Genomic DNA, 56823 nt, shown 5'->3' with positions numbered 1-56823 from the left:
TTTGCGTTCGGGTTGGCGTTCGCGTTGCTCGCGGCGGGGGTGCCCGCAGGCGACGCAGCGGTGTTCAGTTGGTTCATGTGTTCAATCCTCATGAATGAATGGGATGTTCGATTCAGCGCTGCGAGTGACGCAGTGTCTGCAATAGCTGTTCAATGTCGAGCCTTTCGGCGGCGAGTTCCGGCGATGCTGGGCTCATATGCGGCACGATGCCGAGCAACGGCGCGTGATGCTCGCGCGCGAGGTGCTCGCGGATCGACGCGATGTTTTCGTCGGGAAAGGTCATGTCCGGATCGATGCGATTCGCGACCCACCCGGCAAGCGTGAGACCGCGCGCGGCAATGGAGTCGGCGGTCAGCAGCGCGTGATTGATGCAGCCAAGCCGCATGCCCACCACCAGCACAACCGGCAGGTTCAACGCGACGGCGAGATCGGCAGTGTCCTGCGTCGCGGTCAAGGGCACGCGAAAACCGCCTACGCCTTCCACTACCACGACGTCTGCATGCGTGAGCGCTTGCCGATGGCAGGCCACGATGCGGTCGATATCGAATGCGACGTTTTCCAGCGCCGCCGCGATATGCGGCGCGGCCGGTTCCTTCAGCAGATACGGCGTGCGCATCTCGGGCGGCAGCAACACATTCGACGCTGCGTCGAGCTGATCTGCGTCTTCGTTGTGCAATTCGCCGTTCAACTCAAATGCGCCCGCGGCAATCGGCTTCATTGCAGCGGCTCGCAGTCCCTCGCGCGCGAAACCGCGCAGCAATGCAGACGAAACGAAGGTCTTGCCGATTTCCGTATCCGTGCCGGTGACAAATAGCGACATGGCTTGCGACGGCATCTGATGATTAACGGGTAGCGAGGTCATGCGGTTCGCGCTCCTGTCTGTTGCAAGCCTGCTTCGAGCCGGTCGAGGTCCTCATGCGAATGCGCCGCCGACAGCGAAATGCGCAAGCGTGAGGTGCCTGTCGGCACGGTAGGCGGGCGGATCGCGGGAACCCATAGGCCCGCGCGATCGAGCGAGGCGGCGATCTCGAGCGTGGCCTCGTTCGCGCCGATGATGAGCGGTTGCACAGCGGTATGCGAATCGACCGGAACCCACGGCGTAGTCTTGAGCATCGCGCGCGTGCGCTCGATCAGTTGCCGAAGATGCGCGCGCCGCTCATCGCCTTCCGCGCCACCGATAATGCGCAGGCTTGCCGACACCGCGTGCGCGGCGCCCGGCACTGAGGCCGTGGTGAAGATGTACGGACGCGCCCGCTGCACGAGCCATTCGATCACCGTCTCGTGCGCCGCGACGAATGCGCCCGACACGCCAGCCGCTTTGCCGAGCGTGCCGATGGAAATAAGGTTAGGCGAGCGCAACGCGGCTTCTGCAACCGCGCCGCGCCCTCGCGGGCCCAGTACGCCGAAACCGTGCGCATCGTCGACGATCAGCCATGCGCCGTGCCGTTGCGCGAGTTCCAGCAGACGCGGCAGCGGCGCGATGTCGCCGTCCATGCTGAACACGGTATCGGAGACGATGACCTTCACGTCTGCGTCCGACGCGTCGAGCATTGCGCTCAACGCGTCCATATCGCAGTGCGGATAGATCTGCACGTCGGCTCGCGACAAGCGCGCGCCGTCGATCAGCGACGCATGATTCAGCGCATCGGAAAAGAGCGCCGTGCCGCGGCCCGCGAGCGCGGTGAGCGTCGCGAGGTTCGCCATGTAGCCGGTGCTGAAGTAAAGCGCGCGCGGCGCGTCGACAAAGCCGCCGACGAACTCCGCGAGGTCGTCTTCGAGCTGCGCATGCGCGCGCGAGTGGCCGCCTAGCAGGTGCGAACCGCCGCTGCCCGCGCCAAAGCGTTGTGCACCTTCGGCAATGGCCGCGATCAGTTGCGGATGCGCGGCAAGCCCGAGGTAGTCATTGCTCGCGAAGCCGATTATTTCGCGGCCGTCGACGCTCATGTGAGCCGCGCAAGGCGTGTCGGCCGTGCGGCGGCGACGACGCAGCCCGCGCTCGTCGATCTCCCGCAGTCCTTGAGCGAGTGTGTCGAGAAGATGCATTAGCGCACCTCCGCGAGGGTGGCGTCGAAAGTCTCGCGCGTGCGCGAGGCGAGCAGCGCAAGTTCTTCGTCGTCGAGAATGTACGGGGGCATGAGGTACACGGTGGTCGAGATGGGGCGCAGCAGCAACTCGCGCTGCAAGGCATTTTCGAAGAAGCGGCGCGAGAATGTTCTGGCTTCCTGAACATTGTCGATCACTGCGTCGAACGCGAAGAGGGTTCCGCATTGACGCAGGTTGCGCACGTTCGGGTGCTGCGCGAGCGGCGCAAGCGCGGCCTTCAAGGTGGCCGATTTTTGCCGGTTGACGGCGAGCACGTTGTCGCTCGCGAACAGGTCGAGCGTGGCGAGCGCCGCGCGGCATGCGAGCGGGTTGCCGGTGTACGAGTGGGAGTGCAGGAAGCCGCGCGCGGTGTCGTCGTGATAGAAGGCGTTGAAGATTTCGTCGCGCGAAAGCACGATGGAAAGCGGCAGATAACCGCCGCTAATGCCTTTGGACAGACACAGGAAATCCGGCCAGATGCCGGCCTGTTCGCAGGCGAAAAAAGTGCCCGTGCGGCCGCAGCCGACGGCAATTTCATCCGCGATCAGATGCACGCCGTACTGATCGCATAGCGCGCGCAAGCCCGCAATGTAGGACGCGTCGTGCATGGCCATGCCTGCGGCGCATTGCACCAGCGGCTCGACGATCAGCGCGGAGATCTTTTCGGCGCGCGCTTCGAATAGCGCGCGCACGTGTTGCAGCGCGCGACGTGCGACGTCTGCGGCTGATTCGCCCGCTTCAGCGAGCCGCGCGTCCGGCGAGGCCACCACGTGAGCATTGCGAATGAGCGGATCGTACGCGTCCTTGAACAGTGCGACGTCAGTCACGCCCAACGCGCCGATGGTCTCGCCGTGATAGCTGTTGGCAATGCAGACGAATTCCTGCTTGTCCGCGAAACCGCGATTGCGCCAGGAATGGAAGCTCATTTTGAGCGCGATTTCCACGGCCGAGGCGCCGTCCGATGCGAAGAACGCATGGCCCAACGTGTTGCTGGTGAGCGCGCTGAGGCGCTCGGCAAGTTCGACGGCCGGCTCGTGCGTGCAGCCGGCGAGCATCGCGTGTTCGAGCGTATCGAGCTGGTCTTTCAGCGCTGCGTTGATGCGCGGATTCGCGTGGCCGAACAGGTTGACCCACCACGAACTGATCGCGTCGAGATAACGATGGCCCGCGCGGTCGTAAAGCCACGCGCCTTGACCGCGCGCAACGGGTACGAGCGGCAGCCGCTCGTGATGCTTCATCTGCGTGCACGGATGCCAGACCGCGCGCAGGCTGCGGGCGATCCAGTCTTCTGTCGATGTCGGTGAGGTTGCTGGATTTTCCAAGAGGTACTCCGATGCTTGAGTGCCGCTGCTGTTGGTCTTGTTATGGTTTTCGGACGTGGCGCGCGTGGACTTTTACGCTGCGCCGCAGCCCGAAGGTCAGCGTGCGGGGTCGAGATTAGCGGTTTATTTCCGGCTTTGCACTAGGGCCCGCGGCTCGTTTTCCGGCTTGCGGTGCGGGGTTCGGCGCAGATCAGTGCAGCTGGTTTGCGTTCTGGATCGAAGCTCGCAAATGGGCGGAGTTGGCGACGGAAAAGTATTGGGTGGGGTGGGGCGAAAAGAGGGCCGTCTGGTGGTTTTTCGCCAGTTGGACGCGGGCGGCGAACTGTCTGCTCATGTCGTCCGCGCAGCCGCGACCGACCGTCGAGCTGCACGAAGCCCATTAGTATGGCTAACTGAATTCGGGGATGGGACAGCGCCCAACTGTCGTTGGGACGTACGCGAATTGAGGAAATACGGGGGAGTTTGCGGGGTGCTTATTCCCGACTGGCAAGCGCATGCCGCCCTTCCTCAGCGGAAGAGAGCGTGGACCGGTCGGACGAGCCCGCGCCGCTATCAGCCGTGCGCGAATTCTGATCTCCCCACACCACGGAGTTATCAACCGCGTACAACCGGCAAGGTGCCGAGCTCTGTTTCTGGCAGTTGGCAATGGCGACCGACATGGGATCGTCGCCGCCCTCGGCCCACGACCATGCACCCGAATCGGACACGGCAAACGCGCGGCTCGGATACTGGCGCAGGAAGTTGCGATACCCATTGCGACCGGCTTCGTCGACGTAAGGCACGGCGTCGACGGCATCGACGGAAGCAAAGCCGCTCGCCTTCGGCGCGGATGGATCCTCGACGCGATACTGCACCCCCGTGGGCATGCCCACGCGCGCGAGGAACGCCTCCACGGCCGGCCACCAGACATGTACGCCGTCGCGGTCGCCAACCAGCCGGTGTGCGTCGTTCTTGTAGGTGCCGTAGTCGACCATCTTGGCGCTCGCGCCGTGCGCGACGTACGCCGCATACATGCCGGCGACGAGCGGCGCATTCCATACCGAATCGTTGTCGCCGTACATCCACAGCGAGGGCACTTTGGTCTTGTCGCCGTATGCGCCGAAAGCACGCGTCAGGTTGCCCTGCCAGTCGCCACACGCGTCCTGCCGCAAGCCGCCCGAGAAGTTGATAAGCGCCCGCACGCCTCGCGCGGCCTCGGTGCCGTAGGCCATTGTCGCGAGGCCGCCGTGCGAGGTGCCTGCTACCACGATATGCGACGCGTCGACGTAAGGCTGCTTCGACATGTAGTCGACCGTGGCCGCCACGTCAGCTGCCTGCGACATGCCGTTGCGTTCGACATCGCAGCCGTCCTGATGATAGACGCCACCCGACTGGCCGAAGCCCTGGCGGTTGGGCGCCACCACCACATAACCGCGGCGCACGAATTCGCGCGCGAGCGGCAGCGGGTCGCTGCGCTCCTGCATGCGCGGATCGCCGGGAATCTTGCCGTGATTGAAGACGATCATCGGAAACGGGCCTGCGCCGTCCGGCTTGTAAATCGTCGTTTGAAGCGTGATCTCGCCGTCGGCGTCGACGGGAATGCGGATGATCTGCTGGTTCAGGCGCGCGCTCGGCAGATACACGTCGTCGGGCAGCGCGATGCGCGGCACCTGCGCGCGAGCGAGGGGTCCTGGCTGGCCGTCTGCGAGCGGGTTCGCGTGCGCGGCTGCGACAGCGCATGTAGCCGCTGCACAGATCGTCGCCCACCCGGCCAGAACCTTGCTCAATACCATTCACGTACCTGCCTGAAAAAAGCTACAACGCCTGCTTTGCATTTATCGGGACACGCGGCTGACGTTTTCCTTTCGCGCGCGTTTGCGACAAACAAAAACATGCTCACGTACGCATTGCGCGGAGCGCACGCACGCCAACTCGAGATCGCACGGGATCAACCCAACGGCCGACGCGACCCCACGCGCCGATGATGAACGCCACATCTGCTGCCAGAGCCGTTGCCGCAACCCCTACTATCTGGTTATCGGCAGGCGCCGGCGCAACTTGCGGAACCCTTACCAACTGGCCCTCGCAGGGTGACGTCATGAAGCAACGGCCTCATCCTGGCACGACAATTTTGTTTTGTGCAATCAAGGAGAACCCGCGACGAAAAAATTGCCGTGTCGGGCGCGAGGCCGCAGGCGGTGGGGCCGGCGGCAAGAGGTGCGCGGATGAAGGCGCACTCAGGCGCGAACTGAGGCGCAAACAGGCTTTAAATCGACGTATAAAGCAGAAATGTAATCGCCGCTGTTGCGGTATGCCGGGCAATGGCGGAGCCGCCGGGCTGTCGCGCCGAGCCAACAGCCGACAATGGCCCGTCTAGAGGGACATATGCAATAGCGGCGCCTTGTCCGCAGTCGCGCTGTGTAAGGCTGGGAAAGCTGCTGAAGAACTATTCGCGCACGTCGCCGTCGACATAGAGCCAGCGGCCGTTGTCGTCGCGAACGAAGCGGCTCAGTTCATGCAACCGATGCGCACGGCCGCCCACCTTGTACCGCGCGACGAATTCGACGGTTGCGTGTGCGGGGTCCGTCTGCGCAAACGCCTTGATTTGCAGTCCGAGCCAACGCGGGGCGTCGGGCGCCGAGATGTCCGCATCGAGATCGGCGGGGCAGGTGGCTGGCGCCCATGTGGCGCGCAGATAATCCGTTGCGCCCACAACATAGGCGCTGTAGCGCGAGCGCATTAGCTCGAGCGCGCGCGGCGCCAGTTCGCCGCCGTCTATGTAACGGCCGCAGCACTGCGCAAAACGCGGTGGTTTTGCCGCGCCGGACGGGTGTGGCGCAGCGCCCCCGCAAGGACAATCAACGGGGCGTTGCGCGGACGATTTGTGCTTGCTCATCGAAACCTAACCAAGACCGCGTGCGATCAGTATCTTCTGGATGTCGCTCGTGCCTTCGTAGATCTGGCAGACGCGCACATCGCGATAAATCCGTTCGACGGGAAAGTCGCTCAAATACCCATAACCGCCGTGAATCTGCAGCGCCGCGGAACAGATGCGCTCGGCCGCCTCGGAGGCAAACAGCTTCGCCATGGCGGCTTCCGTGAGACAGGGCTGGCCCGCGTCTTTCAACGCGGCTGCGTGCCAGATCAACTGACGCGCGGCTTCGAGTTGCGTGGCCATGTCCGCGAGACGGAATTGTACGGCCTGATGCGAGAAGAGCGGCGTGCCGAAGCTCTCGCGCTCTTTCGCATAGCTCAACGCCGCTTCGAACGCCGCGCGCGCCATGCCGACGCTTTGCGCCGCGATGCCGATGCGCCCGCCTTCGAGCCCCGACAGCGCAATGCGATACCCCTCGCCTTCCGCGCCGATCAGATTGGCGGCCGGCACGCGGCAATCTTCGAACACGATCTGCGCGGTGTCCGACGAATGCTGTCCGAGCTTGTCTTCGAGCCGCGCCACCACGTAGCCTTGACTGTCGGTCGGCACGATGAACGCGCTGATGCCGCGCTTGCCCGCGGCCTTGTCGGTGACAGCCATTACGATCGCAACGTTGGCGTTCTTGCCGCTCGTGATGAACTGCTTCACGCCGTTTAGCACGTACGTGTCGCCTTCGCGTATTGCGGTGGTGCGCAGCGCGGACGCGTCGGAGCCCGCCTGCGGTTCGGTCAGGCAAAACGCGCCGAGCATCTCGCCGCGTGCGAGAGGCGTGAGCCAGTCGCGCTTTTGCGCGTCGTTGCCGTAGCTCAGCAGAATGCTGCACACGGGGCAGTTGTTCACCGAGATCGCCGTGGACGTGCCGCCGTCGCCGGCTGCGATTTCCTCGAGAATCAGCGCGAGTGCGAGCGCGTCCATGCCGGCGCCGCCGTAGGCTTCGGGCACGAGCACGCCGTAGGCGCCAAGCCCGGCAAGCTGACGGTGCACGTCTTGCGGAAAAGTGCGCTCGCGGTCCCATACCGCCGCGTACGGCGTGATTGCTTCGCGCACGAAGGTGCGCAGCGCGTCGCGCACCATCAGGTGATCCTGATCAAGCACCATGAGCCTGCCTCCTCACCAGTCGAGCTGCGTGCCGTCGTATTGATAGAACCGGCCGTTGAACGCCTCGCGCGAGGCCGCAGCCTGCGCGAGCACTTCGCGCATGCCGCTCACGCTGCGCGTGGGATGGACGGCGGCCTGTGCGCCGCCCATGTCGGTCTGCACCCAGCCCGGATGCAGCGACACGCAGGTCGCGCGCTGTGCTTCGAGCGACGCGAGCTTGAGCGCGTCGTTCAGCGCCGCCTTGCTCACGCGATACAACCAGCCGCTCCTGCCGCTGGGATCGGCGATGCTGCCCATCCTGCTCGAAATAACCGCGAGTACGCCGCCCGTTTCCTCGACGAGCGGCAGCAGGATAGGCATGAGTTGCATCGGGCCGCGCACGTTGGTGTGCATCACATGGTCGAAGTCTTCGGCGGTGATGGTTTCAATGCCTTCGCTGCGTGGACCATAAACGCCCGACACGACGATGGCGAGATCGACATGTTCGCCGTCGAGCTTCCAGCCGAGTGCTGCAATATCCGCGGGCTCTGTTACGTCGACGGAATAGGGCTGCGCACCGAGCTGGGACAGCGCGTCGAGCGCGGCGCCGTCGCGCGCGGTGGCGAGCACGCGCCAGCCGCTTTCCTTGTACTGCCGGACAAACTCCTGACCGATGCCGCGCGACGCACCGACGATCAACACTGTCTTCATTGAATCACCTCCAACCATGCAAAGCGCCTGAACCTGCGCGCGACGTGTCAAACCAGTTCGATACCCATGGCAGTCGCTTCGCCCCCGCCGATGCACAACGTTGCGACGCCGCGCTTGCCGCCGCGCTTTTTCAGCGCGCCGATCAGCGTGACGATAATGCGCGCGCCGGACGCGCCAATCGGATGGCCGAGCGCGCATGCGCCGCCGTGCACGTTGACCTTGTCGTGTGGGAGCTTGTGCTCCTTCATGGCTGCCATGGTGACCACGGCGAAAGCCTCGTTGACTTCGTACAGATCGACTTCGTCCGCGCGCCAGCCGTTCTTGTCGAACAGCTTGCGGATCGCGCCGACGGGCGCGGTGGTGAACTTCGCCGGTTCCTGCGCGAAAGTGGAGTGGCCGACCACGCGCGCAAGCGGCTTGACGCCGAGGCGCTTCGCCGTCGACTCGCGCATCATGACGAGCGCCGCGGCGCCGTCCGAAATCGACGACGAGTTCGCGGCCGTCACCGTGCCGGTTTTGCTGAACGCGGGCTTGAGCGTCGGGATCTTGCCGAGGTTCGCCTTGTAGGGCTGCTCGTCGTGCTCGACGGTCGCTTCGCCTTTGCGGCTTTGCACTTTCACCGGCGCGATCTCCCACGCAAAAGAACCGTCTTCGTTCGCGCGCTTCGCGCGGTTGAGCGACTCGACAGCGAAAGCGTCCTGCGCTTCGCGCGTGAAGTCGAACGATGCCGCGCATTCTTCCGCGAAGGTGCCCATCAGGCGGCCTTTTTCGTAGGCATCTTCAAGGCCGTCGTAGAACATGTGATCGATCACCTGACCGTGGCCCATACGCATGCCCGCTCGCGCTTTGGGCAGCAGGTACGGCGCATTGGTCATGCTCTCCATGCCGCCCGCGACAATCACCTCGACCGAGCCGGCGGCCAGCATGTCGTGCGCGAACATGGCGGCGCGCATGCCGGAGCCGCACATCTTGTTGACCGTCGTGCTGCCGGTGGAAAGCGGCAGGCCTGCACCGAGCGCGGCTTGCCGCGCGGGCGCCTGGCCGAGGCCCGCGGGCAGCACGCAGCCCATCACCACTTCGTCGATCTGCTCGGGCTTCAGCCCGGCGCGTTGCACCGCGGCTTCGATCGCAATCGAGCCCAGTTGCGGCGCGCTCAGCGACGCGAAATCGCCCTGAAACGCAGCCATCGGCGTGCGCGCCGCGCTTACGATCACAACGGGATCAGCGCTCGTACCGCTCATATTCGTCTCACTCATGTTTTAGCTCCTTGATCACACCTTCGACGATGGCCGGCACGTCGCCGAGCCGTGCCGCGTCGGCGGCCACCACGTCGTTCTCCGTCGCATGGGCGCCGCTTGCCGAGACACCGGCCACGCAACGCTCATAGGTCTGTTCGAGCGCGGCCGCGTTGTTTACCGTCATGCCGAGGTCGCGCACCTTGCCGTCGTGCACGCCATATGCCCAGCCATGCACGGTCAGTTCCTGGCCGCGCGCCCAGGCATCGTTGATGATGGTCGTACGGCACACGTTCACCACCTGCTCGATCGTGTTCAGTTCGACGAGGCGACGGTGACGTGCCTCGCCAAGCGGCCATTCGTCGAGCAGCGCGGCATGCTTCGCACGCACGTCCTGCACGTGATGCAGCCAGTTATCCGCGAGACCCACGCGGCGGCCGTGCAACGCGGCGCCCACGCCCGAGCAGCCATAGTGGCCCACCACCATGATGTGCTTGACCTTGAGCAGGTCGACGGCGAACTGGATCACCGACAGACAGTTCAGGTCCGTATGCACGACCACGTTCGCGATGTTTCTGTGCACGAACACTTCGCCCGGCGGCAGACCGATGATCTGGTTAGCCGGCACGCGCGAGTCGGAGCAGCCGATCCACAGATACTCCGGCGTCTGCTGATGCGCGAGGCGCGAGAAGTATTCCGGGTCTTCGGCAAGCTTGCGGGCGACCCACGCGTCGTTGTTCTCGAACAGATGGGCGAGCGGATGGGCAGAGTTGGAAGCGTTCATGTTCATGATGCGTTTGGGCAGTTATGCGGCCGTTAGTGCGGCCGTTTCGTTACGTTACGTTGGATTCGGATGATGTATGCGATGGGTGGACCCTATGTGGCACATGCTTCGCGAGCGGGCTAGGCGACTCTCACGCTGCGTTCGTCGGCGCGTGGGTCGGCTTGCGGATTGGCTTGCGAACCGTCGGGCTCATTCGCAGTCTGTGCGCCGGATGCCGCATGGTTAAAGCGCTCCGGATAGCGGATGCAAAACCGCACGCCGCTGTCATACGGGAAAAAGTCGGGCAATTCGCCTTTGAGTAGATGATCCTTATGCTTTTGCCACAGCGCGGGGTCGAAAAAGTCCGCGTGATGCTGCATGAACGAGCGGCGCACGCGCGGGTCGCCGAGCAGGAAAGTGCCGTACGTCTCCGGGAAAATGTCATGCGGACCGACCGAGTACCACGGCTCGCCCGACATTTCGTCTTCTTCGTTGCGCGGCGCCGGCACCGCGCGCACGTTGCAGTCAGTCAGATATTCGATTTCGTCGTAGTCGTAGAACACCACGCGGCCGTGCCGCGTTACGCCGAAGTTCTTGTACAACATGTCGCCGGGGAAAATGTTCGCCTGCATCAATTCCTTTACCGCATTGCCGTATTCCTTGATGCCGTGATCGACATCCGCGTCGCTGCCGTTTTGCAGGAACAGGTTCAACGGCACCATGCGGCGCTCGATATACATATGGCGAATCACCACGTTCTCGCCTTCGTATTCCAGCAGCGACGGCACTTCCCTTTCGAGCTCGCGCAACAGCGTTTCGTCGAGGCGCGACATGGGCAGCGCCACGCTCGAATATTCCAGCGTGTCGGCCATGCGCCCCAGGCGATCGTGGCGCTTCACGAGCTGATACTTCTCCTGAATCTTCGCGCGCGTGGTTTCTTTGGGCGGTGGGAAGTTGTCCTTGATGAGCTTGAAGACGTAAGGAAACGAAGGCAGCGTGAACACCAGCATGACGAGCCCCTTGATGCCGGGCGCGATAATGAACTGATCGCTCGAATGCGACAGATGATGCAGCAGATCGCGATAGAACAGATTCTTGCCCTGCTTCTGCAAGCCGACCGACGTGTAGATTTCTGCTTTCGGTTTGCCCGGCATGATCATGCCGAGAAACTCCACGTAAGCGGACGGCACTTCCATGTCCACTAGAAAGTACGAGTGCGAGAAGCTGAAAATGATCAGCAACTGTGCGCGTTCGAGCAGCACCGTGTCGAGCGCAAGCACGCCGGGCTTTACATGACGCAGCGGCACGGCGAACGGCAGCAGCATGTCGCCGTTGATGATGCGCCCGACGATATACGCCGATTTGTTGCGGAAGAACAGCGACGAAAGCACGTGAATCTGGAAGTTCGGCGCTTCGTCGAAGGTGCCGAACGCGTCGTGAATCGCCTGCATCACGCAGCCCACGTCGCGCGTGAGATCTTCGAAAGGCGGCTCGAGCTGGAAATTCGTGACAATGCGCTCGAGTGTCGCGGCGAGCCCGTCTTTGCCAGGGTAATACGCGCGATACGTCGGCTTGGCGGCCGGCTCGTCGTTCTCGAGATATTCCGTCGAGATCGCCGGGCGCACGAAAATGAAGTCGTTGTTGAAATACGAGCGGTGCAGGATCTTGCAGCACACCGAATTGAAAAACGTCTCCGCGCACTCCGGCTGGCGGTGCGTGGTCAGGAGGCCAATGTAGTGCAGCTTGATCTGCTGCCACACTTCACGGTCGATATTTTCCGCGTCGTACTCGTCTTCGAGCAGTTCGACGCATTCCTGCACGCGGTCGTCGTATGAAGTAATGCGCTCGCGCGCGAGCTTTTGCAGACCATGCCAGTCGCCGCGCTCGAACAGCGTTTTGGCGTGGATCGCCGCGTCGCGAAAGATCCGGTAATGCCGGTCGAATCCTTCGAGCATCGTTTGGGCGACGTCAAAGCCGATTTGCGACGACAACAGTTTGGGAAAGTGATTCATGTCGACCGTGCATTCGTCTCATGTCGTGAAGACACCCATGATTGTATCGTTCGGGTGGCCTGCGACGCATTGCGTCAACCGGCTCGCGCCCTTGCTCAGCGCGGGGAATTGCCGGGCATATGCCGACTTTTCCGGGCAACTGCGTCTAATGCGCCGGTTCGGCATGGCTAAGCGACTCAACTTGCAGCAAAAATTTCGTCCGCTGCGCTCCGTTCCGTTCCTTTGCGCTCCGTGCGATGCGATCCTTTCAGGCCGACTTGGTCTCGCGCGCCTGCGGGGCTTCTTTTGCTCCGGCTGCCGCATGCGTGCCGCTCTCCAGCAGCGAGCGCGCCTGGGCTTCGTATTGCGCGAGGTCTTCGAGCGTCGCGTTCAGATCTTCCAGTTGCCGCTCGAGCACCTCGCGATGACGCGCGACCGTGTCCAGAAATGCGTGCAACTGCGGGACCGTATCCGTCGGCGATTCGTACACGTCCAGCAGATCGCGAATCTCGGACAGCGTGAAGCCAAGCCGCTTGCCGCGCAGCGTGAGCTTCAGACGCGTGCGGTCGCGGCCAGAATAGACCCGCCGCAAGCCGCTCGACCCTTCGCGGCTCGGCGAGAGTAAACCCTGGTCTTCGTAGAAGCGTATGGCGCGCGGCGTGACGTCGAATTCGCGCGCTAGCTCGGTGATCGTGTATTGGGTGGTCATCGGGACATTCGGGAGTCGGGCACAAAACCGGATTGGACGATAGAATCGACGTTTACGTTATCGTCAACCTGGGTTGAATGCAACCGGCGGAAAGTACGCACAAGACGTGGAGGAAGACACTCGAATGAATGCACTCGAACATCAACTCGACTATCCGTTCAAGGACGTGCTGCCCGAGCCGGGCGAGGCGCACGAAGTGGCGCCTGGCGTGTTTTGGCTGCGCATGCCGTTGCCGTTCGCGCTCGACCATATCAACCTGTGGCTGCTGCGTGACCGGATCGACGGCCAGGACGGCTGGACCGTGGTTGATTGCGGAATTGCGTCCGACGCGATCAGGCAGAACTGGGAACAGGTCTTCGACACGGTGCTCGACGGCTTGCCGGTGCTGCGCGTGATCGTCACGCATTGCCATCCCGACCACGTGGGTCTTGCACACTGGGTTTGCAGCGGCGGCGACAAGAAGCGCTGGGACGCGCGTTTGTGGATGACGCTCGGCGAATACATGCAGGCCCGCGTGATGGCGGCCGGCGACGGCTCCAACGCGGGCGGCGAGGCCGCGGCGCGACACTTCGCGCTGCACGGCGTGACTGACGCGGCTTCGCTCGAGAAACTGCGCAACCGGCAGAGCTACTACGCGAATCTGGTACCGGCGGTGCCGGGCCAATACCGGCGTTTGCGCGAAGCGGACGGCGTGAGGATCGGCAGGAAGACGTGGCGCGTCGTGACCGGCTACGGCCATTCGCCTGAACACTGCGCGCTCCATTGCGAAGAACTCGGCGTGCTGATTTCCGGCGACATGGTGTTGCCGCGCATCTCGACCAACGTGTCGGTGTTCGCCATGGAGCCGGAGGGCTCGCCGTTGGCGCTCTATCTGGAGTCGCTGGCGCGCTATGAGGCGATGCCGGAAGACACGCTCGTGCTGCCGTCGCATGGCAAGCCGTTTCGCGGCGTGCGCACGCGCGTCGCTCAACTGCGCGAGCATCACGACGCGCGTCTTGCCGAAGTGCGCGAGGCGTGCGCGGCAAAGCCGCACAGCGCGGCGGACATCGTGCCGCTCATGTTCAGGCGAGAGCTCGACATTCACCAGTTGACCTTTGCGATGGGCGAGGCGCTCGCGCACTTGCATCTGCTGTGGCTGGCCGGGGCGTTAAAGCGCACGCAGGATGCGGACGGGGTGGTGCGGTTTTCGGCGTGAATCGTGCCGTAACGCTGGCGCCTGGCGTCAAGCCTGGTGCGATGAAAAAAGCCCGGTGCTTTCGCGACCGGGCTTTTTTTGCCTGAGCGTAGAAGACGATTACTGCACCGCCACCGCCCCAAAATTCTGCCGTCCGAACGGACTCACGTGATAACCGCTCACATTCGTGCGGGTAATCGCCGCGGCGGTCGGGTAGCCGAGCGGAATCCACAGCGCCTGATCGTGAATCATCTGCTGCGCGGCCTGATACGCTTTTGTGCGCTTGGCCTGGTCCGGTGTGGACTTGCCGTCCGCGATCAGCTTGTCGAGGTCCTGGTCGCAAAAGCGCGCGAAGTTGATACCCGACTTCACCGCATTGCAGCTAAAGAGCGGCGACAGATAATTGTCCGGGTCGCCGTTGTCGCCGGCCCAGCCCATGAACAGCGAGTCGTGCTGACCTTGTTTAGCCTGCTTGATCAGCTCGCCCCATTCGATCACCTTGACGTCCGCCTTCACGCCGATCTTCGCGAAGTCCGCTTGCAGCAGCTCGGCGCCTGCCTTCGGATTCGGGTTCAACACGCTGCCGTTCGGTCGCACCCAGATGGTGGTTTCAAAGCCGTTCGGGTAACCGGCATCGGCGAGCAGTTTCTTCGCCTTTACCGGGTCATACGGCCAGGCCTTCACGGCCTTGTCGTAGCTCCAGGTGTTCGGCGGATACGGATTCACAGCCGGCGTCGCGGTGTTGTCGAACACCGTCTTCAGATACGTGGTGCGGTCGAACGCCATGTTCAGTGCGGCGCGCACCTTCTGATTGTCGAGCGGCTTCTTCTGCGTGTTCAACGCGACGAACGCGGTCATGAACGCCGGTGTCTGCACGATGGCGAGCGACTTGTCGTTCTTCGCATCGGCGAGATCCTGCGGCTTCGGCGACAGCGCGATCTGGCATTCGCCGGCCTTCACCTTTTGCGCGCGCACGGTGGCGTCGGGCGTGATCACGTAGATCAGGCGGTCGATCTTCGGTTTCGGGCCCCAGTAGGTCGGGTTCACGTCATAGCGGATCACCGCGTCTTTCGTGTAGCTCTTGAGCTCGAACGGGCCTGTGCCGATCGGCTTCGCGTTCAGGTCGGTCTGCTTGCCGGCCTTCAGCAGTTGATCGGCGTATTCCGCGGAATAGATCGAGGCGAAGCCCATGGTCAGGATCGACACGAACGTCGCATCCGGCGCGTTCAACTCGAACTTGACCGTGTTGTCGTCGACCTTGCTGATCGACTTGATGAGCTTGGGCAAGCCCATCGACTGCGCATGCGGGAAGCCGCTCGCGCCCGCCACCTTGTGCCACGGGTTGCTGTCGTTGAGCATGCGGTCGAACGTGAAGACCACGTCGTCGGCATTCAGCGGCCGGGTCGGCTTGAAGTAGTCGGTAGTCTGGAACTGCACGTTCGGGCGCAGATGGAACGTGTACGTGAGGCCGTCTGTGCTCACTTCCCATTTGTCGGCGAGCGATGGCACCACTTTCTTTGCGGCCTCGTCGTATGAGACGAGCGAATTGAAAATCACATCAGCCGACGCATTGGTCGTGACGAGCGAGTTGAACTGCACGACGTCGAAGCCGTCGGGGCTCGACTCGGTGCAGACTGTCAGCGGTTTGGCGAGCACGTGCGCGCTCGCCGTGACGAGTACGGCGGCTGCGAGCAGTTTGAAGCGCATAAGATCTCCGGTAACGAGCGCAGTCAGGCAGTGCGTCTGGTTGTGGTTACGTTGCGTTGACGGGCGACGGGCAGCCGGTGGCGCAGCCGTCGCGTTCATTCTGATACCTTTCGGGCGCTCGCGCATGTGGCCATAAACCAGGCCCATGTGCGCGCCGGCCTTGGCGAAAGCTTATCGAAGGCCCGTGCCGGCGACAACGACATAATCCGCATATTCATATGGGGCCGGCGAGTCCGCCGCGCACCGCGCATTCACCCGGCTGCGGCTGCGGCGCGGCGCATCAGGTAGGCGATACCGTCAATCGCGCGCACGCCGTACCAGGAAACCATTTCACCGTCGATCAGCTCGATGCGCGTGCCGCCAAGACGCGGATCGCGCCTGAGCGCATCGCAGTGTGCCTGCGTGAAGCGGTACGGCTCGCTGGAAAGCAGAATGCGCTCGACGCCGGCAAGCCACGGCGCACGCCCGGTGCCGTCGAATTCGAACGACGGATAGCGGCCCGCGCCAGCGGCGCCGCCTTGCACGTCGGGCAGCGTGCGCCAGTTCACGAGGCGCAGCATCGCGGAAATGTAAGTGTCGCGCGCAACCGTCATCCACGGTTCGCGCCAGATCAGATACAGCACGTTTTGCGGGGCGAATGAGTGCGATGCGGCTTCGTCCAGGCGCGTTTGCAACGCGTCGGCGAGATGCCGCGCTTGTTGTTCGCGATCGAAAATCGCACCCAGCAGTGCGTACAGCGAAAGATTGTCTTGCGGCGTTTGCGGATGCGTCACGACGACATTCGGCACGAAGGTGCGCAGTTGCTCGACGGTGTCGCGTTCGTTTTCGTCGATATTGACGATCAGATGCGTGGGTTGCAGTGCGCGCACCGCCTCGATACGCACCGCTTTCGTGCCGCCCACTTTGGGTACGTTGCCGACCTTGTCGCGTGGATGCACGCAAAAGCCCGTACGCCCGACAATCTGCCGCTCGAGCCCGAGCGCAAACAGCAGTTCGGTGATGCTCGGCACCAGCGAGACGATACGGGCGCCGGCATCCGCTGGTTCGTGCGCGACGCCGCTTGCATCGACCGCACGGGCACACATGACTTACTCGACGACGGCGCGCGGCTTGCGCGGCGCACGTTCAAACACGCGGTCGTAAAGCCAGCGCGGGGCGACGTGCAGCAACATGGCCACGAGCCGCATCTGCCACGGAAACACCGCGAAAGCGACGCGGCGCTCGATAGCGTGCGCGGCTTTCACGGCGAACTGCTCCGCGTCCATCAGAAAGGGCATGGTGTAGGGATTGTGCGCGGTCATCGGCGTGCGGATATAGCCGGGCGCAATGGTGACCACGCCGACGCCGTGCGGGCGCATTTCGACGCGCAACGCTTCAAGATACTTGAGCGCCGCCGATTTCGACGCGCTGTACGCGCCCGAGCCCGGCAGGCCGCGCACACCCGCGACGCTCGCAATGCCGACGAGCGTGCCGCGTCGCGCGGCGGCCATCGCGGCCGCGAACGGCTCGAAGGTGGCGACCATGCCGAAGTAGTTGATGTCCATCACTTCGCGGAAGGTACGCAGGTCGCCTTCGCCAGTCACTGCGCCGCGGCTCACGCCGGCATTGGCGATCACGACGTCCGGCTGGCCATGCTGCGCGATGAACTGCGCGGCGGCTTCGGCGAGCGCCTCGGCGTCGCGCACGTCGACGCAATAGCAGGAGATGGAGTTTTGCGGATGAGACCGCTGGAAGGCGGCGAGCGCCTCGCCGCGGCGGGCAACCAGGCCAAGAATCGCGCCGCGCCGGGCATATTCGGCGGCAAGCGCGAGGCCGATTCCACTCGAAGCGCCGGTAATGAAAACTTTCAACGGTGAACTCATTCCGGCGCCTCGGGCTTTACATCTTCTTCGCGCGAACCTGCTGGACCAGGAAGTCGAGTACCTGAAGCGTGCCGGGGAGGCTGCCGGTCGCGGCCGGGCCGGTCTCATACTTGCCTTGCACGGCGATGGTCGGCACGCCGTCGATCTTGTAGTCGTCCAGCAGCTTCTTGTCTTTTTGTAGCGCGCTTTGCGTCGAGAACGAGTTGTACGCGTCCATGTACTTTTTCGGATCGACGCCGTTCTTCGCGAGGAATTTCGCCTGGTCTTCCGGCGTCAGCAGGTAGTTCTTGTTGACGTGAATTTCGTTGAACACCTTCGGCGTGAGTTGCGGGGCCACGCCGAGTGCGTCGAGCGCGTGATACATCTTCGAATGCGGAATGAAGTCGTCGCGGAAGGCGACCGGCACACGCTTGAAGACGACGTCCGCACCTTGCTTCTTCAGCCACGATTCCAGGTACGGCTCGAATTCGTTGCAATGCGGGCAGCCGTACCAGAAGAATTCGGTGACTTCAATCTTGCCGGCGGGCACGTCGACAGGTTGCGCGCTCGCGAGAGCGGTGTAGTCTTTGCCCGCAACCGGTGCGGCCGGCGATGCGTGCGCCGAGGCTGCGATGAGGCCCAGCGACAGGAACAGAGTGCTCAGCAGTTTTTTCATGTTGTGTTGGTCCAAGAGGCTAAACAGTGGCGCCACGCAAATGCCCGTCACCGTTTTCAGATTCGGCGTTCGACGGTTATACCTCCCGTCGTACTCAATCATGCTCAGCGTACGTGCGATTCCTGTGACAGACGCCGCGCCGATGATCCGGCGGCGGCGCATGGCGGCGGATCGCGCTAGTTATTGTTTCGTGAAGCGGATGACGGCGGTGTCCACGCCCGCGTCCGACAGACGCTGGCGGCTCGCATTCATGTCCTCGAACTTCGAGAACGGCCCGATACGTACGCGATAGTACGTGACACCGCCCGCATCGCGCTGCGTGACCTTCGACTCGAAGCCCTGGAACGCGAGACGCGCGCGTTGCTGTTCGGCATCCGCGGCGGTCTTGTAGGCGCCCACTTGCAGGAAGTAGCCGGTGTTCGCGTCGCCCGGTGCGGGAGCCGCACCCGAGCCCGGCTTGGCGTTTGCCACTGCCGCCGACGAGGTGCTCTTCGGCGCGGAACCCGCCGCGGTGGCGGCCGGCGCGCTTGCGCCTTGCGGCTTCTTCACCGCGGCCGTGCTGCTACTGCCGTTGTCTTGCGCAGGCTTCGGTGCGACCGCCGTGCCGTTGGCGTTGTTGTTGGCATTGCCGACCGTGGGCGGCACTTCAATGATTTGCGGCTGCTCCAGCATGCCCGACTGCGTTTGCGAGTTGGTCTGGCCCGGCGCGGTATTCGGCGGCGCGGGTTGCGCGGCCTGCGGCACCGGCTGACCCGGCGACCTGCCTTGCAGCGGACGGTTCGGATCGTATTGCGCCTGGCTCGCGCCTGAATCCGACGCCGCGGGCGGCGCGACCTTCGAGACGAACGGCGTAGGCGCACGGGTGATATACAGCGCCACCACTACCGCGATCGCAAGGCCGACGATAAGGCCCAGCACGATGCCGAGAAAAGTGCCCCCGGTTTGTTTCGATTGCTTTGTTGTGCGGCGTGGTTTTGCCATCGTATGAATCACCTGCAAAAAGAATCCTGGAAGGGCCGTCGATTATAACGACGGCCGCATGCATGCTGCGCCGGAGGACTTACATCTTGACGGGAGCGGAGACGCCGATGACCGCGAGGCCGTTGGCGAGCACCTGGCGCGTGGCCGCGAGCAGCGCGACGCGTGCATTGCGCTCGGCCGCATCGTCGACGAGCACGCGCTCGGCTTTGTCATTGTAGAACGAGTGGAATTCCCCGGCGAGGTCGCGCAGGTAGAACGCGACCGCGTGCGGTGCCAGTTCGTCGGCGGCGTGTTGCAGCATGTCCGGAAATTCCGCCAGCTTGTTCAGCAGCGCCATTGCGCGCTCGCTCGAGAGCGGCGCGAGGTCGACACTGGCGAGCGCGCTTTCGTCGGCCCCGTAGTCAGCTCCATACCGTGACTTGCATTCGGCGATGACCGAGCAGATGCGAGCGTGCGCATATTGCACGTAGTGCACCGGGTTCTCGTCGTTCTGCTTCAACGCAAGGTCAATATCGAACACGAACTCGGTGTCGGCCTTGCGCGAGATCAGGAAGAAGCGCACCGCGTCGCGGCCGCGGCGGATTGTCTCTTCGTCGATCAGGTCGACGGCGGCTTCCGAGCCCGGCGTCGCGCCGCCCGACCATTCGATCAGGTCGCGCACCGTCACGTAGCTGCCGGCGCGCTTGGAGATTTTCACCTCTTCGCCGTTGCGCATGACCGTAACCATCTTGTGCAGGATGTAGTCGGGGTAGCCCTTCGGAATGCCGATGCCGAGCCCTTGCAGGCCGGCGCGCACGCGCGCGATCGTGCCGTGGTGGTCGGAGCCCTGGATGTTGATGACCTTGGTGAAGCCGCGCTCCCACTTGGCGACGTGATACGCGACGTCCGGCACGAAGTACGTGTAAGTGCCGTCGCTCTTGCGCATCACGCGGTCTTTGTCGTCCCCGTCATCGGTCGTGCGCAGCCAGAGCGCGCCTTCCTGCTCGTAGGTCTTGCCGGCGGCGATGAGCGCCTCTACCGTCTTCTCGACGCGGCCTTCGGTATAAAGCGACGACTCCAGGTAGTACTGGTCGAACTTCACGCCGAACGCCTGCAGGTCCATGTCCTGTTCGCGGCGCAGATAGGCGACTGCGAAGCGGCGGATCGCCTCGAGATTCTCGACGTCGCGCGCGCCTGTGACGGGCTCGCCGTCGCTGGCGGAGACCGTGACGCCGTTCAGATAGTCTTTCGCGATGTCTGCAATGTACTCGCCGTTGTACGCCGAAGCCGGCCAGCCCGCGTCGCCCGGCGCGAGGCCGCGCGCGCGCGCCTGGGTGGACAGCGCGAGAGTGCCGATCTGCACGCCCGCGTCGTTGTAATAGAACTCGCGATGCACGTCCCAGCCTTGCGAGGCGAGCACGTTCGAGAGCGCGTCGCCGAGCGCGGCCTGGCGGCCGTGGCCCACATGCAGCGGTCCCGTGGGGTTGGCCGACACGAATTCGATCAGAACATGCTTGCCCGCGTCGCGTTGCGAGCGGCCATACGCGTCTTTCTCCGCGAGTACGGCTGCGACCACCGCCTGCTTGGCCGCCGCGGCCAGACGCAGATTGATGAAGCCGGGGCCCGCGACTTCCGCGGACTCGATCAGACCTTGCGCCTGCGGCCGCGCGAGCAGCGTATCGACGATCTGCTGCGCCAACTGGCGCGGGTTCGCGCGCAGCGGCTTGGCGAGTTGCATCGCCACATTGCAGGCGACGTCGCCATGCGCGGCGACCTTGGGGCGCTCCAGCGCGATGGTGGGCGACACGAATGCAGCTTCGATCGCGCCTTGCGTGGCGAGCGCGACCTGCTTCACCGTGTCGGCGAGCAGTGTTTCGAGAGTATGTTTATGTGCGGGCAGCATGCTTGTTGCGAGTCCAGTGAGGCAATCCGGTGATACGGAGGAAGCGCCGGCCGCCTGGTTGGCGGCCGATTCGGCAGAAGCGTGGAAAGCGGCGCTCGCCGGCTGGCGCGCTCCTTGACGACGCATGACGATGCATCGGCATGACGGGCGCGCTGACGGGCACGTTGTCTGCAACCCAACCAGCGTGCGCTTCGGCCGCCTGCAAACGCATGCCCGTCGGGGCATGCAGGCACGACCGGCCGGGCCGGCCGCGCCCGGTTGAGCCTGGGCGCGCGCGATGCAATGCGGCGTGCTTTTCCGTTCAGCCGGATTTTAGCAGGTGCTAATATGTTCAATGAGATGCCCGGCAACGGCCGTGGCCGCCGCGTTTGCCCGCGCGGCCGATGCAAGTGCATGGGAGCGCGCGCAGGCGGCCTTCTGCGCCGACCGCACGTGAAGCCAACATAACGAAAAAGGGAATAGTCATGCTGATTACTTTCAAGTGCCGCGCCTGCCCGGACGTGATGATGCTGGAAAACCTGGCGCAGTATCTGGTGGGCATTGTCGGCAAGCGCCTTGGTGAACGCGGCGTGATTACGCACGACGAACTCGCGGACGCCATCGCCAAACTCGAAGCGGCCATCACCGCCGACAAGCAGGAACGCGCCGAACACGACGGCCATTTCCACGAGGGCGAAGAGGGCCACGAACATCACGAGATTCCGCCGGGACTCGCGCAGCGGGCCTATCCGTTCCTCGATATGCTGCGCGCCGCGCAAAAAGAGAACGCGGATATCGTGTGGGGCCTGTAGTCGGGGCTCGGCAGCGAGGGGGGAGCGCGCAACGGTCGCGCTGGAAATGAATGAAGCGACGGGGGCGACGAAAGCGCTGAACATGCCCAACGTCTTCAACGCCTTCGATGCGCCCAACGCGCCCGCCCAACGCGCGGAGAGCACTGGCCGCGGCCTGGCGGCGAGCGGCGCATTGAGAATGCGCCACCAAAAAAGCCCGCTTGAAGCGGGCTCTTTTTTTACCAGCCGGAAAACGGCTTGCGCGCCTCGGCGCTTACTGGCTGGCGGCTTCCGGAGCGACTGCGGGAGCAGACGCACCCTTCTTCATTTTCTGCTTCTTGGGTTTCTTGACGTGTTTCGTGGTGGGCGGCGAGTACGAACTGACCGAACTCGAGCCGGCCGGAGCGGCGGTCTGTGCGAGCGTCGCCGAGGCGCCCAGGGCAAGCGAAACAGCAGTCAATACCAGCGTCAGCTTCTTCATATGATTTTCTCCGTTGACGGTTGCAAGTCGATGAGCCGACGCGTTGTGCTCGCGTCTGGCGGGTCAGGCGGTCTCAGTCTACAAAGCCGAAAATTACGTTGCCGCAAATATTCAGTCTTTCTCGCCCGATATAGTGCGTTCCCCGCCACACGGTTCATCGCGTACGCTGACGCCGGCTTGCATCGTGTGCTTACAGCAACGGCGCCAGTGCGCGCTCGGCGTCCGCCTTCGAGAGCGACATACGCTGCGCGTAGTCTTCCAACTGGTCCTGACCGATCTTGCCCACCGAGAAATACGTGCTGTCCGGATGCGCCAGATAGAAGCCGGAGACGCTTGCGGCCGGCAGCATGGCGAGCGACTCAGTCACGCTCATGCCGATCTCGCCCGCTTGCAGCACCTCGAACATGTCGCGCTTCACGAGGTGGTCCGGACACGCCGGATACCCCGGCGCGGGCCGAATGCCGCGATACTTCTCGGCGATGAGTTCGTCGTTGCTGAGACTCTCGGCGTTCGCATAGCCCCACAGGTCGCGCCGCACGCGCGCATGCAGCGCTTCGGCGAAGGCTTCGGCGAAGCGGTCTGCGAGCGCCTTCAGCATGATTGCGCTGTAGTCGTCGTGATCCTTTTCGAACTGCTTTTCCTTCACGTCGACGCCAAGGCCCGCGGTGACCGCGAACATGCCGATGTAGTCGGCCACTCCCGACTCCTTCGGCGCAATGAAGTCGGCGAGCGAGCGGTTCGGCCGCATTACGCCGTCCACCACCGGACGCACGCTTTGCTGACGCAGGTTGCGCCACGTCAGCGCCACTTCGCTGCGCGTTTCGTCGGTGTAGATTTCGATGTCGTCGTCGTTGACAGTGTTGGCCGGCAGCAGCGCGAGCACGCCGTTAGCCTGCAGCCAGCGGCCCTGAATCAGGCGGGCCAGCATCGATTTGCCGTCCGAGAACACACGCCGCGCCGATTCGCCGACGATCTCGTCGTTCAGAATGGCGGGATACGGGCCGGCCAGATCCCAGGTCTGGAAGAACGGCCCCCAGTCGATGTAGTTTGCGAGTTCGTTCAGGTCGAAGTTCTTGAACACGCGGCGGCCGATGAACTTCGGCTTGACCGGCTGATAGTTCTTCCAGTCGACCGGCGTTTTGTTCGCGCGGGCTTCGGCGAGCGTGACCATCGGCACCGCTTTCTTGTTGGCGTGCTGAGCCCGAATGCGGTCGTAGTCGGCCTTGAGTTCGTCCAGGTACTTCGTTGCGCCTTCGTCGGACAGCAGGCTGGAGGCGACCGACACCGAGCGCGACGCGTCCGGCACATACACCACCGGCCCTTCGTAATGCGGCGCGATCTTCACGGCCGTATGCACGCGCGAGGTGGTCGCGCCGCCGATCAGCAGCGGAATCTTCTTCACGCGGAAGTAGTCGTCGCGTTGCATTTCCGAGGCCACGTAGGCCATTTCTTCGAGGCTCGGCGTAATCAGCCCCGAGAGCCCGATGATGTCCGCGCCTTCCACTTTCGCCTTCGCAAGAATGTCGTTGCACGGGACCATCACGCCCATGTTGACCACTTCGAAGTTATTGCACTGAAGCACGACCGAAACGATGTTCTTGCCGATGTCGTGCACGTCACCCTTCACCGTCGCAATGACGATCTTGCCCTTCGCGCGCACGTCGCCGCCCGCCGCCGCGAGCTGCTTCTTTTCTTCTTCGATGAACGGAATCAGATGCGCGACCGCCTGCTTCATCACGCGCGCGGACTTCACGACTTGCGGCAGGAACATCTTGCCCTGGCCGAACAGGTCGCCGACGATGTTCATGCCGTCCATCAGCGGACCCTCGATCACGTTGATCGGGCGCCCGCCTTGCGCGGCGATTTTTGCGCGCACTTCCTCGGTATCTTCGACGATGAAGTTCGTAATGCCGTGCACGAGTGCATGCGACAGGCGTTTCTCGACCGGCTGGTTGCGCCACTCGAGGTTCTCTTCCTTCTTCGCCGCGCCGGTTTTGAATTTATCGGCCATTTCCAGCAGACGGTCCGTGCCGTCCGGGCGGCGGTTCAGCACGACGTCTTCGACCAGTTCGCGCAATTCCGGGTCGAGATCCGCATATACGCCGAGCTGGCCCGCGTTGACGATGCCCATGTCCATGCCGGCCTGAATGGCGTGATACAGGAACACGGTGTGAATCGCCTCGCGCACCGGGTCGTTGCCGCGGAACGAGAACGACACGTTCGACACACCGCCGCTCACCTTTGCATACGGCAGATTCTGTTTGATCCAGCGCGTCGCGTTGATGAAGTCAACCGCGTAGTTGTTGTGTTCCTCGATGCCGGTGGCGATCGCAAAGATGTTGGGATCGAAAATGATGTCTTCTGGCGGAAAGCCGACTTCATTCACGAGAAAGTCGTACGAGCGTTTGCAGATCTGCGTCTTGCGCTCGAACGTGTCCGCCTGGCCTTGCTCGTCGAAGGCCATTACCACGGCAGCCGCGCCGTAGCGGCGAATCATTTTGGCGTGGTGGCGGAATGCTTCTTCGCCTTCCTTCAGCGAGATGGAGTTGACGATTGCCTTGCCCTGCACGCATTTCAGGCCCGCTTCGATCACTTCCCACTTCGACGAGTCGATCATGATCGGCACGCGCGCAATGTCGGGCTCCGACGCGATCAGGTTCAGAAAGCGCACCATGGCCGCCTTCGAGTCGAGCATCGCTTCGTCCATGTTCACGTCGATTACCTGCGCGCCGTTTTCGACCTGCTGACGCGCAACCGCGATAGCCTCGTCGAACTGGTCGTTCAGGATCATTCGCGCGAACGCTTTCGAGCCGGTCACGTTGGTGCGTTCGCCAACGTTGATGAAGAGCGTCCCGGACGTGACGTTAAACGGCTCGAGGCCGGCAAGGCGCATGGTGTGATCGGTCATGGCGTATGTGCGAGTCGATGGCGTGCGTTAGATGCGGCCGGGTTGCTGCGGATGTGCGCGAACCGGCGTCTCGTGTCGACGGCGCGTTAAGCGGCGTCGCGATACTGGGTCGGCCACTTGCGCGGCTTCACTTCGGCAAGCGCTTTGGCTATCGCCGCAATGTGCTCAGGCGTCGTGCCGCAGCAGCCGCCGGCAATGTTCACGAGACCTGCCTCGGCAAATTCCTTCAGCAGACCGGAGGTGTCGGCCGGCAGTTCGTCGAAGCCGGTGTCGCTCATCGGGTTCGGCAAGCCTGCGTTCGGATAGCACGACACATAAGTGTCGCAGAGCTTGGCCAGCTCGGCGATGTACGGGCGCATCAGCGCCGCACCGAGCGCGCAGTTCAAACCGAACGTAAGCGGCTTCGCGTGACGCAGCGAGTTCCAGAAAGCCTCGACGGTTTGCCCCGACAGAATGCGCCCGGAGGCGTCGGTGACGGTGCCCGAGATCATGATCGGCAGGCGCTCGCCGGTGTTTTCGAACAGTTCGTCGAGTGCGAACAGCGCGGCTTTTGCATTGAGCGTGTCGAAAATGGTTTCGACGAGGAACAGGTCGGCGCCGCCGTCGAGCAGCGCCTTCGCCTGCTCGTAGTAAGCGGCATGCAATTCGTCGAACGTCACATTGCGCGCGCCGGGGTCGTTCACGTCAGGCGAAATGCTCGCGGTTTTCGGCGTCGGTCCGATCGCGCCGGCGACGAAGCGCGGCTTGTCCGGTGTCGAGAACTTGTCGCACGCGGCGCGCGCGAGTTTCGCCGACTCGAGGTTCATTTCCACGGCCAGCGCTTCCATGCCGTAGTCCGCCTGCGCGACCGTGGTCGCGCCGAACGTATTCGTTTCGATAATGTCCGCGCCCGCGGCGAGATACTGCTCGTGAATCTCGCTGATGATCTGCGGCTGCGTGATGGACAGCAGTTCGTTATTGCCCTTGATGTCGCGCCCGTAGTCCTTGAAACGCTCGCCGCGATAGCGCGCTTCGTCGAGCTTGTAGCGCTGGATCATCGTGCCCATTGCGCCGTCCAGAATCAGGATGCGCGACTTGAGGAGCGCGGGCAGCGCCGCGCCGCGCGTGTACTCGGGTTGGGGACGGATTGACTTGACGGTTTGGGCAGGCTGGTTCATGGCGGACGAGGGCTTGGGCCGGCTTTTTCGGGAACCTGTCATTGTAGCCGCAGCCGGCTTATTGCGCCGGACGCGGCGGCGGGAGGCAAAAAGCGCGCAAATCGTATGCGGATCGTACAGGCCGGTATGCGCTGCGAAAGGCTAACCGCAGCCTGTAAAAGAAAACGGTCCAGCGCGCGGGGCCCGCTGAACCGTTTCCACTCAGGTCGACCGCCTGATCAAGACCGCCGGCAAAGCCGGACGGCGCGGTCGGTAGATGTCGCCAAAAACGTTGAAAAGCTCCAAACGTCGAAAAACGACGCGCGAGGCGTTCAGTGAAGAATGACCGGTTGATGCATGAGACTGTCGAACTGGCCGAGGAATTCGTCCACTTCGTCGAGCGACGGTTCTTCTTCGATCAGTTTCTGCACATTCTCGCGAAAGCGTGCCGCCATTGCACCGTCGATGTAAATTTCGCGCTGCATGTTCTTGTCGACGATCTCGTAGCCACCCGACTTCATGGCCAGCGGACCTTCCTGCGGCGGAAACTCGACGACACAATAGTTGGGGCTGTTGTAGATCATTTGCATGGCGACACTCCTTATTTCCGTTGGCTCCTGGCCGTTCCTGCGCCTTACTTGGAGCTTATGGTTTGGAATTCAAGGGGTGGGTCCGGGGTGACGCTTGTAAAAGTTCCGAACCTACCGGTTAGACCGGCCTTTCAAGAAACGTTTCAAGCAGTGCGGCAAACCGTTGGGACTGCTCGACAGGCGCAAGATGAGCTGCGTCGAGCAATTCGAACTGCGCGCCTCGAATGGCATCTGCTATTGCCTGACTAGCAGCAGGCGGCGTGCCCGTATCATGGCGCCCCGCCACCACCAGAGTTGCGCAGCGAATGTCTGCCAGCTTACTGCGTACGTCGAAATCGCGCAGCGCTTCGCACGCCTTGGCGTAGCCTTCGGGCAACGTTCGGCTGAGCGCCTCGCGTATCGGCTCGACGGCCTCGGGGTGCGCGGCGCGGAAATCGGGCGTCAGCCAGCGCTCGAGCGTGGCGGGAACGAGCGGCTCCATGCCGTCCCGGCGCGCCGCCGCGGCGCGTTGGTCCCACGTCGCGCGGGCCTCCGGCAAGCTGGCCGCGGTGCTGTCCGCAATGGTGAGCGTGTTCACGCGCGAAGGGTGATCCAGCGCGAACTGCTGCGCGATCATGCCGCCCATCGACATGCCCACGAGGTGCGTGGCCGGCGCGCCCAGTGCATCGAGCAAGGCGGCAAGGTCGCCGGCCAGATCGGCAATCGTGAACGGCGCCGGCGACGCGGCTGTCGCGCCGTGGCCGCGCACGTCGTAGCGCAGCACCGTGTAGTCGTCGCGGAAATAGCCGGCGAGCTGGTCCCACACCGCCAGGTCGCCGCCCAACTGGTGAATGAACGTGAGCCACGGGCCGCCGCCTTCGTTGCTCAGCACGTAGCGCGTTTCGATACCGTTGATGTTCACTTGCATGCAAGCTCCTTCAAGGGGAACGCAGGGAGGAATCCGTCCGCACACGTCGCCGCCTGCCATTCATGCGCAGGGCGGCTCGCGCAACGGTTGCATCAGATGATGCAGAGTCGGCACAGGGAAGGAAGTTTCGAAGAATATGCGAGGCACCATTCGGGTGCAAAGCTTGCGTTTTCTGGCTTCGCTTTGCCGGTCTCGCCCGGCGTTACGGCTTGATGTTGCCAGAGGTGTCGCCCGGAGTATCGGCAGGACTGACCTCTTCGCCCGGCGCGGTACTGGAAGAAGCAGTTGCGGAGCCATTTGGCGAAGCCGCTGGCGCATCGGCGCTTGCACCGTTTTCGGTATTCAGCTTGCCGCGCCACACGAGCTCGAACTCCGTGCCGTTCGGCTCCGTCTGCACAAGGCGCGCGGGCAGCCAGCCGAGCGAAGGCGCGAGCCATACGTCGATGCGGCGCCGGTCGCCCTCGCGGCGCGGCAGGCGTTTGAAATGGCGCGTCTGGACGTAGCCCTGCGCGGTGCGGATGGTTTCGTCGCCAATGGTCTCGACGGGCCAGTTTTCGCCGCTGTCGCTATCCACGACAAAGAACTGCCGGGTGACGCCAGGCTTGTACGCGTCGGGATCGCCGCGCACGAGGCTTGCCAGTTGCATCACCATGCTGAAGCGGTCCTGCGCGCCGTCGGGCAACTGCAGCGTGTTGGGCGTGCGCGTAAAGGCGATCTTGCGGTCGGTGCGGTTGAAGATGGACACGTCTTCGGCGCGATGGCCGCGTTTTTCCACGTATTGCTCTGGCGCGAGGCCGAATGCGTCAATACGGCCGTGGCTCGAATAGACGAAGGTGCCCACGAAAGGTAAGGGCACCGAAACCACCATTTCGTAGCTCTCGGCGCTGCTGGTCCAGTGAATCGTGCCGGGCTGGTTGCGTACTCCGTTGTAAAAGGTGTCGTACTGGAGGTCGCCGGACGGTGGGACGGAGAATTTGACGCCCGAGGCGGCTTGCGGCGCGTTGGCGGTTGCGTTGCCAGTTGCGCTGCCCGTGGCATTGGCCGATGCGCCGCTTGCGGCACCGGCGGGCACTGCGTTTGCGGCGGGCACGCTTGCCGTGGCCTCCGATGCCGGATTCGACGCTGGCACCGCCGCCTGCTCTGCGGGTTGCAATGCGCTCAGCACATGTTCGTGCGATTTGCTGGCGACGGCCTTGCGCGCGCGCTGCGGCGCGGGCGCCGCGGCCGCAGCCGCCGGATTGCGCTCGATGCGCTCCGGCTTGAGCAGGGCGACCTGCACGGGCACATGTTCGTCATCCGAAGGATTCAGTGTTGCGCGGTGACGCTCGACCCATTGCGCGGCGAGCCAGTGAAGGCCGCCCACCACGAGCAGCACGGCGAGCCATCGCCACGCGCGCCGGGCGAGGCGCGGCTCGTCGGGCGGCGTGAGACTGGCGGCGTGTGCGGTGGAAGGTAAGGCCATCGGCTAAAGAGTGTAGGCGAGGTGGGAAGCTGGCGTGCGCGTCTAACGCGGCGTGGGACTATAGCCGAGTTCGTACGAGAGCTTGAGCGCGCACTCGCGCAGCGCGGTGTCGATTTCGCCGCCCCAGCTAATGTCGAACACGCCTTCGTGACCGAGCGCGACGAGACCGAGTGCCAGCTCGCCGGTCGAGTCGAACACCGGCATGGAGAACGCGTGAATAGTGGGCAGCAACATGCCTTCCACGCGCGCCGCTTCGTGCTCACGCACTTGCGCGAGCACGCGCTCGACTTCCTCGCGCGTGCGCGGCACAACGCCATGCGACGAGCGCCGCGTGTCAGTTAGCTCGCGCTCGATCATTGCAGCGGTTTTGCCGGCCGGCAGGTACGCCGCGAACAGCAGGCCGGTGGCGGAACTGAGCAGAGGCATCACGTCGCCGAGCTTGAGCGACGCCTTGGCCGGATGGCTCGACTCCATCCAGTGCACCATGGTCGGCCCCTGGTTGCCCCATACGGCGATGCCGACCGTCAGGTCCAGACGGTCGCGCAATTCCGCAAGCGCGATGCGCGCGAGCTTCACGCCGTCAACGCGGGCAAGCCGCGCAAGTCCCAATTGCAGTGCGAAGCCGCCGAGCTCATAGCGCCCCGACAGCGCGTCTTGCGCGACGATGCCGAGTCGCAGAAAGCTCACCAGATAACGGTGCGCTTTCGCCGGGCTCATGCCCGCGCGCTGCGCGAGGTCGCGCAGCATCATGGCGCGCGGCTCGTGGGTCAGCACATCGAGCAGTCTGAAGCCGACTTCGATCGACTGAATGCCCGAGCGCAGTTTTTCCTCGCCCGAATCGGCGGAATCGGCGGAATCGTCGTCGGCTTCGGCTGTGTCGAGCGGTCCGGCTGCTTTCGTGTCAGCAAGAGCATCGGCTTTGGCGTCGTTACGGCTTGCACCGGAGCGGGCAGTGTGCGGCATGAGCAAAAAGCGCGGGAAGCGCGTTCAGAGTCAACGTGAAAGAACCGTCCGCACGCGGGCTGCAATTGAGCCGCAAGCTGCGATCGGCAGGTTGGGGTTGGGCGGCGCGGATTCACCATCGTAGAATAGATTCCCTCTATCGTCACTAACACGGTTCATTCCTCCATGAAACTTGCCACGCTGAAGGACGGCACGCGCGACGGTCAACTGATCGTCGTGTCCCGCGACCTGCATACCGCTGCCGTTGCCGACGCCATCGCGCCCACGTTGCAGCGCGTGCTCGACGACTGGGCCTTCTACGCGCCGCAACTGCACGACCTATACGACGCGCTCAACCAGGGCCGCGCGCGCAACACCTTCTCATTCGACGCGAGCGACTGCATGGCGCCGCTGCCGCGTGCATTCCAGTGGGCCGACGGATCGTCGTATGTGAATCATGTCGAACTCGTGCGGCGCGCGCGCGGCGCGGAAATGCCGCCCGAGTTCTGGACCGATCCGCTGATGTACCAGGGCGGCAGCGACGATTTCATCGGTCCAAAAGACGACGTGGTGTGCGCATCCGAAGCGTTCGGCATCGACTTCGAGGCAGAAGTTGCAGTCATCACCGGCGACGTGCCGATGGGCGCGACACCCGACCAGGCGCTCAGAAGCGTGCGGCTGATCACGCTCGTCAACGATGTTTCGCTGCGCAACCTGATTCCCGCCGAACTGGCGAAGGGCTTCGGCTTCTTCCAGAGCAAGCCGGCCACCTCGTTCGCGCCCGTCGCCGTGACGCCCGACGAACTGGGCGAACATTGGCGCGAAGGCCGTGTGCACCGGCCGATGATCGTCCATTGGAACGGCAGGAAGGTGGGGCAGCCGGACGCCGGCACCGACATGGTGTTTCACTTCGGCCAACTGATCGCGCATGCGGCGAAAACGCGCAATCTGCGCGCGGGCGCGATTGTCGGCTCGGGCACCGTATCGAACAAGGACGCCAAGCGCGGCTACTGCTGTATCGCCGAAAAGCGCTGTCTCGAGACTATCGAGCACGGCGCGCCGCAGACCGAGTTCATGAAGTACGGCGACACGGTGAAGATCGAAATGTTCGACGAAGCGGGCAAGTCGATTTTCGGTGCCATCGAGCAGAGCATCGCACCGCTCGACTGACGCGCCAGCTTTGCCGAAAGGGTTTCGCCCGATGCCGCTGTGAGCGCGCGCCGCTACACTGACTGGCGCGGCAGCGACGGCCGATCAGAACGAAAAACTCATGTGAGGAGACACCATGCGGCGAGCTGAATCTGTTGGATCGGAAGGGGTGAGCAGGGCGGATGCGCGGGCATGGCGCGAAAGGTTGCCGCAGCGCAGGCCGCAGTTCGGGCCGCAGGTGAAGTCGCAGTTCACGCCGCAGCCCACGCGGCAAGTCACCCGGCTTGCGCAGGCGGCGCGGCGTGTCGCCACGGTGTGCGCGACGCTTGCAAGTTTGTCGCCGGCCATTGCGCTCGCTCAGGTGAAGATCGGGCTCGTGCTTTCGTTGACGGGGCCTGCCGCCTCGCTCGGCATTCCCGCGCGTGATACCGCCACCATGCTGCCCAAGCAGATCGGCGGCCAGAGCGTCGAATACATCGTGCTCGACGATGCGTCCGACACGACCCAGGCCGTGCAGGACACCAAGAAGCTGATCTCCGAAAATCACGTCGACGCGATCATCGGTTCGTCCATTACGCCGAATTCGCTGGCAATGATCGACGTAGTCGCAGACGGCACCACGCCGATGATCTCGCTCGCGTCGTCGGCGAAGATCATCGAGCCCGTGGACGCCAGGCGCCGTTGGGTGTTCAAGACTCCGCAAACCGACGCAATGATGGCTTCGGCGATTGCCGAGCATGCGAGCACGCGCGGCGTGAAGACCGTCGCGTTCATCGGCCAGGCAGACGCGCTCGGCGAAACTTTTTATGCCGAAGTGGCGAAGTTCGCGCAACTGCATCACATGCAGATGGTGGCGAGCGAGCGCTTCAATCGTACGGACCCGAGCGTGACCGGTCAGGTGCTGAAAATCCTCGCGACGCATCCGGACGCCGTGGTGGTCGGCGCGGCCGGCACGCCCGCGGCACTGCCGCCGAAGACGCTCCGGGAACGCGGCTACAAAGGGCTGATCTATCACAACCACGGCGTCGGCAATAACGACTTCCTGCGCGTATGCGGCGCGGACTGCAACGGCACCTTCCTGCCCGCGAGCCCGGTGCTGGTCGCCGCGCAATTGCCGGCGGAACATCCGGCCAAGCGCCTTGCGCTGGACTACATCGCGCGCTTCGAGGCGCTGCGCGGACCGGGAACGGTGTCGGCGTTCGGCTCGTACACGTGGGACGCGGGCATGCTGCTCGATCATGCCGTGCCTGTTGCGCTGAAGGCCGCGTCGCCGGGCACGCCGGAATTCCGCCGCGCGTTGCGCGACGCGCTCGAAGCCACGCGCGGTCTCGCGGACACCAACGGCGTCGTGAACATGAGCGCCGCGGATCACCTCGGCCTCGACCAGCGCGCGCGCGTGATGGTCGAAATCAGAAACGGCAAATGGGTTTATCAGCCGCGTTGAACGAGGCCGGAGCTCGGCGACCCACCGCCCGGCCACGCGCGCACTTACGTATGTATCCGTGGACACATCACCATGTCTCAGCAACCTCACAGTAACGACGCTTTTTACGCACATTACCGCTCGCTTCAGTTGCATCGTCGGCCGCACGGCGTGCTCGAAGTGGTGATGAGCGGCGAAGGGGCGAACAAAAGCGCCCTCGCCACCGCGGATGCGCGCATGCACTATGAACTCGCGGAAATCTGGCGCGACATCGACCGCGACCCCGAGACGCGCGTCGCGATCATTCGCGGCGAGGGCAAGGGCTTTTCTGCCGGCGGCGATCTGCAACTGGTCGAAGACATGGCGACCGATTTCGACGTGCGCGCACGCGTATGGCGCGAGGCTCGCGATCTGGTCTACAACGTGATCAACTGCAGCAAGCCGATCGTTTCGGCGATGCACGGTCCCGCTGTCGGCGCCGGGCTCGTCGCGGGGCTGCTCGCGGACATTTCGATCGCCTCGAAGACGGCGCGCATCATCGACGGTCATACGCGGCTCGGCGTCGCGGCGGGCGACCATGCGGCAATCGTCTGGCCGCTACTGTGCGGCATGGCCAAAGCCAAGTACTACCTCATGCTGTGCGAACCGGTGAGCGGTGCAGAGGCTGAGCGTATCGGGCTGGTGTCTCTTGCCGTCGATGAAAGCGATCTGCTGCCCAAGGCATTCGAGGTCGCGCAGAAGCTGGCGCACGGCTCACAAACGGCGATCCGCTGGACGAAGTACGCGCTGAACAACTGGCTGCGCTCCGCCGGCCCGACTTTCGATACGTCACTGGCGCTGGAATTCATGGGCTTTGCCGGACCGGACGTGCGCGAAGGCGTGACTTCCTTGCGCGAGCGGCGCGCGCCGGATTTCGGCGGCGCCGATCCGTGGCGCGCCCGGTGACGGCAGCGGCGCGATCGTCACGCGTCGCGCGGTATGATCGGTTGCGTATGCGCGGCTCTCACTACCTTTGCACTTTTTTCCCGTGCTTTTCCGTTAATGCAGCGAGGCGACAAGCATGACCGACACATCTGGTTCACCCCCGCCGTTTCCCGGTTTCCCCGGTTTTCCGCCTGCTGAAATGTTCGACCGCATGTTGGGCATGATGCGCCTGTCGCCGTTCGGCTCCGCGTTTGGCGGCGCGCAGCCCGGCGCGGGCCTCGCACCGTCGTTGTCGATGATGTCCGACATGATGGCGCCGCTCACCAACGTGGAAGAACTCGACAAGCGCATTACCGACATGCGCGCCGTCGAGCAATGGCTCAAGCTGAACCTGAGCATGCTGCAATCCGCGATTCAGGCGCTCGAGGTGCAGCGCGCGACGCTCGCGACGCTGCGCGCGTTCGGCGCGTTCGCGCAGCAGTCGATGACGCAGCCGAGCACAGCGGGTCAAGCGCCGTCGCCGGCCCCGGCCCCGGCGCCAAGCCCGTCGCCCGCGAGCCGTTGGCCGCATTCCGAGGCGAGCGCGTCGGCTGCCGGTTCTGGTTCGACTTCGGCGGAAAGCGCGGGCGCCGCGGAACCCGAGAGCGGCGAAGAAGCCGCAAGCGCCGCGCCATCATTCGACGCAACGGCATGGTGGAACTTGCTGCAATCGCAGTTCAACCAGATCGCCCAATTTGCCATGACGCAGCCGATGGCCGGCGCTGCCGACGCCGCGACGGGCGGCGCGCAGGCGGATGCGGCCGGCGACTCCGCGGACGACGCGGCTGACCTGGCCAGCGAGGCGGTAGGCGGGGCGACAGACGTGCCGCGCCCATCGCCAGCGGACGCGGCGGCCGCTGCCGCGGCGTCGCGTGAACCAGCTGAGTCCGCCGCGAAGCGACCCGCGGCAAAGCGCGCGCCGGCTGCCGCGAAGCGCACGGCTGCGGGCACCGGCAGCAATGCGTCGAAACCGCCGAAGAAGTCTTTGTAAGAAGGCGCGCGCAGTGGCGGCGCGGGTCGACGGCCCGCGGCAAACAACAAGAGAAATCGCCGACTGTCACGGTTTTGACCCCGGTCGCGCGTCAGACTCGCGGGATTGCGTATTTCGTTGCGACAGGTCAATCAGGCACCGTAATTGCGTCTGTCTCCACGCGGGTTTGGAGAAGTCAGCGTGCTATCATTGCAAGGACTTTGTTTGGCTTTTGGGCGCGCGCTGAAAACAACCAATCCAGCCGCCCTTGCTCCATTCGCCGCCGGCACGACCGGCGCAGGGCTGGACGGTGCGGTTTTCATCGCAAACTGGCTCGACCTCAGGCATAGGGTATTCCTCACCCACGGTTTGGCCACGCGGGGCGTCATTCGAGCGTGGAATTCCATGTTGGCCGCTCTTTGCTCAAGCTGCCGGACTTCTTCGCTGCCCGCCCATCCAGGCGGTCGGTTACCGCGTAAAATTGAAGGCTTGGCCGGCGAACGGCGCGGTACCTGGGCACGAGGCCCGGTACGTTCAGTTTGTCGTCAGCAAGAGTGCTACACGTTGTAGTGAGACACACAGTATGTGCAGAACAGGGGTGGGACTATGAACACCATGCTTTATCCGGAACTTTATAAATCGCTCGAATCCGTTCGATGGGACATGGAGAAAGACATTCCCTGGGACAAGTTCGATGCGTCGCTGCTGACCGACGAGCAGGCCGCGACCATCAAGATGAACGCGATCACCGAATGGTCGGCATTGCCCGCCACGGAGATGTTTCTCCGCGACAACCATCACGACAGCGATTTTTCCGCGTTCATGAGTGTGTGGTTCTTCGAAGAGCAGAAGCATTCGCTGGTGCTGATGGAATACCTGCGGCGCTTCAAGCCCGAAATGTGCCCCACTGAAGAAGAACTGCACGCCGTGCGCTTCGAATTCGACCCGGCGCCGCCGCTCGAAACGCTGATGCTGCATTTCTGCGGTGAGATCCGCCTGAATCACTGGTATCGCCGTGCTGCCGAGTGGCACACCGAGCCGGTCATCAAGCACATCTACGAAACCATCTCGCGCGACGAAGCGCGGCATGGCGGCGCCTATCTGCGCTACATGAAGAAAGCAATGGTGCAAACGGGCGACATCGCGCGCGCGGCATTTGCAAAGATCGGCGTGCTGATGGCGTCGGCGCGCCGTACCGAAAAGCCGCTGCATCCGACCAATCTGCACGTGAATCAGGCGCTCTTTCCGCGCGACACAATCCAGTCGCGTCTGCCCGATCCCGAATGGCTCGAGCGTTGGCTCGACGAGCAAATCCGCTTCGACGACGGTTGGGAAAAGAAGGTGGTCGAGCGCATTCTGCACAACCTGTCGCTGCTGTTCGAGCGCACGTTCACCACGGCGCAGGAACTGAACCGCTATCGCAAGGAAGTGGTGGCGCGGCTGCAGGCCGAGCAGAATTCAGCCGGGCAGCCGGCTTGATGGTCGAAGTCTCGTAAATTGCGATTGGCGGCTGCGGGTATGTTGCAAAAGCCCGCGCCGCCATTCGTTGGATGCTTTGAAACGGCCCGGCAAGTGCAAGCTTGACGGGCCTTTCTGTTGATACAGCTTGCGCAGTCTTGTGACTGCGCTTCCCCGGTTTCTTCCAGGTTCCTCATGGCCGCCATTTTCGAACGCAAGATTCTCACGCGCGACGCACTCGTCGCTCTGCGCCCTTCGCTGAAGGCGCCCGTGGTGTTCACGAACGGTGTATTCGACATTCTGCATCGCGGACACGTGACCTATCTCGCCGATGCTAAAGCCGAAGGCGCCTGTCTCATCGTCGGCGTGAATAGCGACGCTTCGGTGCGCATGCTAGGCAAGGGCGACGACCGGCCGATCAACAACGAAGCCGACCGCATGGCGTTGCTCGCGGCGCTGGAAAGCGTCGATTATGTGGTTTGCTTCGGCGAGAAAACCCCGGTGGATCTCATTTCGGCGCTGCGCCCGGACGTGCTTGTCAAGGGCGGCGACTACGATATGGATGCACTGCCGGAGTCGGCCATCGTGCGCGGCTGGGGTGGCAAGGCGGTGGCGATTCCGTTCGAGCATGACCGCTCGACTACCGCGCTGCTCAGGAAGGTTCGCACGCACGGTTGAGTGCCGGGCGTACGGGCGAGCGCGGCTTTATTGCGGCAAGGCTGACGCCGCAATCGGCACGGCCGGTGCCGGCGCGCCGACCACCGCCTGATCGCCTGCCTCGGCGGCGGTGATAGGGCGCACCTTGAGCCAGTCGGCATGGACTTCGCGGCTCAGGTGATTCGGCTCACGTCCGCTCGCCGTGGGCGTCGGACCGAACACGCCGCGTACCGCGACGAATGCCAGAAGGTTGGCCAGAAACAAGATGGCAATCAGCCAGCGCAGCATTGTTTTGTTTTCCCATCCATAAGTTGATCCGTCGCTATCGTTCGATCGCGTGCTTGGTCTGGCGCCGACACGATATCCGGCCGTGGCCGGTGCCGCGAGATGCAGCGGCGCCTCAGGCGCCTTGATTCGCTGCCTGCTCCTGCTCCGAGGCGATCAGCGCGAGCCCGGACAAGACCAGTGAATCGTGGCGAGTATGGGGCACTTTCAGCGCGCCCGCCACTTCGTCCGCCGCGCCGCCGCTGACCACGAGCCGCACCGGCACCTGCCATTCATCCTGCAGGTCGCGCCATGTCCGCTCGACGAAGCCCGCTTGCGCAAGCGTGCAGCCCGCGGATAACGAACGCCGGGTATCGGTCGCGAAGAAGGGGCCGCGGGGCGGGGGGTCTGGTCTGTCGTCCGTGCCAGGCGCGCGGCGCATGCCAAGCGGGCCGACAGTAGCGCCAGCGCGTTGCGTGCCGTCAGTCCCACCGGATGCGTCCTTGCCGCCAGTCTCACTCATGGCCGCAGCGCGACCACTGCCACCACTGCGGCTAGCGCCACCAAGGCCAGCATGACCACCGCTTCCACTCCTGCCAAGAAGTCCACGTGCAGCATTGGCGTCGAGCGTGGGCAATTGCGCGGTGTGCTCGCCGAGCGAACGCATCATCAGGCTCCAGCCCGGCGCAATGAGTCCGCCGACAAAGCAGCCGTCCGCGCGCAATGCCTCGAGCGTGGTCGCGGTGCCGAACGTCGCGATCAGCAGGTGCTCGCCGGGAAACGCTGCGTGTGCGCCAATCATGCCGGCCCAGCGGTCGCTGCCGAGCGCATGCGGTGTCGTGTAGCTGTTGGTGACGCCGCATTGCCGCTCGCGCGCGCGGATCGTGGTCAGCGGCAAACCGGGCCACTGTGCGTGGACAAGGGCCGCGATTCGCGCAGCCGCCGCGTCGCCGGCAACATTGGATAACCACGCGCTGCAAGGCGCAGGCAAACTCGCCCACTGAGCGGTTGTCTCAGCGGCCCACTCACCGGAATCGCTTTCGCCATGCGAGAGCGCCCCGGCCGCGAGCTGTGCGCCGTCCGCCGTCACCATCGCCCATTTGACGCGGCTATTGCCCGCGTCGATCAGAAGACGAGGCGCGCCGCTCGTCATGCAGCACCATTGGCGAGACGCAGAGAGACGTCGCCGGTCGCAACGCTTTGCCGGCCGGCGGCGGTATCGAGCAGCAACTGGCCGCGCTCGTCGACGCCCGCAGCCACCCCGCGCGTAACTTCCTCACCTTGTTCGAGCAGCACCACCTCGCGGCCCGCATAGGCATGCATCGCGTTCCAGCGCGCCTGGAACGGCGCGAAGCCCTCCGCGCCGAAACGCTGCAAGGCCGGCTCGAGCGCGTTGAGTTCGGCGGCGAGGGTATCCGTGAGATTGGCGTTCGGCAACGCGCGCTGCAGCGCGGTCGGCGCCGTGCCGCGCGCCTGCGGCGGCGCGTCGGCGGCAAGCGCGCCGATTTTCGCGGCAAGCTCGTCGGCGCCCTTCACATTGGTGCCGATGCCGATCACCACAGCGCTCGCGTGCTCCGTGCTCCACGCGGTTTCGATCAGAATGCCGGCGAGCTTGTCGCCTTCGAGCAGCACGTCGTTCGGCCACTTCAGCGCGATCTGGCCGGGGCCGGCGACAGGCAGCGAGCGCAGTCCATCGACGAGCGCGACGCCCACCGCGAGGCTCAGGCCCGCGAGCCCTTCGAGCGGACGCGGCAGCACGCAGGCCACCGAAAAGAGCAGGGCATTGCCCGGCTCCGCATACCACGGACGGCCACGCCGGCCACGCCCGGCAGTTTGCAGGTAAGCCACCCGCACGATAGGCCGGGGCAGCGCGCCGGCGCGGCGCGGCAGCGCTTTCACGCGGGCCATGAGGTCGGCATTGGTCGAGCCGGTTTCCTCGACGATTTCAATCGGCCAGTCATGCGCGTGCGCGCCGAAAAGCGTGACGGCGCGTTCACGGTCAATGCGCCAGTCGGCCGCATGTGCGGCAGCGGTCGCAGCTTGGGGCGGAGTGCGGGAAGCGTTCATGCTCCGTATTGTAGCGACAGCCAACCGCGCGAGTCCGCCTGCACGGTCGATTAGCTGCGCCTTCGTTACAATGGCCGCTAATCCGATAACCAGATTGCAACGATCCTTGAACTACGACACTCCGCCCGGCCTCGAAGTCGCGGCCGGCAGCCAAGGCAAGATCGTCCGGCTCTCGGGCCAGTGGACGGCGCTCGCGCTCGCGCGCGACCGCGCAACCGGGCACGTGATCCCGCAATTGCGCTCGCTCGAAGGCGCCGAAGGCATCGGCCAATGGGACCTGTCGCGTATCGACCGGATGGACCATGTCGGGGGCCAGGCGCTGTGGCGCGTGTGGGGCCACAGAATGCCGCCCGACACCGAGCTCACCGCCACGCAGCGCGACATTTTCGAGCGCATCGCGCTGCTCGACACGGTGCGCGAAACCGCTGAACCGGTCGTCAGATTCGATCCGTTCACGCGGCTCGGGCTCGGCATCTTTTCGTTTTTCGAGCATCTGTATGGCGGCGTGGCGATGCTCGGGCGCGTCGTGCTCGACCTGCTCGCGATCGCGCGCAAACCGGCCATCACGCCGTGGACCGAAATCTCGGCCAACATCTACAACGCCGGCACGAGAGCGCTGCCGATCACCGCGCTCGTCGCGTTCCTGATCGGCATCGTGCTCAGCTATCTGTCCGCGCAGCAATTGCGGCTCTTCGGCGCGAATCAGTACATCGTGAATATCCTCGGGCTCTCGGTGATCCGCGAACTCGGGCCGGTGCTCTCGGCGATTCTCGTGGCGGGCCGCTCGGGCTCGGCAATCACCGCGCAGATCGGCGTGATGCGCGTGACCGAAGAACTCGACGCCATGCGCGTGATGGGCATCCCGCACGGCCTGCGGCTCATTCTGCCGCGCGTGGTCGCGCTCGGCGTGGCCATGCCGCTGCTCGTCATGTGGACCAACATCATTGCGTTGACGGGCGGCGCGGTCGCCGCGAAGATCGTGCTTGGCATCGACATGAGCTACTTCGCGCGCGCGCTGCCGGGTGTGGTGCCTGTCGCGAATCTGTGGATCGGGCTCGGCAAGGGCGTCGCCTTCGGCATGCTGATCGCGATTGTCGGCTGCCACTTCGGCTTTCGCATCAAGGCCAATTCGGAGAGCCTCGGCGAAGGCACGACGACCTCGGTCGTGACGTCGATTACTATCGTGATTCTCGCGGACGCGGTGTTTGCAATCCTGTTCCAGAAGGTGGGGCTCGGATGATCGCGCCGCTCACACAGGCCGTGCGCGGCCAGCCGATGCCTTCTATCGCCGAACCGGTGATCGAGGTGATCGACGTCACCAAGCGCTATGGTCGCCACATCGTGCATCAGCACCTGAATCTCGACGTGCGGCGCGGCGAAATCGTGTCGATTGTCGGCGGTTCGGGCTCCGGCAAAACCACGCTCGTGCGGCAGATTCTCGGGCTCGAGCGGCCTTCGTCGGGAACCATCAAGCTGTTCGGCGAGGACCTCGCGACCATCTCGCCGGAAACCGCGCTGCTCATGCGCAGCCGCTCGGGCATGCTGTTTCAGCGCGGGGCGCTGTTCTCGTCGCTGTCGGTGTTCGACAACGTCGCGCAGCCGGTGCGCGAGCTCGGCAAGGTGCCGGAGGATCTGCTGCGCGACATCGTCATGCTGAAGCTGGAGATGGTCGGCCTGCCGTGCAAGCACGCGTCGAAAATGCCGTCGGCGCTGTCGGGCGGCATGATCAAGCGCGTCGGCATTGCGCGCGCTATCGCGCTCGAACCCGAACTGCTGTTTCTCGACGAACCGACCGCCGGCCTCGATCCTCAGGCGTCCGACGAGTTCGTCGAGCTGATCTCGGCACTGCATCGCGCGCTCGGCCTGACAGTCGTGATGGTCACGCACGATCTCGACACGATGGTGGCGCTGTCCACGCGCGTGGCGGTGCTGGCGGATCGCAAGGTGCTGGTCGCCGCACCGGTGGAAGAGGCCGCGGGCGTCGATCACCCTTTTATCCGCGAATATTTTCTCGGCTTGCGCGGGCGGCGCGCGCTGCAGGCGCTGCCGCCCGAACGGCGCGCGAAACTGCCGCACGCGGCGCTCGAGCCAGCGTCGTCGGCATTGTCGCTGTAGATCTGGGCCGTCAATCAGGGAACCCGGTAATGGAAAACAAATCACATGCGTTCTGGGCAGGGCTCTTCACGGTCGTCCTGCTCGCGGCGATTGCCACGGCGGCATTTTTGTTCAATGTCGACCGCGCGGTGCGCGTGCCGTACGATCTGATTGCGCGCACCAACGTAACCGGCCTTTTTAGCGACGCCGCGGTGCGCTATCGCGGGCTCGACGTCGGCAAGGTGCAGTCCATCAAGTTCGACCGCGACCATCCGGGCCAGATCGTGATCCGCATTCTGGTCGATACGCACGCGCCGATCACGCATTCCACGTACGGCAGCCTCGGCTTCCAGGGCGTGACGGGCATTGCCTTCATCCAGCTCGACGATACGGGGCACGATCCGTCGCCGCTGCCTTCGTCGGCGAAGCAGGTCGCGCAGTTGCCGATGCGCCCGGGCCTGCTCGATCAGTTGCAGCAACGCGGCGACGTGCTGCTGAAGAAACTCGAAAGGGTTACGGACGACGTCGACAATCTGCTGTCGAAGGAAATGGTCGATCAGCTGCACGGCACGGCGGCCAGCATCCAGAAGGCCGCTGACGGCGTGGCCACGCTCACGCAGCAGATGGCGCCCGCGGCCGGCAAGCTGCCCGCCACCATCGACAAGCTGGACAGCACGCTCGCCTCGACCAACCAGTTGATCACGAGCCTGAACCGCCCGGACGGGCCGTTCGAGAGCAACCTGAACAAGGTCGGCACGGCCGCGCAACAGGCGGGCGACGCGCTTACCGCGATGAACGGCTCGTTGCAGGAGCTGTCGGCGCGAGTCGGTTACGACACGTTGCCGCGCGTCAATTCGCTTGCCGAAGACGTGCGCTCGGCCGCGCGCTCGGTGGACCGCGCCGCCGATACGTTCAGCACCAGCCCGCGCAGCGTGCTGTTCGGCGCGCCGGCTGCGGCGCCGGGGCCGGGCGAGGCTGGTTTCACGTGGCCCGCGCCACACGCCGCAAAATGAATCCGAAAGATTGAAGAAAGGAAGATTGTCATGTCACGCTCCATTCGCCGGTCGTTGTCCTCGCGCATCACGCGCGCGGGCGCGGCGTGCGCGGCGCTCGCCGCCGTCGGCCTGCTGGTTGCCGGCTGCACGAGCACGCCGGCCGCCCTGTCGGACATCCGTTATGACTTCGGCCCACCGAAGCCGGCAACCCCGGCGGGAATGCAGCCGACCGTGAAGGTGCTGGACGTGAGCGCGCCCGAAGCGCTGCAGTCCGACAAGCTCGTCTACCGGCTCGGCTATGCGGACTCGCAGCAGGTCGCCGCGTACGCGAACAGCCATTGGACGATGCCGCCCTCGGTGCTGCTCACGCAGCGTCTGCGCGGCGCGCTGAGTTCGCGCGGCACCGTGCTGACGGGTGCAGACGGCGTGGCCGCGCCCGTGCTGAAAATCGATCTGAGCGTGTTCGAGCAGGTTTTCGACAGCCAGTCGCAAAGCCATGCGGCGGTGACCGCGCGCGCCACGCTGATGCAAAACGGCAAGCTGATCGGCCAGCGCACTTTCATCTCGCGTGCGCCGTCCCGTTCCGCCGACGCAGCCGGCGGCGCCCAGGCCCTTGCTGCGGCGAGCGACGACCTCGTCGCGCAAATCGGCGCCTGGCTCGGCGTGCAGGCGCTGGTCGCCGCGCAATGACGGGCGCGCAGCGCACGCAACGGAGCGCTGCATGAGCGAACGATCGTGGCTGCGCCGTCCTTCGGTGCTCTCGCGCCAGGCGCTGCTGTTGTACACCGCGCTGATCGTCTACGGATCGTGGTATCCGTTCATGGGCTGGCGCTCGCTCGGCCTCGGGCCCCTCGCGTTTCTTTCCGATCCGATGCCGCAGTACCTGACGGCGTTCGACGTCGTCACCAACGTGCTCGGCTACATGCCGTTTGGCGCGCTCATGGTGCTCGCGCTCTACCCTCGCTGGCGCGGGCCGCTCGCGGTTGCGCTGGCGTTCGTGCTGGGCGGGCTGCTGTCGGGCGTGATGGAAGCCGTGCAAACCTATTTGCCGACGCGCGTCGCCTCGAACCTCGATCTCGCGGCCAATGCGCTCGGCGCGCTGCTCGGCGCGGCGATCATGTCGCCTGCCACGGGCGCGCTGCTCGACCGCGGCTTGTTGCGGCGCTTGCGGCTCATGTGGTTCGAGCGCGACAGCGCGGCGCTGGCGTGTCTCGTGGCGGCCTGGCCGTTTGCGACGATGTATCCGTCGCCGCGCCTGCTCGGACTCGGCAACTGGCCGCGCGCGCTGTGGGCGCGTTTCGACTCCACGACACAGGACGCGCTGTTCGCATGGGCGCCGGCGGCCTGGCACGTCAGCGCATGGCCGGCCTGGGTCGCCGCGTGGTTGCCGGACGACGCGTGGGAAGCGCTCATCACGACGCTCAATCTGTTCGCCGCGCTTGCGCTCGCTTCCTTGTCGGTGCGCCGCCATGCGCCGCGCGTGCGGCTGTTGCTGCTGTTCAGCGTCGCGACGCTGGGCGTGAAGGCGGGCGCGACATTCCTGCAATCGCAATCGGGCCTTGCTTTCGACTGGGCGACGCCGGGCGGTCTGGCGGGCCTCGGCTGCGGCGCGTTGCTCGGGCTCGCCGCGCTGCGTCTGCGGCGCAGCGCGCGGGCGGCGCTCGCGGCCGCTGCGCTGGTCGTGACGCTGGTGTTCGTGAACCTGCTGCCGGTGAATCCTTATTTCGACGTGGTGCTGGCCGACTGGCGGCAAGGGCGGTATCTGCACTTCAACGGACTCGCGCGCTGGCTCGCGTGGGTGTGGCCGTATGCGGCGCTCGTGTGGCTCGCGTTTGTCGTCGAGCGGGTGTGGCTCGGTCGGCGCACGCGGCGCGCGTGAGCCGGCGAGCCACAGCGCCATCGCTCACGCCCGCATCCGCAAAAAAACACCGCGCTGCTGCGCCAAACCGCGTTCTGCTGCACTATTGCCCTTCTGACAGCCTTCCCCTTAGATCATGGACTCGTTCTACAAATATCACGTCTTCTTTTGCCTGAATCAGCGAGAACCTGGCGCGGAGCGCCCGAGCTGCGCGAACTGCAACGCACAGGCCATGCAGGAGCACGCGAAAAAGCGCGTGAAGAAACTCGGCCTGGCGGGCCCCGGCCAGGTGCGCATCAACAAGGCGGGTTGTCTCGACCGCTGCGAGCTTGGCCCGACGCTGGTGGTCTATCCGGAAGGCGTCTGGTACACGTATGTGGATGAAAGCGATATCGACGAAATCGTCGACTCGCATCTCGCGAACGGCAAGATTGTCGAGCGTCTGAAAATCGATCAATAAGCGCCACCATGAATGTACATACGAAGAAGTACCTGATCGACGGCCCGGTCGGCAAGATCGAGGTCGCGCTCGACCTGCCGGACGAGGCGCGCGAAAACGGCGCCGCGCCGCGCGGCATTGCGCTCGTGGCGCACCCGCATCCGCTCTTTGGCGGCACGATGGACAACAAGGTCGCCCAGACACTCGCGCGCACGCTCGTGCAGTTGAACTACATAACGTATCGCTCGAACTTTCGCGGCGTAGGGCAAACGCAAGGCGAGCACGATGCGGGCATCGGCGAGCGCGACGATTTGCGCGCGGTGCTCGACCACATGCGCGCACAGCCGGAGCAGGGCGATCTGCCGCTCGTGCTGGCGGGCTTTTCGTTCGGCACTTTCGTGTTGTCGCACGTGGCCGCGAAGCTGCGCGAGGAAGGCCAGCAGATCGAGCGCATGGTGTTCGTCGGCACCGCCGCGAGCCGCTGGGAAGTCGCGCCGGTGCCGGAAAACACGCTGGTGATTCACGGCGAGACGGACGACACGGTTCCCATTCAATCCGTTTACGACTGGGCGCGGCCGCAGGAATTGCCTGTCGTGGTGATTCCGGGTGCCGAGCATTTCCTGCATCGCAAGCTGCACATCCTGAAGCGGATCATCGTCGACGCGTGGCGCTGATCGAATGGGCCGCATCTCGATTTGCGGGGTACAGGTAGGCAAAAACTCACCATTAATTGCCCGCCGTTACGCGAAGTTGGGAGAGTAGCGCGCGTATAATGGGCGCTCTTTTTTGGGCGCAGCACGGCCATGCCGGCAGTTCGCGCGACGCGTAGGCTCTTTCCACGCGCGCAGCGGTGCCGGTTGCAGGCGTGCTGCGTGAACCGATCGCGTGGCCGGAAGTCCAACGGGCGCCCGAGCCGTTACGCCTCATATCGTGGCGGCCAGACGTTCGCCGACCGGCTCTCCCAACTCTGCGCTCTCGCGCGTTGTATTTTTCTGCACGAATCGACCCTATGCGTTTTTCCACCTCCGGCCGCCTGTCTTTTCCTTCTGTTGCATCTCTCGTTGCCTCCACGGTAAGCCGCGCATTGACGCTCGGCGTTGTGCTGCCCGCCACGCTCGTGGCCAGCACCGCGTTCGCGCAAGTGCCGCCGCCGGCGGTGAATGCGCGTTCGTGGGTGCTGGTCGACGCGACCAGCAATCAGGTTCTCGCATCGGGCAACCCGGACGAGCGCGTAGAACCGGCATCGCTCACGAAGCTGATGACCGCGTATCTCGTCTTCGAAGCGCTCCAGACGAAGAAAATCACGATGGACCAGACGGTGACGCCGGGCGAAGCGGTGCGCCGCGTGCGTACCGACGAATCGCGCATGTTCATCGAGGCGAACAAGCCCGTCACCGTGCACGATCTGGTGTACGGCATGATTGTCCAGTCGGGCAACGACGCCGCCATTGCGCTCGCCGAACTGGTGGGCGGCAGCGAGGCACAGTTCGTCAACATGATGAACACGGAGGCCCAGCGCCTCGGCATGACGCATACGCATTTCGCCGACGTGAACGGCATGCCCGATCCGCAGCACTACACGACCGCGGGCGACCTGGCCGTGCTGTCGGCGCGCCTGATTCGCGACTTCCCTGACTACTACAACATCTTCTCGGTCAAGGAATTCACGTACAACAAGATCAAGCAGCCGAACCGCAACCGTCTGTTGTGGATCGACCCGACGGTGGACGGCCTGAAGACCGGCCACACGCAAGCCGCCGGCTACTGCCTGATCGCCAGCGCAAAGCGTTCTCTGCCGGGCACGCCCGAGGCGTCGCGCCGCCTCGTCTCCGTGATGATGGGTGAGACGAAGGAGCACGACCGCGTGCAGGACAGCCTGAAAATGCTGAACTACGGCTACTCCGCATACGACACGGTGCGCCTGTACAAGGCGAGCCAGGTGGTCGGCACGCCGCGCGTCTATAAGGGCTCGCAGGACACCGTGCAGATCGGCGTGAAGAGCGATCAGTACATTACCGTGCCCAAGGGCATGGCCGACAAGGTGAAGCCGCAGATCGAGCAGATCGATCCGCTCATCGCGCCAATCGCCAACGGCCAGCAGGTTGGCACGGCGAAGCTCGTGGCCGACGGCAAGGTGCTCGCGCAGTTCCCGGTGGTCGCCTTGCAGGCGGTGCCGCAAGCCGGCATTGTCGGCCGCGTGTGGGATTCGCTGATGCTCATGTTCAACAAGAAAAAGTAAGCACCCGACTGCGATGACCGCTCTTTCCGATGTTTCGCTTGAACCCATCGTTTATCTGAACGGCGAAGTGGTGCCGTTGTCCGAGGCGCGCGTGCCGGTGCTCGACCGCGGCTTTATTTTCGGCGACGGCATTTACGAAGTCGCGCCGCTGTACGCGCATGCGGGCGGCCGCACGGCTTTCCGCTTTGAACAGCACCTCGCGCGCCTCGCGCGGTCGCTCGACAAGATCGGCATTGCCAATCCGCTCGACAATGCCGGCTGGCGCGCGCTGATCGAGCGCGTATGCGCGGCGAACGAGGCCGAGGCCGGCCTAGCCGCCGACCAGGACGCGATCGCTTACATTCAGATCACGCGCGGCGTTGCAAAACGCGCTCACGCGTTTCCTGCAGGCGTCCAGCCTACGGTATTCGTCATGGTCACGCCGCTTACTCTGCCGAACGCCGCGCAGCGCGCGCAGGGCGTGCGGTGTATGAGCGCGGAAGATCGCCGCTGGCTTCACTGCGACATCAAGTCGGTCTCGCTGCTCGGCAATGTGCTGATGGCGCAATACGCGGCTGAAAACGACGCCTTCGAGACTATCCAGTTCCGCGATGGCTGGTTGACCGAAGGGTCGTCGTCGAATGTATGGGTGGCGAAGGACGGCGTGCTGGCCGCGCCGCCGCGCAGCCACAAGATTCTGGAAGGCATTCGCTACGGACTGATCGAGGAGCTCGCGGCCGAATGCGGCATTCGCTTCGAAGTGCGTGAAATTGCCGAGGCCGAGGTGCGTGCGGCGGACGAAATCGTGATCAGCTCGGCCACCAAGGAAGTGCTGCCCGTTACCCGGCTCGACGACGAGCCGGTCGGTGACGGCAAGCCGGGCGCGGTGTTTGCGGCGCTGTATGCGGCGTATCAGCGAGCCAAGGCAAGAGAAGCGCAGGCGGCAAACGAAGCGTGAGAGGCGCGGCAAGGAGCAACAAATGAATCCGGCAGAGGAATCACTCATTGAGTACCCCTGCGATTTTCCCATCAAGATCATGGGTAAATCGCACCCCGAGTTTGCCGAGACGATCGTCACGGTGGTCCGGCAATTCGACAGCGAGGTCGACGCCTCGCGTGTCGAAACGCGTCCGTCCAGCGGCGGCAATTACACCGGTCTGACCGTGACGGTGCGCGCCACTAGCCGTGCGCAGCTCGATGATATTTACCGCGCGCTCACCGGGCATCCGATGGTCAAGGTCGTGCTGTAGCGCGTCAAGTCGGTCAGGTTACGGCGCGGCGCGCAACGCGTCCGCCGTCTTGTCGGTGCTGGCCGGGCCAGCCGCGTTCACCTCGGCGGGCGAGCCCGGCGAACCGGCCGCCGGCCCCACTTCGCAGGCCTGCTCGAAAAGCTGCTTGAACCGTCCCACCTCGGCAAACACCCAGTCGCGGAATGCCTTCACTTTGGCGGTTTCCAGCATGTGCGGCGGGCAGATGAAGTAGTACTGCCACGGGCTCGGTCCATCCACGTTGAAAAGCCGTACTAGCCGCCCCGCTGCGATCTCGTGCATGGCGAGCGAGCGGCGCGTGAGCGCGATTCCCTGCCCGTCGATTGCCGCCTGCAGCAGATTCGACGAATCCTGATACAGCACGCCGCGCTTGGGCTCCTTCCAGTCGGTGAGCCCGGCCGCGTCGAACCACGGGCGCCACAGTTCGTCGTCCGAGCGCAGTAGCGGCAACTGGGCGAGCTCGGCCGGCGTGGCTGGCAGCTTGCCGCCGTTGAATTTCGGCGCGCACGCTGGGAAGAAGATTTCCTCCAGCAGCAGTTCGGAGTGCAGCCCTGCGTATTTCCCATAGCCGAAGCGGATCGCCACGTCCACGTCGTCACGCGCGAAATCCGTCAGCGCGTTGGTGGACAGCAATTCAAGGTCCCATTGCGGATGCGCCTCGATAAAGCTGCCGATGCGCGGCGTGACCCAACGCGCCGCAAACGACGACAGCATGGACACCACGAGCCGCCGCTCCCGGTCGCCCGCGCGCAATTCGCGCGTGGCGTCGCACAGCGCGGCGAGCGCGGCGCGCACCTGGTTCGCATAGCGCCGGCCTGTTTCGGTGAGACGCACGCGCTTGCCGTCGCGAGCGAACAGCGCGACCCCAAGCTCGGCCTCCAGCGCACGGATCTGATGACTGACCGCGCCGTGAGTGACGAAAAGCTCGTCGGCGGCGCGCGAAAAGCTCTCGTGGCGGGCGGCCGCTTCAAAGGCCTTGATCGCATTCAAGGGCGGAAGGTGGCGAAGCTCCATCGCAATTTTTCTCACATAGAGGTGAAAATTGATCGTTTTGCACGAACCCTTGCTGCGCCTACGATTGTAGCCATGAAACGACTTTTGGCGAGGGCATCATGCGAGAAGTTTCCTCTAGCATTGCGTACGAAATCCGCAGCGGCGAAACGCTGCCCCTGAAAGTGGCGCGCAGCACGAAGCTGGTCGTGCGTGGCGGCGCGGTGTGGGTGACCCGCAGCGACGACACCGAAGATTACTGGCTGCAACCGGGACAAACGATGCGGCTGCGGCGCGGCGAGCGCCTGTGGCTGAGCGCCGAAGGCACGCCCCGGGCGACGGTCGCGTTTTCAGTGCCGACCCGTTGCGACGAGCGCGCGCTGAACTGGTTTGCTCGCATGGGCGAGCGGTTCGGGGCGTGGCTGCGCGGAGGCTGGCGCACGGTGTGAAGGCCGCCGGGCGCGTGCCGGAAATGGCGGCCGCGCTCTTGCGAGCGCCGGGCGTGTTGGCGGAACTTGCGGCGTGCTCTTGCGAGCGCCGGGCGTGTTGGCGGAACTTGCGGCGTGCTCTTGCGGCGCCGGACGTGTCGCCAGAACTTCCGGCCGCGCTCCTCCCATGCGTCCTTCGGCGTGTCTTTGCTGCGCGGCGACTTCCGGCGAGGATTGGCGGTTTTGGGTAAACTGCCGGGATCATGTCCGCCTCTCCGGTTTCACCATCTCCATTGCCCGCTGCGGCGCCACTCGAGCTGCGCTGGCGCGGCAGCGAACTCTACGAAGCCAGTTTCGAAGCGATGCGAGCGTTCACAGACGCGCGCACCGCCGCGACGCCCGACGAAATCTGGCTGGTCGAGCATCCGCCTGTCTTCACGCTTGGCCAGGCCGGCGATCCGGCACACCTGCTGGCCGCGAACAGCGGCATTCCTCTCGTGAAAGTCGACCGCGGCGGCCAGATCACGTATCACGGCCCCGGCCAGGTGGTGGCCTATCTGCTGCTGGATTTGCGGCGCCGCAAACTGATGGTTCGCGAGATGGTCACGCGGATCGAGCAGGCCGTGATCGACACCCTGGCGGCGTATAATCTCGCCGGAGAACGCAAGGCGGGCGCGCCCGGCATTTACGTCTCGGCAGGGCCGCAGGCCGGCCTGCACGCCGGGGCGAAGATTGCCGCGCTCGGTCTGAAGATTCGCAACGGCTGCAGCTATCACGGCGTGAGCCTCAACGTGAACATGGATTTACGGCCGTTTCTGGCCATCAACCCTTGCGGCTACGCGGGTCTCGAAACAGCCGACATGGCAACGCTCGGCGTTGCGGCCGGCTGGGACGACGTGGCCCGCACCCTTGCCGAATGCCTCACCGCAAACCTCGACGGCAGTCCCGCGGCCGTCGCCCAACCGCAGGCCGGTGCGCTCACCGCCTGACTGGATCGAACGAATGACTGACGTTACCGCGAACCTCGCAGCTTCTCCCGCGCCCGAAGGCGTGCCGGCATCCGCTGCTGCCTACGACGCTACCGCGAAGCAGAAGGCGCAAGCCAAAACCGCCCGTATTCCCATCAAGATCGTTCCGATCGAAAAGCTGAAGAAGCCGGACTGGATTCGCGTCAAGGCGGCAACCGGCAACTCGCGCTTCTACGAAATCAAGCAGATTCTGCGCGAGCACAATCTGCATACGGTGTGCGAGGAAGCGAGCTGTCCGAATATCGGCGAATGTTTCGGCAAGGGCACGGCGACCTTCATGATCATGGGCGACAAGTGCACGCGGCGCTGCCCGTTCTGCGACGTCGGGCATGGTCGTCCCGATCCGCTGGATGCGGAAGAACCGGGGAACCTCGCGCGCACCATTGCCGCGTTGAAGCTCAAGTATGTGGTGATCACGAGCGTGGACCGCGACGATCTGCGCGACGGCGGCGCGGCGCACTTCGTGGAATGCATCCGTCAGACGCGCGAGTTGTCGCCTGAAACACGCATCGAAATTCTCACGCCGGATTTTCGTGGCCGCCTGGATCGCGCGCTCGGCATTCTGAATGCGGCGCCGCCCGACGTGATGAACCACAATCTCGAGACCGTGCCGCGTCTGTACAAGGAAGCGCGGCCGGGTTCGGACTACGCGCATTCGCTAAAGCTGTTGAAGGACTTCAAGGCGCTGCATCCGGACGTGGCCACCAAGTCGGGCCTGATGGTGGGTCTCGGCGAAACGGAAGAAGAAATTCTGCAGGTCATGCGCGATCTGCGCGAGCACGATGTGGACATGCTCACCATTGGCCAGTATTTGCAGCCTTCGGAGCACCATCTGCCGGTGCGCTCGTACGTGCACCCGGACACCTTCAAGATGTATGAGGAAGAAGCCTACAAGATGGGCTTTACCCATGCGGCGGTGGGCGCGATGGTGCGCTCCAGCTACCACGCCGATCTGCAGGCACATGGAGCCGGCGTGGTCTGAGCACGAGGCTTCCTGCCCTTGCTGACCGAAGAAGGCCCGCACAGTGTGCGGGCTTTTTTTCGCGATCGACGAAATCAGCGGGCCCTGGTTGCGGTGGCTTGTCGCCGCACAGCATGCTTGCTGCGCGGTAGCAGGGAGACCGTTCGGTGCGGGCTTTGCGCAGTGAGTAGTAAGCAGGGAGCGGTGAGCCGATCCGCCACCGCGACCATGCCGACGCCTCCACGCCTCCACGCCTCCACGCCCCCGCGCCTGCACGCCTACACGCCCCCGCGCCCCTCGCAGAAAAGTTCGATGACAGGCCAGCCCCGCTCGTTGGCGAGCGCACGCAAACGCGCATCCGGGTTGGTCGCGACTGGATGCGTGACGCGTTCGAGCAAGGGTACGTCGTTGATCGAATCGCTATAAAACCAGCTTTGCGGGAAGTCCTCCAACCGGTGCCCTAGCGAGGCCAGCCAGCTCTCGGTGCGGGTGATCTTGCCTTCGCGGAAAGTCGGCACGCCGACCGCGGCGCCCGTGTATCGCGCAAGCGGATCGCCGCCCTCGGTATCCAGCTCGATTCCAAGAAGATGATCGAAGCCGAGCGCCTTGCCGATCGGCGCGGTCACGAACACATTCGTCGCGGTCACGATGCAGCACAGGTCGCCCGCGTCCATGTGACGTCGCACCAGCTCGCGCGCGGCCGGCAGGATGGCGGGCGCAATCACTTCCCGCATGAAGCGCGCATGCCATGCGTCGAGCTGCTCGCGGGTATGGCGCGCGAGCGGCGCGAGTGTGCGATCCAGATAGGCGGCCATGTCCAGCGTGCCCGCCACGTATTGCCGGTAATACTCGTCGATGTCTTGTGCATGCCGCGCAGCACCTTCAATTCCGAGGCCCGCGACAAAATGAGCCCACGCCTGGTCGCTGTCGAGCGGCAGCAACGTGTGGTCCAGGTCGAACAGCGCGAGATTGCGGCTCATCCGGTTGTCCTCGTGATCGAATGCCGGGGGTTAGCTAGTCGCTGCATGAGCGCCCTGCGAGCGGCACGGAGCTGTGCTCGCGAGAACAGGCGCGCTGCGTGCTGGGAGAAAGCATCACGGCTGCAAACACAAAGAGTCGCCGCGCCATACCTAATGTTCGTTGCCGAGCGTATATTTAAAAGCACAAAATTACAATAAGGCAAAATTATGCAACACTACGGTCATACGCCCCGGGTGCCTTGCGCGGCATGCGGTTTTACGCCAGCAAAGAACGAATGCGCAGTGCCTTATGTTGATTCTCCTTAACCTTCTGGCCGGTGTGGCACTGCTCGTGTGGGGCTCGCATATCGTGCGCACGGGCATTCTTCGCGTATTGGGCGCCGATTTGCGCAGCGTGCTCGGGCGCAGCACGCGCAACCGTTGGCGGGCGTTTGTGTCGGGCGTCGGCGTCACGAGTCTCGTGCAAAGCAGCAACGCCACCGCGGTGATTCTCACGTCGTTCGCCGCACAAGGACTCCTGCCACTCACCAGCGGGCTCGCCATCATGCTCGGTGCCGACGTCGGCACGGCGCTCATGGCGCGGGTCCTCACGCTCGATCTGTCATGGCTTTCGCCCATCCTCATTCTGTTCGGCGTGCCACTCTTCCTGTCGCGCAAACAAACGCGCGTCGGCCAGGCCGGCCGTACGCTGATCGGTCTCGGGCTGATCCTCCTCGCGCTGCATCTGATTGTCGAAGCCGCCCAGCCGATGATGCAGGGCGCCGGCGTGCGCGTCATGTTCGGCGCATTGACTGGCGACACCATGCTCGACGCACTGGTGGGCGCAGCCTTCGCGATCCTCTCGTATTCGAGTCTCGCGGCCGTGCTGCTCACGGCCACGCTCGCATCGTCGGGCGTCATCTCGTTGAAGGTGGCGCTGTGTCTCGTGATCGGCGCGAATCTCGGCAGCGGACTGGTCGCATTGCTCGGCGCTGCTGCGCAGAATTCGGCGGCGCGGCGGCTCGCGCTCGGCAGCTTTACGTTCAAGCTGGCGGGCGCATTGCTGATCCTGCCGTTTGCTTCGCTGCTCGCGAGCTGGCTGCCGGTGTTGATTGCGAATCCGCGGGAAGCCACGGTGGGCTTTCACCTGATCTACAACACGCTGCGTTGCTGCATATGCCTGTCGTTGATCGATCCCGTGGCGCGCATCTGCGAACGCGTGTTGCCGGACCGGCCGATGCCGAACGGCGAGTTGCGGCCGCTGCATCTGGACGCGGCCGCGCTCTCCACGCCCACGCTCGCGCTCGCCAATGCCGCGCGCGAGGTGCTGCGAATCGGCGACATCGTGCGCACCATGCTCGATAACGTGGCCGAGCTGATCCATCACAACCATCTGGACAAGGCGCGCGAAACCGTGCGCATGGACGACGACGTCGACGAACTCTACGCCGCAGTGAAGAACTACCTCACGCTGATTTCGCGCGAGCAACTAGACGAAGCAGACAGCCGCCGCTGGACCGACATCATTTCGCTGACCATCAACCTGGAGCATGCGGGCGACATCATCGAGCGCATTGTCGGCAATATCGAGGAAAAGAAGATTGCGCACCGCCTGTCGTTTTCCGAAGAGGGCCTCGGCGAGCTCGACGACCTGCAGGCGCGGCTCGTCAGCAATCTGCAGCTCGGTCTGTCCGTATTCCTGAACAACGACCTGCGTTGCGCCGAGCGGCTGCTCGCCGAGAAAGAGCGCTTTCGCGACCTGGAGCGCGCCTATTCGTACCGGCATCTGGATCGCCTCGCCGGCCAGACGCTGCGCAGCATCGAAACGAGCGCGTTGCACCTCGATCTGATCAGCGACATGAAGCGGCTCAATTCGCTTTTCTGCTCGACCGCTTACCCCGTGCTGGATGCCGCGGGCGCGTTGCATGACACCCGCTTGCGCAAGCGCGCGCTCGACACCATGCATGTGAAGGAATGACTGCCGGCAGATCGGCATGTGGCGCGCCATCGCACAACGCCTGGCGCTTCAGGCGCTATGCCAGCACCACTTCATCGAGCTTCTTTTTCAGCGCACTGAAATCGGCTGCGTCGGCGGCTTTCTTGTTGGTGACGAGCACGTCGATCCGCTCTACCGGACAATAAGAAATCCGGCTGCGCTGACCGATCTTGCTGTAGTCGGCGAGAATCGCCACACGGTCCGCATTCGCGACCATTGCGCGCGCCACCTCGGTTTCCGCGTGATCGTAATTGGTCGCGCCATGCCGGTGGTCGACGCCCACCGGCGACAGCAGCGCAAGGTCAGCACGGTAGCGCTGAATGTCGAGCACGGTAGTGGCGCCAGTGGTCGCCATCGCGCGGTCGCTGATCGTGCCGCCAAGCAGAATCACTTCGTTGGCGGCTTCTGTCTGTTCCGTTGCGCCGCGCAGCTTCAACGCGACGTCGATTGAATTCGTGACAATGGTCAGGTTAGCGAGCTTGGCCAGTTCTTCGGCGAGCGCGGCGGTGGTGGTGCCGGCGTCGATGAACAGCGTCTGCCCGCTGGCAATCAGTCCGGTTGCCGCCTTCGCAATCGCCGTTTTGGATTTGACACGCATGTGCGCGCGCTCGGCAATTGGCGCTTCGTCGGCCGGCCGGATCGCGCCGCCATGTACGCGGCGCAATTCACCGAGCGCTTCGAGATCGAGCAGGTCGCGCCGCACCGTTTCGCGCGACACGCCGAGGTCCGCCATGATGCGCTCGGTGGATACCCGATGCAGCGTCGACAATAACGCGCGTATTCTCTGATGACGGTCTTCCTGCCACATGCATTTTCCTTGGATGCGAAGGCGCTCGCACGACGTGTGTTAACCAGTGACATCGTGGCCACGAATGTGTGTCGGGACGATGTCAAGCGTACTACTTCAGCCGGATTGTGTTGTATTTTTTTGGTAGCTTGCAAGTTTGTGTATTTGAATTTAGCCTTCGCAAATCGAAGTGGCGCTTCGTTCGAACATCGAATGTTCGAATGCAAAGTCGATGTGTGCTTTCGCGCATTTCATGGCGCTTTTTGACAAGACCGCAGGCATCGGCGCATCACGAATGCGCTTTATCTGAGTGAAAGGTGACGGCACGTGGCAAACGGGATCGATCGCGCAACGCCTGCAGACTGGCCATATCCGCGGCTCGTTGCGCACCGCTGCGGCGGCACGCTCGCGCCGGAGAATACGCTTGCAGGCTTTGACGCCTGCGTGCGCTACGGCTACCGCATGGTCGAATTCGACGCCAAGCTCTCCTCAGACAATCAACTGTTCCTGCTGCACGACGACACGCTCGAGCGCACCACCAACGGGTACGGTGCGGCGGCGGTGTACAGCTGGGCGCAGCTTGCGTTGCTGGACGCAGGCGCGTGGTACGGGCCGCAATTCGCGGGCACACGTCTACCCACGCTTGCCGATGCAGCCGCGCGTTGCGCGCGCAAAGGCATTGCGGCAAACATCGAAATCAAGCCGTGTCCGGGCCGCGACGAGATCACCGGCCGACTGGTCGCAAGCGCCGCGCTCGAGTTGTGGCAAGGTCAGACGCCGCCGCTCCTGTCGTCGTTCTCGTTCGAGGCACTAGCGGCTGCGCGCGACGCGGCGCCTTCATTGCGGCGCGGCATGCTGTTCGAGGAAGTGCCGGCGGACTGGCTGCGCATCGTGCGCGAACTGGACTGCGTGTCCTTGCACGCAAGCCACCGTTACCTGACCGAACCGCTCGTCGCCGAAATCCGTGCGGCCGGTCTGCACGTACTTGCCTATACGGTGAACGACCCGGCGCGTGCGCAATTGCTCGCGCAATGGGGCGTCGACATGATTTGTACAGATCGCATCGATAAGCTGCAGCACGACATGCTTTAAACGCCGCAACCGGCGCGGGCATGGCATGGGCCCGCGAAGACGCACAGACCGCTGCACGCGCGCGCACGCACGCAGACACGGGCACGCGAAGGCGGATGCCTCGCGCCCTTGAAGTCGAATCAGAAACTTTCCAAACGCAACAATTTCGGCAGAGGATGGGGAAACTATGAACCGCACCGTGTTAGCTCGGGTACTTTCGATGTCGGCCGCCGCGGGCGTGGCCGCCGCCGGCGCGAGCGGCGCCAGTGCCGCGCCGCTCGACGCACTGATTGCCGCTGCGAAGCAGGAAGGCCAGCTCACCGTGATCGCATTGCCGCACGACTGGTGCAACTACGGGCAACTCGTCGCGGGCTTCCAGAAGAAGTACGGCATCAAGATCAACGAACTCAATCCGGACGCGGGCTCTGGCGACGAAGTGGAAGCCATCAAGGCAAACAAGGGCAACAAGGGCCCGCAAGCGCCGGATGTGATCGACGTGGGTCTGTCGTTTGGTCCGAC

General features: G+C 64.2%; 54 protein-coding genes and 1 pseudogene (2 of these 55 cut by a window edge). 24 read left to right on the top strand and 31 right to left on the bottom strand.

Going from position 1 to position 56823, the window contains the following annotated elements:
• The 12 genes from bioB to F757_RS0111995 form a co-directional block, all read right to left on the bottom strand.
• Window positions 1-77, bottom strand: the 5' portion of a protein-coding gene (bioB, locus tag F757_RS0112050) for a biotin synthase BioB (RefSeq protein WP_027211609.1). The gene continues 1012 nt to the left of window position 1, outside the view; 77 of the gene's 1089 nt are visible here — the first part of the coding sequence; its start codon is at window positions 75-77; its stop codon lies beyond the left edge, outside the window.
• A 35-nt stretch (window positions 78-112) separates the two neighbouring features.
• Window positions 113-862 carry a dethiobiotin synthase gene (bioD, locus tag F757_RS0112045; protein ID WP_051376754.1) on the bottom strand — a complete coding sequence of 250 codons (750 nt, stop codon included), beginning with the start codon at window positions 860-862 and terminating at the stop codon, window positions 113-115.
• Entirely contained in the window at window positions 859-2043 is a 1185-nt protein-coding gene (gene bioF / locus F757_RS0112040) for an 8-amino-7-oxononanoate synthase (protein WP_027211607.1), read from the bottom strand. Before bioF ends, bioD begins: the two co-directional genes overlap by 4 nt.
• Window positions 2043-3404 carry an adenosylmethionine--8-amino-7-oxononanoate transaminase gene (gene bioA / locus F757_RS0112035; protein WP_027211606.1) on the bottom strand — a complete coding sequence of 454 codons (1362 nt, stop codon included), beginning with the start codon at window positions 3402-3404 and terminating at the stop codon, window positions 2043-2045. Before bioA ends, bioF begins: the two co-directional genes overlap by 1 nt.
• A gap of 473 nt (window positions 3405-3877) precedes the next feature.
• Entirely contained in the window at window positions 3878-5176 is a 1299-nt protein-coding gene (locus tag F757_RS0112030; protein ID WP_027211605.1) for a dienelactone hydrolase family protein, read from the bottom strand.
• A gap of 653 nt (window positions 5177-5829) precedes the next feature.
• A complete protein-coding gene (locus F757_RS0112025) occupies window positions 5830-6279 on the bottom strand; it encodes a YchJ family protein (RefSeq protein WP_027211604.1) in 450 nt (149 codons plus the stop codon).
• A gap of 6 nt (window positions 6280-6285) precedes the next feature.
• A complete protein-coding gene (locus F757_RS0112020) occupies window positions 6286-7416 on the bottom strand; it encodes an acyl-CoA dehydrogenase family protein (protein ID WP_027211603.1) in 1131 nt (376 codons plus the stop codon).
• 12 nt (window positions 7417-7428) lie between these two features.
• Window positions 7429-8106 (bottom strand): SDR family oxidoreductase, encoded by a 678-nt coding sequence (locus F757_RS0112015; protein ID WP_027211602.1) that lies wholly within the window; start codon window positions 8104-8106, stop codon window positions 7429-7431.
• A gap of 47 nt (window positions 8107-8153) precedes the next feature.
• Entirely contained in the window at window positions 8154-9362 is a 1209-nt protein-coding gene (locus F757_RS0112010; RefSeq protein WP_027211601.1) for an acetyl-CoA C-acetyltransferase, read from the bottom strand.
• On the bottom strand, window positions 9355-10131 hold the full coding sequence (can, locus tag F757_RS0112005; protein WP_027211600.1) for a carbonate dehydratase: 777 nt from the start codon (window positions 10129-10131) through the stop codon (window positions 9355-9357). The genes F757_RS0112010 and can overlap by 8 nt, the downstream gene beginning before the upstream one ends.
• 113 nt (window positions 10132-10244) lie before the next feature.
• Window positions 10245-12116: a bifunctional isocitrate dehydrogenase kinase/phosphatase gene (aceK, locus tag F757_RS0112000; protein ID WP_027211599.1), complete on the bottom strand. Its 1872-nt coding sequence runs from the start codon at window positions 12114-12116 to the stop codon at window positions 10245-10247.
• A 247-nt stretch (window positions 12117-12363) separates the two neighbouring features.
• Entirely contained in the window at window positions 12364-12804 is a 441-nt protein-coding gene (locus tag F757_RS0111995; protein WP_027211598.1) for a MerR family transcriptional regulator, read from the bottom strand.
• 124 nt (window positions 12805-12928) lie between these two features.
• Between F757_RS0111995 and F757_RS0111990 the strand changes: the two genes are divergently transcribed.
• Window positions 12929-13999, top strand: a complete 1071-nt coding sequence (locus F757_RS0111990) for an MBL fold metallo-hydrolase (protein WP_027211597.1) — start codon at window positions 12929-12931, stop codon at window positions 13997-13999.
• Between the two features lie 99 nt (window positions 14000-14098).
• Here F757_RS0111990 and F757_RS0111985 read toward each other — a convergent pair whose 3' ends face one another.
• The 6 genes from F757_RS0111985 to argS all read right to left on the bottom strand — a co-directional run bounded on the left by F757_RS0111985 (window position 14099) and on the right by argS (window position 21065).
• Window positions 14099-15685: an ABC transporter substrate-binding protein gene (locus tag F757_RS0111985; RefSeq protein ID WP_027211596.1), complete on the bottom strand. Its 1587-nt coding sequence runs from the start codon at window positions 15683-15685 to the stop codon at window positions 14099-14101.
• Between the two features lie 251 nt (window positions 15686-15936).
• Complete coding sequence (locus tag F757_RS0111980; RefSeq protein ID WP_027211595.1) at window positions 15937-16770, bottom strand: helical backbone metal receptor; 834 nt, start codon at window positions 16768-16770, stop codon at window positions 15937-15939.
• A 3-nt stretch (window positions 16771-16773) separates the two neighbouring features.
• Window positions 16774-17547: an SDR family oxidoreductase gene (locus tag F757_RS0111975; protein ID WP_027211594.1), complete on the bottom strand. Its 774-nt coding sequence runs from the start codon at window positions 17545-17547 to the stop codon at window positions 16774-16776.
• A gap of 16 nt (window positions 17548-17563) precedes the next feature.
• Entirely contained in the window at window positions 17564-18202 is a 639-nt protein-coding gene (locus tag F757_RS0111970; protein WP_027211593.1) for a thiol:disulfide interchange protein DsbA/DsbL, read from the bottom strand.
• A gap of 180 nt (window positions 18203-18382) precedes the next feature.
• Complete coding sequence (locus F757_RS0111965) at window positions 18383-19201, bottom strand: SPOR domain-containing protein (RefSeq protein WP_027211592.1); 819 nt, start codon at window positions 19199-19201, stop codon at window positions 18383-18385.
• A gap of 61 nt (window positions 19202-19262) precedes the next feature.
• A complete protein-coding gene (gene argS / locus F757_RS0111960) occupies window positions 19263-21065 on the bottom strand; it encodes an arginine--tRNA ligase (protein WP_027211591.1) in 1803 nt (600 codons plus the stop codon).
• A gap of 464 nt (window positions 21066-21529) precedes the next feature.
• Here argS and F757_RS0111950 point away from each other — a divergent pair, with 464 nt between their 5' ends.
• Entirely contained in the window at window positions 21530-21856 is a 327-nt protein-coding gene (locus tag F757_RS0111950; protein WP_035466698.1) for a DUF1840 domain-containing protein, read from the top strand.
• Between the two features lie 253 nt (window positions 21857-22109).
• On the opposite strand, the gene F757_RS0111945 is transcribed toward F757_RS0111950, so the two are convergent.
• From F757_RS0111945 to F757_RS0111915, 7 genes and pseudogenes are all read right to left on the bottom strand, one after another.
• The gene (locus F757_RS0111945; RefSeq protein WP_013337856.1) at window positions 22110-22316 is read right to left on the bottom strand and encodes a hypothetical protein; all 207 of its coding nucleotides are present in this window, start codon (window positions 22314-22316) and stop codon (window positions 22110-22112) included.
• Between the two features lie 190 nt (window positions 22317-22506).
• Window positions 22507-25227 (bottom strand): annotated as a pseudogene (metH, locus tag F757_RS0111940) (methionine synthase); the annotation flags it as partial.
• 83 nt (window positions 25228-25310) lie between these two features.
• A complete protein-coding gene (locus tag F757_RS0111935) occupies window positions 25311-26381 on the bottom strand; it encodes a homocysteine S-methyltransferase family protein (protein WP_027211588.1) in 1071 nt (356 codons plus the stop codon).
• 311 nt (window positions 26382-26692) lie between these two features.
• Window positions 26693-26950 (bottom strand): BTH_I0359 family protein, encoded by a 258-nt coding sequence (locus F757_RS0111930; RefSeq protein ID WP_013337859.1) that lies wholly within the window; start codon window positions 26948-26950, stop codon window positions 26693-26695.
• Window positions 26951-27068: 118 nt separating this feature from the next.
• Complete coding sequence (locus tag F757_RS0111925) at window positions 27069-27857, bottom strand: alpha/beta fold hydrolase (RefSeq protein WP_027211587.1); 789 nt, start codon at window positions 27855-27857, stop codon at window positions 27069-27071.
• Between the two features lie 202 nt (window positions 27858-28059).
• Entirely contained in the window at window positions 28060-29319 is a 1260-nt protein-coding gene (locus F757_RS0111920; RefSeq protein ID WP_027211586.1) for a DUF3108 domain-containing protein, read from the bottom strand.
• Between the two features lie 42 nt (window positions 29320-29361).
• The gene (locus tag F757_RS0111915) at window positions 29362-30282 is read right to left on the bottom strand and encodes an IclR family transcriptional regulator (RefSeq protein WP_027211585.1); all 921 of its coding nucleotides are present in this window, start codon (window positions 30280-30282) and stop codon (window positions 29362-29364) included.
• Window positions 30283-30447: 165 nt separating this feature from the next.
• Here F757_RS0111915 and F757_RS0111910 point away from each other — a divergent pair, with 165 nt between their 5' ends.
• The 6 genes from F757_RS0111910 (at window position 30448) to rfaE2 (ending at window position 36902) form a co-directional block, all read left to right on the top strand.
• Window positions 30448-31431, top strand: coding sequence for a fumarylacetoacetate hydrolase family protein (locus F757_RS0111910; protein WP_027211584.1), 984 nt, complete (start codon window positions 30448-30450; stop codon window positions 31429-31431).
• A gap of 115 nt (window positions 31432-31546) precedes the next feature.
• On the top strand, window positions 31547-32854 hold the full coding sequence (locus F757_RS0111905; RefSeq protein ID WP_027211583.1) for an ABC transporter substrate-binding protein: 1308 nt from the start codon (window positions 31547-31549) through the stop codon (window positions 32852-32854).
• Between the two features lie 72 nt (window positions 32855-32926).
• Window positions 32927-33778 carry an enoyl-CoA hydratase/isomerase family protein gene (locus F757_RS0111900; protein WP_027211582.1) on the top strand — a complete coding sequence of 284 codons (852 nt, stop codon included), beginning with the start codon at window positions 32927-32929 and terminating at the stop codon, window positions 33776-33778.
• Window positions 33779-33893: 115 nt separating this feature from the next.
• Window positions 33894-34787: a PhaM family polyhydroxyalkanoate granule multifunctional regulatory protein gene (locus tag F757_RS0111895; RefSeq protein ID WP_027211581.1), complete on the top strand. Its 894-nt coding sequence runs from the start codon at window positions 33894-33896 to the stop codon at window positions 34785-34787.
• 585 nt (window positions 34788-35372) lie between these two features.
• The gene (locus F757_RS0111890) at window positions 35373-36245 is read left to right on the top strand and encodes a ferritin (RefSeq protein ID WP_027211580.1); all 873 of its coding nucleotides are present in this window, start codon (window positions 35373-35375) and stop codon (window positions 36243-36245) included.
• Window positions 36246-36419: 174 nt separating this feature from the next.
• Entirely contained in the window at window positions 36420-36902 is a 483-nt protein-coding gene (rfaE2, locus tag F757_RS0111885) for a D-glycero-beta-D-manno-heptose 1-phosphate adenylyltransferase (RefSeq protein ID WP_027211579.1), read from the top strand.
• Between the two features lie 27 nt (window positions 36903-36929).
• Here the strand turns inward: rfaE2 and F757_RS0111880 are convergent, their stop codons facing one another.
• The 3 genes from F757_RS0111880 to F757_RS0111870 all read right to left on the bottom strand — a co-directional run bounded on the left by F757_RS0111880 (window position 36930) and on the right by F757_RS0111870 (window position 39212).
• Complete coding sequence (locus F757_RS0111880) at window positions 36930-37169, bottom strand: hypothetical protein (RefSeq protein ID WP_027211578.1); 240 nt, start codon at window positions 37167-37169, stop codon at window positions 36930-36932.
• A gap of 112 nt (window positions 37170-37281) precedes the next feature.
• Window positions 37282-38298: a type III pantothenate kinase gene (locus F757_RS36540; protein WP_027211577.1), complete on the bottom strand. Its 1017-nt coding sequence runs from the start codon at window positions 38296-38298 to the stop codon at window positions 37282-37284.
• Window positions 38295-39212, bottom strand: coding sequence for a biotin--[acetyl-CoA-carboxylase] ligase (locus F757_RS0111870; RefSeq protein WP_027211576.1), 918 nt, complete (start codon window positions 39210-39212; stop codon window positions 38295-38297). The genes F757_RS36540 and F757_RS0111870 overlap by 4 nt, the downstream gene beginning before the upstream one ends.
• A 106-nt stretch (window positions 39213-39318) precedes the next feature.
• Here F757_RS0111870 and F757_RS0111865 point away from each other — a divergent pair, with 106 nt between their 5' ends.
• From F757_RS0111865 to F757_RS0111820, 10 genes are all read left to right on the top strand, one after another.
• Entirely contained in the window at window positions 39319-40452 is a 1134-nt protein-coding gene (locus tag F757_RS0111865) for an MlaE family ABC transporter permease (protein WP_027211575.1), read from the top strand.
• Entirely contained in the window at window positions 40449-41327 is an 879-nt protein-coding gene (locus F757_RS0111860; RefSeq protein WP_027211574.1) for an ABC transporter ATP-binding protein, read from the top strand. The genes F757_RS0111865 and F757_RS0111860 overlap by 4 nt, the downstream gene beginning before the upstream one ends.
• A 29-nt stretch (window positions 41328-41356) precedes the next feature.
• Complete coding sequence (locus F757_RS0111855) at window positions 41357-42319, top strand: MlaD family protein (RefSeq protein WP_027211573.1); 963 nt, start codon at window positions 41357-41359, stop codon at window positions 42317-42319.
• A gap of 30 nt (window positions 42320-42349) precedes the next feature.
• On the top strand, window positions 42350-42991 hold the full coding sequence (locus tag F757_RS0111850; RefSeq protein ID WP_027211572.1) for an ABC-type transport auxiliary lipoprotein family protein: 642 nt from the start codon (window positions 42350-42352) through the stop codon (window positions 42989-42991).
• Between the two features lie 31 nt (window positions 42992-43022).
• The gene (locus F757_RS0111845; protein WP_027211571.1) at window positions 43023-44180 is read left to right on the top strand and encodes a VanZ family protein; all 1158 of its coding nucleotides are present in this window, start codon (window positions 43023-43025) and stop codon (window positions 44178-44180) included.
• A gap of 115 nt (window positions 44181-44295) precedes the next feature.
• Window positions 44296-44619 (top strand): (2Fe-2S) ferredoxin domain-containing protein, encoded by a 324-nt coding sequence (locus tag F757_RS0111840; protein WP_006048118.1) that lies wholly within the window; start codon window positions 44296-44298, stop codon window positions 44617-44619.
• Window positions 44620-44627: 8 nt separating this feature from the next.
• Complete coding sequence (locus tag F757_RS0111835; protein ID WP_027211570.1) at window positions 44628-45272, top strand: alpha/beta hydrolase; 645 nt, start codon at window positions 44628-44630, stop codon at window positions 45270-45272.
• A 335-nt stretch (window positions 45273-45607) separates the two neighbouring features.
• Window positions 45608-46837 carry a D-alanyl-D-alanine carboxypeptidase family protein gene (locus tag F757_RS0111830; RefSeq protein ID WP_027211569.1) on the top strand — a complete coding sequence of 410 codons (1230 nt, stop codon included), beginning with the start codon at window positions 45608-45610 and terminating at the stop codon, window positions 46835-46837.
• A gap of 13 nt (window positions 46838-46850) precedes the next feature.
• A complete protein-coding gene (locus tag F757_RS0111825; RefSeq protein WP_027211568.1) occupies window positions 46851-47774 on the top strand; it encodes a D-amino acid aminotransferase in 924 nt (307 codons plus the stop codon).
• Window positions 47719-48066: an HP0495 family protein gene (locus F757_RS0111820; protein ID WP_442856640.1), complete on the top strand. Its 348-nt coding sequence runs from the start codon at window positions 47719-47721 to the stop codon at window positions 48064-48066. Before F757_RS0111825 ends, F757_RS0111820 begins: the two co-directional genes overlap by 56 nt.
• Window positions 48067-48084: 18 nt before the next feature.
• On the opposite strand, the gene F757_RS0111815 is transcribed toward F757_RS0111820, so the two are convergent.
• Window positions 48085-49098, bottom strand: a complete 1014-nt coding sequence (locus F757_RS0111815) for a transcriptional regulator GcvA (RefSeq protein WP_027211566.1) — start codon at window positions 49096-49098, stop codon at window positions 48085-48087.
• 98 nt (window positions 49099-49196) lie between these two features.
• On the opposite strand from F757_RS0111815, the gene F757_RS0111810 reads away from it, so the two are divergent.
• The 3 genes from F757_RS0111810 to lipA all read left to right on the top strand — a co-directional run bounded on the left by F757_RS0111810 (window position 49197) and on the right by lipA (window position 51512).
• Complete coding sequence (locus tag F757_RS0111810; RefSeq protein WP_013337883.1) at window positions 49197-49523, top strand: DUF2917 domain-containing protein; 327 nt, start codon at window positions 49197-49199, stop codon at window positions 49521-49523.
• A gap of 242 nt (window positions 49524-49765) precedes the next feature.
• Window positions 49766-50491, top strand: coding sequence for a lipoyl(octanoyl) transferase LipB (lipB, locus tag F757_RS0111805; RefSeq protein WP_027211565.1), 726 nt, complete (start codon window positions 49766-49768; stop codon window positions 50489-50491).
• 13 nt (window positions 50492-50504) lie between these two features.
• A complete protein-coding gene (gene lipA, locus F757_RS0111800) occupies window positions 50505-51512 on the top strand; it encodes a lipoyl synthase (protein ID WP_027211564.1) in 1008 nt (335 codons plus the stop codon).
• 257 nt (window positions 51513-51769) lie between these two features.
• On the opposite strand, the gene F757_RS0111795 is transcribed toward lipA, so the two are convergent.
• A complete protein-coding gene (locus F757_RS0111795; RefSeq protein WP_027211563.1) occupies window positions 51770-52471 on the bottom strand; it encodes an HAD family hydrolase in 702 nt (233 codons plus the stop codon).
• Window positions 52472-52760: 289 nt separating this feature from the next.
• Here F757_RS0111795 and F757_RS0111790 point away from each other — a divergent pair, with 289 nt between their 5' ends.
• Window positions 52761-54428, top strand: a complete 1668-nt coding sequence (locus tag F757_RS0111790; protein ID WP_027211562.1) for a Na/Pi cotransporter family protein — start codon at window positions 52761-52763, stop codon at window positions 54426-54428.
• Between the two features lie 55 nt (window positions 54429-54483).
• Here F757_RS0111790 and F757_RS0111785 read toward each other — a convergent pair whose 3' ends face one another.
• The gene (locus F757_RS0111785) at window positions 54484-55254 is read right to left on the bottom strand and encodes a DeoR/GlpR family DNA-binding transcription regulator (RefSeq protein ID WP_027211561.1); all 771 of its coding nucleotides are present in this window, start codon (window positions 55252-55254) and stop codon (window positions 54484-54486) included.
• 306 nt (window positions 55255-55560) lie between these two features.
• Here F757_RS0111785 and ugpQ point away from each other — a divergent pair, with 306 nt between their 5' ends.
• A complete protein-coding gene (ugpQ, locus tag F757_RS0111775) occupies window positions 55561-56325 on the top strand; it encodes a glycerophosphodiester phosphodiesterase (RefSeq protein WP_027211560.1) in 765 nt (254 codons plus the stop codon).
• Window positions 56326-56491: 166 nt separating this feature from the next.
• Window positions 56492-56823 carry the 5' end (the start) of an ABC transporter substrate-binding protein gene (locus F757_RS0111770; protein WP_027211559.1) on the top strand. 781 nt of this gene lie beyond the right edge of the window, so 332 of the gene's 1113 nt are visible here — the first part of the coding sequence; its start codon is at window positions 56492-56494; its stop codon lies beyond the right edge, outside the window.

Origin of the sequence: Burkholderia sp. WSM2232 (genome assembly GCF_000472545.1) — a bacterium.
Lineage (GTDB): Bacteria > Pseudomonadota > Gammaproteobacteria > Burkholderiales > Burkholderiaceae > Paraburkholderia.
The sequence above is the reverse complement of the archived record's forward strand: the minus strand, read 5'-3'. Positions and strand labels throughout refer to the sequence as shown.

Coding starts and splice junctions, on each gene's coding strand:
- F757_RS0111815 (WP_027211566.1), bottom strand. CDS start 49,098: ATGGAGCTTCGCCACCTTCCGCCCTTGAATGCGATCAAGGCCTTTGAA.
- F757_RS0111855 (WP_027211573.1), top strand. CDS start 41,357: ATGGAAAACAAATCACATGCGTTCTGGGCAGGGCTCTTCACGGTCGTC.
- F757_RS0112010 (WP_027211601.1), bottom strand. CDS start 9,362: ATGAGTGAGACGAATATGAGCGGTACGAGCGCTGATCCCGTTGTGATC.
- F757_RS0111840 (WP_006048118.1), top strand. CDS start 44,296: ATGGACTCGTTCTACAAATATCACGTCTTCTTTTGCCTGAATCAGCGA.
- F757_RS0112015 (WP_027211602.1), bottom strand. CDS start 8,106: ATGAAGACAGTGTTGATCGTCGGTGCGTCGCGCGGCATCGGTCAGGAG.
- F757_RS0111890 (WP_027211580.1), top strand. CDS start 35,373: ATGAACACCATGCTTTATCCGGAACTTTATAAATCGCTCGAATCCGTT.
- F757_RS0111825 (WP_027211568.1), top strand. CDS start 46,851: ATGACCGCTCTTTCCGATGTTTCGCTTGAACCCATCGTTTATCTGAAC.
- F757_RS0111895 (WP_027211581.1), top strand. CDS start 33,894: ATGACCGACACATCTGGTTCACCCCCGCCGTTTCCCGGTTTCCCCGGT.
- F757_RS0111850 (WP_027211572.1), top strand. CDS start 42,350: ATGTCACGCTCCATTCGCCGGTCGTTGTCCTCGCGCATCACGCGCGCG.
- F757_RS0111905 (WP_027211583.1), top strand. CDS start 31,547: ATGCGGCGAGCTGAATCTGTTGGATCGGAAGGGGTGAGCAGGGCGGAT.
- F757_RS0111995 (WP_027211598.1), bottom strand. CDS start 12,804: ATGACCACCCAATACACGATCACCGAGCTAGCGCGCGAATTCGACGTC.
- F757_RS0111950 (WP_035466698.1), top strand. CDS start 21,530: ATGCTGATTACTTTCAAGTGCCGCGCCTGCCCGGACGTGATGATGCTG.
- argS (WP_027211591.1), bottom strand. CDS start 21,065: ATGCTGCCCGCACATAAACATACTCTCGAAACACTGCTCGCCGACACG.
- F757_RS0111910 (WP_027211584.1), top strand. CDS start 30,448: ATGAAACTTGCCACGCTGAAGGACGGCACGCGCGACGGTCAACTGATC.
- lipB (WP_027211565.1), top strand. CDS start 49,766: ATGTCCGCCTCTCCGGTTTCACCATCTCCATTGCCCGCTGCGGCGCCA.
- F757_RS0111970 (WP_027211593.1), bottom strand. CDS start 18,202: ATGAAAAAACTGCTGAGCACTCTGTTCCTGTCGCTGGGCCTCATCGCA.
- F757_RS0111810 (WP_013337883.1), top strand. CDS start 49,197: ATGCGAGAAGTTTCCTCTAGCATTGCGTACGAAATCCGCAGCGGCGAA.
- F757_RS0111795 (WP_027211563.1), bottom strand. CDS start 52,471: ATGAGCCGCAATCTCGCGCTGTTCGACCTGGACCACACGTTGCTGCCG.
- F757_RS0111830 (WP_027211569.1), top strand. CDS start 45,608: ATGCGTTTTTCCACCTCCGGCCGCCTGTCTTTTCCTTCTGTTGCATCT.
- F757_RS0111880 (WP_027211578.1), bottom strand. CDS start 37,169: ATGCTGCGCTGGCTGATTGCCATCTTGTTTCTGGCCAACCTTCTGGCA.
- F757_RS0111790 (WP_027211562.1), top strand. CDS start 52,761: ATGTTGATTCTCCTTAACCTTCTGGCCGGTGTGGCACTGCTCGTGTGG.
- aceK (WP_027211599.1), bottom strand. CDS start 12,116: ATGAATCACTTTCCCAAACTGTTGTCGTCGCAAATCGGCTTTGACGTC.
- rfaE2 (WP_027211579.1), top strand. CDS start 36,420: ATGGCCGCCATTTTCGAACGCAAGATTCTCACGCGCGACGCACTCGTC.
- F757_RS0111860 (WP_027211574.1), top strand. CDS start 40,449: ATGATCGCGCCGCTCACACAGGCCGTGCGCGGCCAGCCGATGCCTTCT.
- F757_RS0111935 (WP_027211588.1), bottom strand. CDS start 26,381: ATGAACCAGCCTGCCCAAACCGTCAAGTCAATCCGTCCCCAACCCGAG.
- F757_RS0111785 (WP_027211561.1), bottom strand. CDS start 55,254: ATGTGGCAGGAAGACCGTCATCAGAGAATACGCGCGTTATTGTCGACG.
- F757_RS0111820 (WP_442856640.1), top strand. CDS start 47,719: ATGCGGCGTATCAGCGAGCCAAGGCAAGAGAAGCGCAGGCGGCAAACG.
- F757_RS0111975 (WP_027211594.1), bottom strand. CDS start 17,547: ATGAGTTCACCGTTGAAAGTTTTCATTACCGGCGCTTCGAGTGGAATC.
- can (WP_027211600.1), bottom strand. CDS start 10,131: ATGAACATGAACGCTTCCAACTCTGCCCATCCGCTCGCCCATCTGTTC.
- F757_RS0111835 (WP_027211570.1), top strand. CDS start 44,628: ATGAATGTACATACGAAGAAGTACCTGATCGACGGCCCGGTCGGCAAG.
- F757_RS0112020 (WP_027211603.1), bottom strand. CDS start 7,416: ATGGTGCTTGATCAGGATCACCTGATGGTGCGCGACGCGCTGCGCACC.
- F757_RS0111920 (WP_027211586.1), bottom strand. CDS start 29,319: ATGGCCTTACCTTCCACCGCACACGCCGCCAGTCTCACGCCGCCCGAC.
- F757_RS0111915 (WP_027211585.1), bottom strand. CDS start 30,282: ATGCCGCACACTGCCCGCTCCGGTGCAAGCCGTAACGACGCCAAAGCC.
- F757_RS0111945 (WP_013337856.1), bottom strand. CDS start 22,316: ATGAAGAAGCTGACGCTGGTATTGACTGCTGTTTCGCTTGCCCTGGGC.
- F757_RS0111845 (WP_027211571.1), top strand. CDS start 43,023: ATGAGCGAACGATCGTGGCTGCGCCGTCCTTCGGTGCTCTCGCGCCAG.
- F757_RS0111985 (WP_027211596.1), bottom strand. CDS start 15,685: ATGCGCTTCAAACTGCTCGCAGCCGCCGTACTCGTCACGGCGAGCGCG.
- F757_RS36540 (WP_027211577.1), bottom strand. CDS start 38,298: ATGACGAGCGGCGCGCCTCGTCTTCTGATCGACGCGGGCAATAGCCGC.
- F757_RS0111930 (WP_013337859.1), bottom strand. CDS start 26,950: ATGCAAATGATCTACAACAGCCCCAACTATTGTGTCGTCGAGTTTCCG.
- F757_RS0111925 (WP_027211587.1), bottom strand. CDS start 27,857: ATGCAAGTGAACATCAACGGTATCGAAACGCGCTACGTGCTGAGCAAC.
- bioF (WP_027211607.1), bottom strand. CDS start 2,043: ATGCATCTTCTCGACACACTCGCTCAAGGACTGCGGGAGATCGACGAG.
- lipA (WP_027211564.1), top strand. CDS start 50,505: ATGACTGACGTTACCGCGAACCTCGCAGCTTCTCCCGCGCCCGAAGGC.
- F757_RS0111870 (WP_027211576.1), bottom strand. CDS start 39,212: ATGAACGCTTCCCGCACTCCGCCCCAAGCTGCGACCGCTGCCGCACAT.
- bioD (WP_051376754.1), bottom strand. CDS start 862: ATGACCTCGCTACCCGTTAATCATCAGATGCCGTCGCAAGCCATGTCG.
- F757_RS0111980 (WP_027211595.1), bottom strand. CDS start 16,770: ATGTGTGCCCGTGCGGTCGATGCAAGCGGCGTCGCGCACGAACCAGCG.
- F757_RS0112030 (WP_027211605.1), bottom strand. CDS start 5,176: ATGGTATTGAGCAAGGTTCTGGCCGGGTGGGCGACGATCTGTGCAGCG.
- F757_RS0111900 (WP_027211582.1), top strand. CDS start 32,927: ATGTCTCAGCAACCTCACAGTAACGACGCTTTTTACGCACATTACCGC.
- F757_RS0112025 (WP_027211604.1), bottom strand. CDS start 6,279: ATGAGCAAGCACAAATCGTCCGCGCAACGCCCCGTTGATTGTCCTTGC.
- F757_RS0111990 (WP_027211597.1), top strand. CDS start 12,929: ATGAATGCACTCGAACATCAACTCGACTATCCGTTCAAGGACGTGCTG.